The organism is Modestobacter sp. VKM Ac-2986 (assembly GCF_026967795.1).
Classification (GTDB): Bacteria; Actinomycetota; Actinomycetes; order Mycobacteriales; family Geodermatophilaceae; genus Modestobacter.
This window is the reverse complement of the sequence record NZ_JAPVBH010000004.1, coordinates 171671-229341: the sequence shown is the minus strand read 5'-3', so window position 1 is coordinate 229341 and position 57671 is coordinate 171671. Positions and strand designations below refer to the sequence as shown.

51 protein-coding genes and 1 tRNA gene (2 of these 52 running past the window's edge) are annotated in these 57671 nt (G+C 74.6%); 33 read left to right on the top strand and 19 right to left on the bottom strand.

All coding sequences use genetic code 11. The features are described from left to right. From O2W14_RS12205 to O2W14_RS12195, 3 genes are all read right to left on the bottom strand, one after another. Positions 1-3085, bottom strand: the 5' portion of a protein-coding gene (locus O2W14_RS12205) for a multifunctional oxoglutarate decarboxylase/oxoglutarate dehydrogenase thiamine pyrophosphate-binding subunit/dihydrolipoyllysine-residue succinyltransferase subunit (protein WP_269176365.1). It extends 764 nt beyond the left edge of the window; only the first 3085 of its 3849 coding nucleotides appear in the window; the start codon lies at positions 3083-3085; its stop codon lies beyond the left edge, outside the window. Between the two features lie 185 nt (positions 3086-3270). Beyond that, positions 3271-4026 (bottom strand): ABC transporter permease, encoded by a 756-nt coding sequence (locus O2W14_RS12200; RefSeq protein WP_269176608.1) that lies wholly within the window; start codon positions 4024-4026, stop codon positions 3271-3273. After that, on the bottom strand, positions 4026-5036 hold the full coding sequence (locus tag O2W14_RS12195; protein WP_269176364.1) for an ABC transporter ATP-binding protein: 1011 nt from the start codon (positions 5034-5036) through the stop codon (positions 4026-4028). The genes O2W14_RS12200 and O2W14_RS12195 overlap by 1 nt, the downstream gene beginning before the upstream one ends. 224 nt (positions 5037-5260) lie before the next feature. Between O2W14_RS12195 and O2W14_RS12190 the strand changes: the two genes are divergently transcribed. The 3 genes from O2W14_RS12190 to O2W14_RS12180 all read left to right on the top strand — a co-directional run bounded on the left by O2W14_RS12190 (position 5261) and on the right by O2W14_RS12180 (position 9451). Next, the gene (locus O2W14_RS12190) at positions 5261-6238 is read left to right on the top strand and encodes an adenylate/guanylate cyclase domain-containing protein (RefSeq protein WP_269176363.1); all 978 of its coding nucleotides are present in this window, start codon (positions 5261-5263) and stop codon (positions 6236-6238) included. Between the two features lie 51 nt (positions 6239-6289). Next, entirely contained in the window at positions 6290-7927 is a 1638-nt protein-coding gene (locus O2W14_RS12185; RefSeq protein ID WP_269176362.1) for an ABC-F family ATP-binding cassette domain-containing protein, read from the top strand. A 96-nt stretch (positions 7928-8023) separates the two neighbouring features. Then, on the top strand, positions 8024-9451 hold the full coding sequence (locus O2W14_RS12180) for a hypothetical protein (protein WP_269176361.1): 1428 nt from the start codon (positions 8024-8026) through the stop codon (positions 9449-9451). 106 nt (positions 9452-9557) lie between these two features. Here the strand turns inward: O2W14_RS12180 and O2W14_RS12175 are convergent. From O2W14_RS12175 to O2W14_RS12165, 3 genes are all read right to left on the bottom strand, one after another. After that, positions 9558-9629, bottom strand: a tRNA-Arg gene (locus O2W14_RS12175). A gap of 124 nt (positions 9630-9753) precedes the next feature. After that, entirely contained in the window at positions 9754-10461 is a 708-nt protein-coding gene (locus O2W14_RS12170; protein WP_269176360.1) for a DUF305 domain-containing protein, read from the bottom strand. A gap of 54 nt (positions 10462-10515) precedes the next feature. Next, complete coding sequence (locus tag O2W14_RS12165) at positions 10516-11280, bottom strand: DUF3105 domain-containing protein (protein ID WP_269176359.1); 765 nt, start codon at positions 11278-11280, stop codon at positions 10516-10518. A gap of 237 nt (positions 11281-11517) precedes the next feature. On the opposite strand from O2W14_RS12165, the gene argS reads away from it, so the two are divergent. The 9 genes from argS to prmC all read left to right on the top strand — a co-directional run bounded on the left by argS (position 11518) and on the right by prmC (position 23254). Beyond that, positions 11518-13179: an arginine--tRNA ligase gene (gene argS, locus O2W14_RS12160; protein WP_269176358.1), complete on the top strand. Its 1662-nt coding sequence runs from the start codon at positions 11518-11520 to the stop codon at positions 13177-13179. A 58-nt stretch (positions 13180-13237) separates the two neighbouring features. Beyond that, positions 13238-14731 (top strand): diaminopimelate decarboxylase, encoded by a 1494-nt coding sequence (lysA, locus tag O2W14_RS12155; RefSeq protein WP_269176357.1) that lies wholly within the window; start codon positions 13238-13240, stop codon positions 14729-14731. Then, the gene (locus tag O2W14_RS12150) at positions 14728-16026 is read left to right on the top strand and encodes a homoserine dehydrogenase (RefSeq protein WP_269176356.1); all 1299 of its coding nucleotides are present in this window, start codon (positions 14728-14730) and stop codon (positions 16024-16026) included. Before lysA ends, O2W14_RS12150 begins: the two co-directional genes overlap by 4 nt. Further along, positions 16023-17099, top strand: a complete 1077-nt coding sequence (thrC, locus tag O2W14_RS12145) for a threonine synthase (protein ID WP_269176355.1) — start codon at positions 16023-16025, stop codon at positions 17097-17099. Before O2W14_RS12150 ends, thrC begins: the two co-directional genes overlap by 4 nt. A 41-nt stretch (positions 17100-17140) precedes the next feature. Beyond that, complete coding sequence (thrB, locus tag O2W14_RS12140) at positions 17141-18091, top strand: homoserine kinase (RefSeq protein WP_269176354.1); 951 nt, start codon at positions 17141-17143, stop codon at positions 18089-18091. Positions 18092-18321: 230 nt separating this feature from the next. Then, positions 18322-20775, top strand: a complete 2454-nt coding sequence (gene rho, locus O2W14_RS12135) for a transcription termination factor Rho (protein ID WP_269176353.1) — start codon at positions 18322-18324, stop codon at positions 20773-20775. 197 nt (positions 20776-20972) lie between these two features. Next, positions 20973-21209: a 50S ribosomal protein L31 gene (rpmE, locus tag O2W14_RS12130; RefSeq protein ID WP_237495747.1), complete on the top strand. Its 237-nt coding sequence runs from the start codon at positions 20973-20975 to the stop codon at positions 21207-21209. 99 nt (positions 21210-21308) lie between these two features. Then, complete coding sequence (gene prfA / locus O2W14_RS12125) at positions 21309-22385, top strand: peptide chain release factor 1 (RefSeq protein WP_269176352.1); 1077 nt, start codon at positions 21309-21311, stop codon at positions 22383-22385. Further along, positions 22382-23254: a peptide chain release factor N(5)-glutamine methyltransferase gene (prmC, locus tag O2W14_RS12120; protein WP_269176607.1), complete on the top strand. Its 873-nt coding sequence runs from the start codon at positions 22382-22384 to the stop codon at positions 23252-23254. Before prfA ends, prmC begins: the two co-directional genes overlap by 4 nt. Here prmC and O2W14_RS12115 read toward each other — a convergent pair. After that, the gene (locus O2W14_RS12115; RefSeq protein ID WP_269176351.1) at positions 23224-24051 is read right to left on the bottom strand and encodes an endo alpha-1,4 polygalactosaminidase; all 828 of its coding nucleotides are present in this window, start codon (positions 24049-24051) and stop codon (positions 23224-23226) included. The two genes, prmC and O2W14_RS12115, sit on opposite strands and share 31 nt — an antisense overlap. A 33-nt stretch (positions 24052-24084) precedes the next feature. Here O2W14_RS12115 and O2W14_RS12110 point away from each other — a divergent pair, with 33 nt between their 5' ends. The 14 genes from O2W14_RS12110 (at position 24085) to O2W14_RS12045 (ending at position 36877) form a co-directional block, all read left to right on the top strand. After that, positions 24085-24726, top strand: coding sequence for an L-threonylcarbamoyladenylate synthase (locus O2W14_RS12110; protein WP_269176350.1), 642 nt, complete (start codon positions 24085-24087; stop codon positions 24724-24726). A gap of 312 nt (positions 24727-25038) precedes the next feature. Next, entirely contained in the window at positions 25039-26373 is a 1335-nt protein-coding gene (glyA, locus tag O2W14_RS12105) for a serine hydroxymethyltransferase (protein ID WP_269176349.1), read from the top strand. A gap of 4 nt (positions 26374-26377) precedes the next feature. After that, positions 26378-27628 (top strand): glycosyltransferase family 4 protein, encoded by a 1251-nt coding sequence (locus O2W14_RS12100; protein WP_269176348.1) that lies wholly within the window; start codon positions 26378-26380, stop codon positions 27626-27628. Next, entirely contained in the window at positions 27625-28098 is a 474-nt protein-coding gene (locus O2W14_RS12095) for a hypothetical protein (protein ID WP_269176347.1), read from the top strand. Before O2W14_RS12100 ends, O2W14_RS12095 begins: the two co-directional genes overlap by 4 nt. Before the next feature lie 367 nt (positions 28099-28465). Continuing rightward, the gene (gene atpB / locus O2W14_RS12090; protein ID WP_269176346.1) at positions 28466-29263 is read left to right on the top strand and encodes a F0F1 ATP synthase subunit A; all 798 of its coding nucleotides are present in this window, start codon (positions 28466-28468) and stop codon (positions 29261-29263) included. A gap of 110 nt (positions 29264-29373) precedes the next feature. After that, positions 29374-29598: an ATP synthase F0 subunit C gene (gene atpE, locus O2W14_RS12085; protein ID WP_269176345.1), complete on the top strand. Its 225-nt coding sequence runs from the start codon at positions 29374-29376 to the stop codon at positions 29596-29598. Between the two features lie 60 nt (positions 29599-29658). After that, the gene (locus tag O2W14_RS12080; RefSeq protein ID WP_269176344.1) at positions 29659-30261 is read left to right on the top strand and encodes a F0F1 ATP synthase subunit B; all 603 of its coding nucleotides are present in this window, start codon (positions 29659-29661) and stop codon (positions 30259-30261) included. After that, positions 30261-31091: a F0F1 ATP synthase subunit delta gene (locus O2W14_RS12075; protein WP_269176343.1), complete on the top strand. Its 831-nt coding sequence runs from the start codon at positions 30261-30263 to the stop codon at positions 31089-31091. The genes O2W14_RS12080 and O2W14_RS12075 overlap by 1 nt, the downstream gene beginning before the upstream one ends. A gap of 83 nt (positions 31092-31174) precedes the next feature. After that, positions 31175-32812, top strand: coding sequence for a F0F1 ATP synthase subunit alpha (gene atpA, locus O2W14_RS12070; RefSeq protein ID WP_269176342.1), 1638 nt, complete (start codon positions 31175-31177; stop codon positions 32810-32812). 2 nt (positions 32813-32814) lie between these two features. Further along, entirely contained in the window at positions 32815-33777 is a 963-nt protein-coding gene (locus O2W14_RS12065) for a F0F1 ATP synthase subunit gamma (protein ID WP_269176341.1), read from the top strand. 112 nt (positions 33778-33889) lie between these two features. Then, on the top strand, positions 33890-35335 hold the full coding sequence (gene atpD / locus O2W14_RS12060) for a F0F1 ATP synthase subunit beta (RefSeq protein ID WP_163612245.1): 1446 nt from the start codon (positions 33890-33892) through the stop codon (positions 35333-35335). A 287-nt stretch (positions 35336-35622) separates the two neighbouring features. After that, positions 35623-35838, top strand: coding sequence for a hypothetical protein (locus O2W14_RS12055; RefSeq protein ID WP_269176340.1), 216 nt, complete (start codon positions 35623-35625; stop codon positions 35836-35838). A 198-nt stretch (positions 35839-36036) separates the two neighbouring features. Continuing rightward, complete coding sequence (locus tag O2W14_RS12050) at positions 36037-36426, top strand: F0F1 ATP synthase subunit epsilon (RefSeq protein WP_269176339.1); 390 nt, start codon at positions 36037-36039, stop codon at positions 36424-36426. Positions 36427-36472: 46 nt separating this feature from the next. Further along, the gene (locus O2W14_RS12045; RefSeq protein WP_269176338.1) at positions 36473-36877 is read left to right on the top strand and encodes a DUF2550 domain-containing protein; all 405 of its coding nucleotides are present in this window, start codon (positions 36473-36475) and stop codon (positions 36875-36877) included. A 65-nt stretch (positions 36878-36942) separates the two neighbouring features. Here O2W14_RS12045 and O2W14_RS12040 read toward each other — a convergent pair whose 3' ends face one another. Continuing rightward, entirely contained in the window at positions 36943-37545 is a 603-nt protein-coding gene (locus O2W14_RS12040) for a cob(I)yrinic acid a,c-diamide adenosyltransferase (protein ID WP_269176337.1), read from the bottom strand. 81 nt (positions 37546-37626) lie between these two features. Here O2W14_RS12040 and murA point away from each other — a divergent pair, with 81 nt between their 5' ends. Next, positions 37627-38922 carry a UDP-N-acetylglucosamine 1-carboxyvinyltransferase gene (gene murA / locus O2W14_RS12035; RefSeq protein WP_269176336.1) on the top strand — a complete coding sequence of 432 codons (1296 nt, stop codon included), beginning with the start codon at positions 37627-37629 and terminating at the stop codon, positions 38920-38922. A gap of 24 nt (positions 38923-38946) precedes the next feature. On the opposite strand, the gene O2W14_RS12030 is transcribed toward murA, so the two are convergent. From O2W14_RS12030 to O2W14_RS12015, 4 genes are all read right to left on the bottom strand, one after another. After that, on the bottom strand, positions 38947-39264 hold the full coding sequence (locus tag O2W14_RS12030) for a hypothetical protein (protein ID WP_269176335.1): 318 nt from the start codon (positions 39262-39264) through the stop codon (positions 38947-38949). A gap of 117 nt (positions 39265-39381) precedes the next feature. Continuing rightward, positions 39382-40425: a Gfo/Idh/MocA family protein gene (locus O2W14_RS12025; protein WP_269176334.1), complete on the bottom strand. Its 1044-nt coding sequence runs from the start codon at positions 40423-40425 to the stop codon at positions 39382-39384. Next, complete coding sequence (locus O2W14_RS12020; protein WP_269176333.1) at positions 40422-41183, bottom strand: YqjF family protein; 762 nt, start codon at positions 41181-41183, stop codon at positions 40422-40424. Before O2W14_RS12020 ends, O2W14_RS12025 begins: the two co-directional genes overlap by 4 nt. A gap of 29 nt (positions 41184-41212) precedes the next feature. Continuing rightward, positions 41213-42094, bottom strand: a complete 882-nt coding sequence (locus O2W14_RS12015; protein WP_269176332.1) for a hypothetical protein — start codon at positions 42092-42094, stop codon at positions 41213-41215. Positions 42095-42114: 20 nt separating this feature from the next. On the opposite strand from O2W14_RS12015, the gene nucS reads away from it, so the two are divergent. Both nucS and O2W14_RS12005 read left to right on the top strand, forming a co-directional pair. Further along, on the top strand, positions 42115-42786 hold the full coding sequence (nucS, locus tag O2W14_RS12010; RefSeq protein WP_269176331.1) for an endonuclease NucS: 672 nt from the start codon (positions 42115-42117) through the stop codon (positions 42784-42786). A 184-nt stretch (positions 42787-42970) separates the two neighbouring features. After that, positions 42971-43297 carry a hypothetical protein gene (locus tag O2W14_RS12005; protein WP_269176330.1) on the top strand — a complete coding sequence of 109 codons (327 nt, stop codon included), beginning with the start codon at positions 42971-42973 and terminating at the stop codon, positions 43295-43297. 64 nt (positions 43298-43361) lie between these two features. Here the strand turns inward: O2W14_RS12005 and O2W14_RS12000 are convergent, their stop codons facing one another. The 5 genes from O2W14_RS12000 to mce form a co-directional block, all read right to left on the bottom strand. Beyond that, complete coding sequence (locus O2W14_RS12000) at positions 43362-44039, bottom strand: class F sortase (protein WP_269176329.1); 678 nt, start codon at positions 44037-44039, stop codon at positions 43362-43364. 53 nt (positions 44040-44092) lie between these two features. Next, positions 44093-44956 (bottom strand): DUF4397 domain-containing protein, encoded by an 864-nt coding sequence (locus tag O2W14_RS11995; protein WP_269176328.1) that lies wholly within the window; start codon positions 44954-44956, stop codon positions 44093-44095. Positions 44957-45049: 93 nt separating this feature from the next. After that, positions 45050-47143 (bottom strand): hypothetical protein, encoded by a 2094-nt coding sequence (locus tag O2W14_RS11990; RefSeq protein ID WP_269176327.1) that lies wholly within the window; start codon positions 47141-47143, stop codon positions 45050-45052. Positions 47144-47341: 198 nt separating this feature from the next. After that, positions 47342-48604 carry a hypothetical protein gene (locus tag O2W14_RS11985; protein ID WP_269176326.1) on the bottom strand — a complete coding sequence of 421 codons (1263 nt, stop codon included), beginning with the start codon at positions 48602-48604 and terminating at the stop codon, positions 47342-47344. Positions 48605-48728: 124 nt separating this feature from the next. Then, positions 48729-49163: a methylmalonyl-CoA epimerase gene (gene mce, locus O2W14_RS11980; protein WP_269176325.1), complete on the bottom strand. Its 435-nt coding sequence runs from the start codon at positions 49161-49163 to the stop codon at positions 48729-48731. Between the two features lie 338 nt (positions 49164-49501). Here mce and O2W14_RS11975 point away from each other — a divergent pair, with 338 nt between their 5' ends. From O2W14_RS11975 to O2W14_RS11960, 4 genes are read left to right on the top strand one after another with little or no spacing between them, the layout of a single operon-like run. Further along, on the top strand, positions 49502-50707 hold the full coding sequence (locus O2W14_RS11975; protein WP_269176324.1) for an acetyl-CoA C-acetyltransferase: 1206 nt from the start codon (positions 49502-49504) through the stop codon (positions 50705-50707). Between the two features lie 37 nt (positions 50708-50744). Then, positions 50745-52211: a phytoene desaturase family protein gene (locus tag O2W14_RS11970; protein ID WP_269176323.1), complete on the top strand. Its 1467-nt coding sequence runs from the start codon at positions 50745-50747 to the stop codon at positions 52209-52211. A gap of 32 nt (positions 52212-52243) precedes the next feature. Next, a complete protein-coding gene (locus tag O2W14_RS11965) occupies positions 52244-52759 on the top strand; it encodes a MarR family winged helix-turn-helix transcriptional regulator (protein ID WP_269176322.1) in 516 nt (171 codons plus the stop codon). Positions 52760-52801: 42 nt separating this feature from the next. Further along, complete coding sequence (locus O2W14_RS11960) at positions 52802-53791, top strand: tetratricopeptide repeat protein (protein ID WP_269176321.1); 990 nt, start codon at positions 52802-52804, stop codon at positions 53789-53791. A 123-nt stretch (positions 53792-53914) separates the two neighbouring features. Here the strand turns inward: O2W14_RS11960 and O2W14_RS11955 are convergent, their stop codons facing one another. Next, positions 53915-55321, bottom strand: coding sequence for a neutral zinc metallopeptidase (locus O2W14_RS11955; RefSeq protein ID WP_269176320.1), 1407 nt, complete (start codon positions 55319-55321; stop codon positions 53915-53917). 158 nt (positions 55322-55479) lie between these two features. Then, positions 55480-57671, bottom strand: partial view of a 1,4-alpha-glucan branching protein GlgB gene (gene glgB, locus O2W14_RS11950; protein WP_269176319.1) — the 3' portion only. It continues 1075 nt past the right edge of the window; only the last 2192 of its 3267 coding nucleotides appear in the window; the start codon falls outside the window, past its right edge; its stop codon occupies positions 55480-55482.

Below are 57671 nucleotides of genomic sequence, written 5' to 3'. Positions count from 1 at the left end.
CCCACAGCACCAGCGCCTTGGGGTTGGCGACGGAGTAGCCGTACTCGAAGCCGAGCGCGGCGTACTCGCTGAGCAGCGAGTCGTAGACGAAGAACTTCGCCTGGTCCGGCGTCAGGTTCGCCAGCGGGGTGTGCTCGGCGGCGTTCTCCCGGTCGATGAGGACCGAGTGGCGCTGCACGAAGGTGCCGCGCCGGGAGTCCTGGCCGGCCAGCCGCACCGGCACGCCCTGCATGAGCAGCGAGCCGAAGGCCAGCAGCTCGCCCATCGCCCAGTCGACGCCGCCCTCGCTGGTCATCGCCGAGCGGCGCTCCAGCATCTTCTGCAGCTTCGGGTGCACGGTGAAGTCCACCGGCAGCGCGACCTGCGCGTCGCCGACGGTCTTGAGCACCTCGAGGGTGACCGCGGTGTCGACCGTGGCCTGCTGCGGGGAGCGGGGGTCCATGACCGGGCCGGGGCCGGACGTGTCGCTGGCGTCGTGGGTCTCGGCGAAGGCCCGCTCCAGCTGCTCGCGGTAGTCCTTCAGCGCCTCCTCGGCCTCGGCCAGGGTGATGTCGCCCCGGCCGACCAGCGCCTCGGTGTACAGCTTCCGGACGGAGCGCTTGCGGTCGATGATGTCGTACATCAGCGGCTGGGTCATCGAGGGGTCGTCGCCCTCGTTGTGGCCCCGGCGGCGGTAGCAGACCAGGTCGATGACGACGTCCTTCTTGAACGCCTGCCGGTAGTCGACCGCCAGCTTCGCCACCCGGACGCAGGCCTCGGGGTCGTCGCCGTTCACGTGGAAGACCGGCGCACCGATCATCCGCGCGACGTCGGTGGAGTACAGGCTCGACCGCGAGTGCGCCGGGCTGGTGGTGAAGCCGACCTGGTTGTTGATGACCACGTGCACGGTGCCGCCGGTGCGGTAGCCGCGCAGTTGGGACAGGTTCAGCGTCTCCTGCACCACGCCCTGGCCGGCGAAGGCCGCGTCGCCGTGCAGCAGCACCGGGAGCACGGTGAACCCGTCGGGGCCCTTGTCCAGCATGTCCTGCTTGGCCCGCACGATGCCCTCGAGCACCGGGTTGACCGTCTCCAGGTGGCTGGGGTTGCTGGCCAGCGAGACGGCGATCGAGCGGCCGTCGTGGGAGAAGGTGCCCTCGGCGCCCAGGTGGTACTTCACGTCGCCGGAGCCCTGCACGGTGCCCGGGTCGATGTTGCCCTCGAACTCACCGAAGATCTTGGCGTAGCTCTTGCCCAGCACGTTCGCGAGCACGTTCAGCCGGCCGCGGTGGGCCATGCCGATCGCGACCTCGTCCAGGCCGTACTCGGTGGAGGCCAGCAGCACCTCGTCCAGCAGCGGGATGACCGACTCGCCGCCCTCGAGGCTGAACCGCTTCTGGCCGACGTACTTGGTCTGCAGGAAGGTCTCGAAGGCCTCGGCGGCGTTGAGCCGGCCCAGCACCCGCTTCTGCTGCTCGCGGGCGGGCTGGTCGTGCTTGACCTCGATGCGCTGCTGCAGCCAGCCACGCTCCTCGGGGTCGGTGATGTGCATGTACTCGATGCCGACGGTGCGGCAGTAGGAGTTGCGCAGCACGCCGAGGATGTCGCGCAGCAGCATCGTGCGCTCGCCGGCGAAACCGCCGACGGGGAACTGGCGGTCGAGGTCCCACAGCGTGAGCCCGTGCTGGACGATGTCCAGGTCGGGGTGGGTGCGGACCTTGAACTCCAGCGGGTCGGTGTCGGCCATCAGGTGGCCGTTGCGCCGGTAGGCCTCGATGACCTCGATGACCCGGGCTTCCTTGGCGATCTGGCCCTCGTGCGCGACCCGCTTGTCGGCGACCCAGCGGACCGGCTCGTAGGGCACCCGCAGCGAGCGGAAGACCTCGTCGTAGAAGCCGTCCTGGCCCAGCAGCAGCCCGTGCATGCGGCGCAGGAAGTCACCGGACTCCGCGCCCTGGATGACCCGGTGGTCGTAGGTGGAGGTCAGCGTGATGATCTTCGAGACGGCCATCTCGGCCAGCGCCTCGGGGCTCATCCCCTGGAACTCGGCCGGGTAGTCCATCGCACCGACGCCGACGATCGTGCCCTGGCCGGTGGTCAGCCGCGGCACCGAGTGGTTGGTGCCGATCGTGCCGGGGTTGGTCAGGCTGATCGTGGTGCCGGAGAAGTCCTCCATGGTCAGCTTGTTGGCCCGGGCCCGGCGGATGACCTCCTCGTAGGCCCCCCAGAACTCCGCGAAGTCCATCTCCTCGGCGCCCTTGATCGAGGCGACGACGAGTGAGCGCGAGCCGTCGGCCTTGGGCAGGTCGATGGCCAGGCCGAAGTTCACGTGCTCGGGCTGCACCAGGGTCGGCTTGCCGTCGACCTCGGCGAACGCGCTGTTCATGTTGGGGAAGTCGTCGAGCGCACGGACCAGCGCGTAGCCGATCAGGTGCGTGAAGGACACCTTGCCGCCGCGGGCGCGGGCCAGGTGGTTGTTGATCACGATGCGGTTGTCGACCAGGAGCTTGGCCGGCACCGCCCGCACGCTGGTGGCCGTGGGCACGGTCAGCGAGGCGTTCATGTTCTTCACGACGGCAGCGGCCGCACCGCGCAGCGGGGTGCGCTTCGGGCCGCCGTCCTCGCCGCCGGCGGCGGGCTTGGCGGCCGGCTTCGCGGCGGGCCTGGCCGGGGCGGCCGGCTGCTGCTGCGAGGCGCGCTCAGCGGCCCGGGCCACCACGGTGCCCTCGGACCGGGCGTCGGCGGTGCTCGCCCGCGAGGCCTGCGCCGGGGCGGCGGGTGCAGCCGTGGGTGCCGGCGGCGCCGCGGCGGCGGGCGCGGGGGCGGCGGGCCGGGCCGGTGCCGGGGTGGGCGCAGCGGCGGCCGGCGGTGCCGGGGGTGGGCCGGCCGGGGCCGCGGCGGCCTCGGCGGCCGGGGCTCCGGCAGCAGGGGTCTCGGCACCGTCGCCGCCGCCGGGGCGGAAGTCGGCGAAGAAGTCGTGCCACGCCTGGTCCACGCTCCGTGGATCGGCGAGGTACTGCTGGTACATCTCCTCCACCAGCCACTCGTTGGTGCCGAAGCCCGCCACCGGGTTGGCGGAGTGGGCAGGGGAGGGCTGGGGTGAGCTCACGCTTGACACAGGGTCGAGTGCCTTCTTCGTCGATGGACGTCGTTGGACCGGGTGCCGACTTTACGCCTCGGCCTCGGGCCCTGGGGTGATCATGCGTGACGTGGCGCACGTGTCACCGCTCACCGTGCCCGGCGCGCCGTCCGGCCGCGCCCTCGGCGGGGGCGGACGGCGCACCGGGGCGGCCCTCAGACGACGTCCCGGCGGACGGCGATGAGGGTGCCGAGCACGGAGAACACCAGCGCGTAGGCCAGCAGCACCAGCCCGCCCTGCCAGGCGCTGAGCAGGTCGGTCATGTCGAACGTGGCCGTCATCGCCTCGAGCGCGCCGCCGGGCAGCCACTTGTAGAAGCCCTGGGTCGCCGGGATGCTCCGGATGACGCCCTCGACGACGAACAGGTAGACCAGCGCGCCGACGATCGCGCCGACCTGGTTGCGCAGCAGCGCACCGACGCCGACCCCGATCACGGTGAAGAGGACCAGGGCCGCCCAGACGCCGCCGATCACGCGCAGGTTGTCCCCGCTGAGCGAGGGGCCCTCGCCCTTGGCGCCGGCGTACACCGACACCACGAGCACGTTCGCGGCGATGACGACCAGCGCCATCGGGACCGCGGCCAGTGCGTAGGCGACCAGCTTCGCGATCACGACCCGGCCACGGTGTGGGGTGGCCAGGAAGGTCGGCGTCGCGGTGCGGTGCCGGTACTCCTGGGTGGTCCCGATGATGCCCAGCACGATGAACAGGATGTTGGCGTTGGCGGCGACGGCCAGCGCCAGCTGCTCGTAGGCCGGGGTGCCCACCGGTGCGATGCCGCTCTCGTCGTTGCCGGCGAAGGCGGTGAAGAGGGCGGCGAAGCCGCCGACCAGCAGGCAGGAGCCCAGCAGCAGGCCGATCCACACCCGCGTGGTCAGCAGCTTGGTCCACTCGGCCTGCACCAGGCGGCCCATCACGCGGCGTCCTTCCCGGCCGGGCCGGCGGCGTACTGCTCGGAGCCGGCGGTGAGCCGGAAGTAGACCTCTTCCAGGCCGCTGGTGTGGGCGCGCAGCTCGTGCAGCTCGACCCCGCCGGTGAACGCCCGCCCGCCGATCTCGGCGGTGCTCAGCCCGCTCACGGTGAGCCCGTCCGGGACGCCGTCGGTGGGCGTGACGCCCGCGCCCGCGGCGCGCAGCAGCTCGGCCAGCGCGGCGGCCTGCGGGCTGCGCACCAGCACGTCACCGGCCCCGGCGCCGGCCCGCAGCTCGGCCATCGAGCCCTGCCGTACGAGCCGGCCGGCGCCCACGATCACCACCCGGTCGACGGTCTGCTCGACCTCCGACAGCAGGTGGCTGGACACCAGCACGGTGCGCCCCTGGTCGTGGGAGAGGTGGCGGAGGAACCCGCGCAGCCACTGGATGCCCTCGGGGTCCAGGCCGTTGGCCGGCTCGTCGAGGACCAGCACCGCGGGGTCGCCCAGCAGCGCGGTCGCCAGCCCCAGCCGCTGGCGCATGCCGAGGGAGTAGCCGCCGGCGCGGCGCCGTCCGGCCGGACCCAGGCCCACCTGGGCCAGCACCTCGTCGGCCCGGCCGGCGGGCAGGCCGGCGGCGCGGGCGTAGACGCGCAGGTGGTCGCGTCCGCTGCGGGCGGGGTGGAAGGCGGTCTCCAGCACCGCGCCGACCTGGCGCATCGGCTCGGGCAGCGCCCGGTACGGGACGCCGTTGAACGCCGTGCTGCCCCGGTCGGGGGTGATGAGCCCGAGGGCCATCCGCAGCGTCGTGGTCTTCCCGGCCCCGTTCGGGCCGAGGAAGCCGGTCACCTGCCCGGGCTCGACGGTGAAGCTGAGGTCGTCGACCGCCCTTACCTGTCCGAAGGTCTTGGTGAGGCCCTGCACGTCGACCCGGACCGGGTCGACCACGGCTTGTCTGGCGCTGCTGATCTCGTCCTCCTCGGGCGGCGCCGGCCGGTCCGGCGCCGCGGCCATCCTGGCGCAGCCGGGCCCGTGCAGGGGCGTCCCGGACCACCGCGTCGGAGATCGGCCCGACACCGGGTGCCCGGCGGTCGGCTAGGTTCGACCGCCGTGAGCGCCGTCCCGCGGAACGACCGCTGACCGAGGCCGGGTCCGGGCCGCCCCCCGGCGGCACCGACCCCCGCGAGGCCCTGGAGCAGCTGCTCCTGGGCGGGCCGCGCCGCTACACCCGGGGCCAGGTGTCCGCGCTGGCCGGGATGCCGCCCGAGCGCACCCAGCGGCTGTGGCGGGCGCTGGGCTTCGCCGACGTCGCCGAGGACGACCCCGCGTTCACCGACGCCGACGTGACCGCCCTGGCGCGGCTGTCGGCGCTGATCGACTCCGGCTTCGTCGGCGCCGGCGCGGAGGCCTCGGTTGCCCGCGCGATGGGCCAGGCGCTGGCCCGGCTGGCCGACTGGCAGACCGACATGCTCGCCGGGCAGCTGGCCGCCGCCGAGGGCGAGGACGTCGGCGCCGACGTCGTCGCGGCGACCGAGGACCTGCTGCCGCTGATGGCCGAGCTGCAGGACTACGTGTGGCGCCGGCACCTGACCGCCAACGCCGGCCGGCTGTTCGCCACCGGCCCCGGCGCGGTCGACCGGCGCGAGCTGGCCGTCGGGTTCGCCGACCTGGTGGGCTACACCTCCCGCTCGCGCGGCATGGGCGGACGCGAGCTGGGCGCGATGGTCGAGGACTTCGAGGGCCTGGCCGCCGACCTCATCGCCCGGCACCGCGGCCGGGTGGTCAAGACCGTCGGTGACGCCGTGCTCTACACCTGCACCGACCCGGTGGACGCGGTGGAGATCGCGCTGCGGCTGCCCGACGAGTGGGCCGCCCCCGACCGCCCGCCGCTGCGGGTGGGCGCGGCCTTCGGCCCGGTGCTCACCCGGCTCGGCGACGTCTACTCCCCGGTGGTGAACCTGGCCAGCCGGCTGACCTCGATCGCCCGGCCGGCCACCGTGCTGGTCGACGAGGAGCTGGCCCGCCGGCTGCGCGGGGTGCCCGCCTACCGGGTGCGGCCGCTGCGCCGGGTGTCGGTGCGCGGTTACGACCACCTGCAGCCCTGGCTGGTCCGCCGCCGGAGCGCGGGTGACGACGCCCCGGGCGTGGCCGCGCTGGAGTCCCTGCTCGACGAGATCGCCGACGACGTGCTCGACGGCCGGGACGACGCGGGCTGATCTGCGGGAACCCGTTCGCGGCGCGGACGGGCCGGTCGGCACGATGGACGGGTGTCCGCCACCCTGCTCGCCCGTTCCCTCGCCGCCGGTCACGGCGCCCGGGTCCTGTTCGCCGACCTCGACCTGGTGGTCGCCCCCGGCGACGTCGTCGGCCTGGTCGGGGTCAACGGCGCCGGGAAGTCGACCCTGCTGAAGACCCTGGCCGGGGTGCTGCCCGCGGAGGCCGGGGAGATCGTGCTGAGCCCGCCGTCGGCGACCGTCGGCTACCTGCCGCAGGAACACGAGCGCCTGCCGGGGGAGACGGTGCTCGACGCCCTCGCCCGGCGCACCGGGGTCGCCGACGCCCAACGGGTCATGGACGACGCCCTGGAGGCGCTGACCGCGGGCGAGGACGGCGCCGACGACGCCTACGCCGACGCCCTGGAGCGGTGGCTGGCCCTGGGCGGCGCCGACCTGGCCGAGCGGGCCGAGGAGGTGGTCGCCGAGGTCGCGCCCGGCGTGGGCCTGGACGCGGCGATGACCGGGCTGTCCGGCGGGCAGGCCGCGCGGGTCGGGCTGGCCTCGCTGCTGCTGTCGCGCTACGACGTCCTGCTGCTCGACGAGCCCACCAACGACCTGGACCTGGCCGGGCTGGAGCAGTTGGAGCGCTTCGTCACCCGGCTGCGCACCGGCGTCGTGCTGGTCAGCCACGACCGCGAGTTCCTCGCCCGCACGGTCACCCGGGTCGTCGAGCTCGACCTGGCCCAGCAGCTCGTGCGGGTGCACGACGGCGGCTACGAGGCCTACCTGGTCGAGCGCGAGGTCGCCCGGCGGCACGCCCGCGAGGAGTTCGAGGAGTTCGCCGACACCAAGGCCTCGCTGGAGGCGCGCGGGCAGATGCAGCGCAACTGGATGGCCAAGGGCGTGCGCGACTCGATCAAGAAGTCCAAGGACGGCGACAAGCACATCAAGGCCGCCAACCGGGCCAGCTCGGAGAAGCAGGCGGCCAAGGCCAAGCAGACCGAGCGCCGGATCGAGCGGCTGGAGGTGGTCGAAGAGCCGCGCAAGGAGTGGGAGCTGCGGATGGAGATCGCCCCCGCCCCGCGCTCGGGCACCGTCGTGGCCACGCTCAACGGCGCCGTCGTCCGACGCGGGTCGTTCACCCTCGGCCCGCTGGACCTGCAGGTCGCCTGGGGTGACCGGGTGGCGATCACCGGGGCCAACGGCAGCGGCAAGAGCACGCTGCTGGGCGCGCTGCTCGGTCGCGTCCCGCTGGCGGAGGGGACGGCGTCGCTGGGCTCCGGCGTCCGGCTGGGCGAGGTCGACCAGGTGCGCGGGCTGTTCCTGGGCGAGGAGCCGCTGGCCTCGGCCTTCGGCGCCGAGGTGCCCGACCTGCCCGACGCGGAGGTGCGCACGCTGCTGGCGAAGTTCGGGCTGCGCGCCGACCACGTGCTGCGCCCGGCCGGCACGCTGTCACCGGGGGAGCGGACCCGGGCGGCCCTGGCGCTGCTGCAGGCCCGCGGGGTGAACGTGCTGGTGCTCGACGAGCCCACCAACCACCTGGACCTGGCGGCGATCGAGCAGCTGGAGCAGGCGCTGGCCGACTACCCGGGCACCCTGCTGCTGGTGACCCACGACCGGCGGATGCTCGACGCGGTGCACACCACGCGCCGGTTCGCCGTCGCCGGCGGGCGGGTCCAGGAGAGCTGAGGGCGGGCGTCCCGGCAGCGGTCGGGCGGGGCGCACGGACCGCTACCGGCCGACGGGCGGGACCGCTAGCTTGTGGGACCTCCCCAGGAGGGTCACATGCGCATCCGGAGCTGGTCTGTCGGTCTCACCGCCACGGCGCTCGTCGCCGGGGCCGTCGTCCTGGCACCCGGGACGGCGTCGGCCGCCCCGCCGCGCACGGCGGAGGGCAGCGACCTCACGCTCCTGTGCACCGGAGCGGGTGCTGCGGGGTCCGTGGAGCTGGCGCTGGACTCGTGGACCGACGCCGGCGGCGCGGTCACCTCGGGGTTCCTGCTCGTCTCCGCCCCGGACGGGCAGCTGGTCCAGGTCAGCGAGGAGGGGGCCGGCGCCGTGCTGGACCAGGGGTCGTCCCTGACCGGGCTCTTCCCGATGCTCGACGCGACGACGTACGACCCGGTGGGCGAGGCGTCCTCCGTCGTCGGGGTCGTCCCCGCCGGTGACCCGGTCAGCACCACCGACCGCACGCGGACCGGCAACGCCTGGACGTCGGTCACGACCGTCCGCCAGGCCCTGACCGGCTCCGGGACGGTCCTGCTCGCGTCCGGGGACGCCGTGGACGTCCAGTGCTCCGGTGACCGGTCGTACGTCACGTCGCGCACCATGCCGGCGGCGTTCGTCCAGCGGCAGGACGGCGTCGACATCGGCGACCCCGGCCCCGGCTGCGTCACCGAGCTCGCCGACGGGCGCTCCCTCGTCCTGGCGTCGGAGGGCCTCGGGCAGTACGTGTCCGTCGCCGTGGTGAGCGGGAGCGGGTTCCTCGCGGGGGAGAGCGAGCAGGCCGTGACCAGCGGCGGCCGTGTGTCGGCCACCGTCGCGCTGCTGTCCTTCGAGGGCGAGGGGGGCGGCGAGCACGTCGGTGACGCCGTCGTCGACCTGGCGGTGACCGAGGTGACCGGCAGCGAGCGCTGGGAGCTGCGGCAGCAGCGCCGGACGCAGACCACCACCCGCGAGGACGTCGTCATGAGCGGCACGGTGCTGCTGCCCGGCGGCGAGTCGGTGGCCGTCACCTGCGAGGGCCGGCGCTTCCTCGTCCGCGAGGTCGTGACCCCGCCGTCCGGCCCCCGGTCGACGGGCCCGGCGCCGGGCAACGACGCGCCGGCCGGGGCCGTCCTGCTGACTCCCGGCGGGCGGGCGTCGGTGCAGACGGGGAGCGCGGCGCCCCAGCCGGAGGCCGACCTGTGGTGCTACGACAACGAGCCGCAGGACCCGGGCTTCCTCCCCGCCCACTCCGTCTGGTACCGCTTCACGGGCACCGGGGGCCCGGTCACGGTCGACACCGCCGGCAGCACGTTCAACACCACCCTCTCCGTCCACGCCGGGGCGCCGGGTGCGGCGACGGAGATCGCCTGCGTCGACGACGACGGGCCGCCCGTGCGCACGCTGCAGGCGTACACGACGGTGGACACCGTCGCGGGCGCCGAGTACCTCGTGCAGGTCGGCGGGCTGGGTGGCGAGTACGGGCTGCTGAAGATCGCCCTGCGCTGAGGGCTGCTGGCCCCGGGGTGGCGCCGCGGGTGGTCAGCGGTCCTGCCCTGTGCGCGACCCGCCTGTGCGAGTCGTTCCGACGAGCCCGTGACCGGCACCTGTGCGGTGCCCCCGGCAGGATTCGAACCTGCGCCCCTGCCTCCGGAGGGCAGTGCTCTATCCCCTGAGCTACGGGGGCTCGTTCCGTGCTGTCCTGCAGGTGGCGCTCCGCTGTCGCTCGGCGCCGGGGACACGTTACCAGTCGCCGCGGTCGTCTCCGGCAGGGGCTCCGGGGTGCGCCGGGGGCCGGTCCGGCCGACGGGTCAGGGCGCCGGCAGCGGCGCGCCGCCGCGGGCCCGCAGCATCTGCTCCATGGTCGTGGTCTCCGCGGTCTGGCTCTGCGCGATCGAGCGGGCCAGGCTGGCGACCGCGGGCTCCGACGCGTGGTCCTCGCCGTACTGGGCCATCTCCAGCCCGCCCTGGTGGTGGCGGGTCATAAGCTGCAGGAACAGCACGTCGAAGGCCTGCCCGGACAGCCCGCGCAGCTCGGTCAGCTCGGTCTCGGTGGCCATGCCGGGCATCACCGCCCCGTCGGCGGCGGCGGCCGGGTCGACGCCGTGCCCGGACATGCCGCCCATGTCGTGCCCGGCCATCGCGCCGTCGTCCATCCAGCCCATGACCTCGCTGCTGGTGGCCGGCAGGCCCCACAGCGCCAGCCAGCCCTGCATCCGGCCCGCCTGGTTGGTCTGGGTCGCGGAGATGTCGAAGGCCAGTCGGCGCACCTCGTCGTCGGCGCTGTTCGTCAGCGCCAGGTTGGCCATCTCGACGGCCTGCAGGTGGTGGCGGGACATGTCCCGGGAGAACCCGGCGTCGACCGAGTCAGCGGCCGGGGTGTCGCTGCGCCCGATGCCGGCGGCCACCGCCAGCCCACCACCGGCCGCCAGCAGGCCGAGGGCGATGACCGCGAGGAGGACGGCGGTCAGCGCCCGCGGACGGCGGGGAGCGGTGGGCTGGGCGGTGGGCTCGGTCATCGGGTGCCTCTCACGGGTGGCCGCGGCGCGGTGCCGCGGCCGGGTGCGCCGGGGTCAGGGCGCGGGGGTCTCGCTCACCGGCGCGTCGCTGGGGACGGCGGGGGCGCCGACCCGGGTCTGGTCGCCCACGACGAGCGGGTTCGTGAGGAAGGTCGGGTTCTCGCAGGTGGCGCCGGGCTCGGGGTAGAAGTCGGCGTTGAACACCATGAAGTCGGCGAACTGCTCGACCCGCTCGTCGGCGGCGGAGTCGACGAACACCTGGTGGTTCCACGACTGGAGGCTGATCGGGGAGGAGAGCCCGGCGTAGGGGGACAGCATCATGCCCGAGCGGCCGTCGACCAGGTCCTCGAGCGTGGCCAGGTCGCCCTCGGCGATCGTGTCCGGGTTGTAGGTGACCCACACGGCGCCGTGCTCGAGGCTGTGCACGGCGTTCTCGTGCCGGACGTCGACGTCGTAGACCGTGCCGGTGCAGTCGGCCCACTCGTTGTCGTGCGGGCCGCCCACCGGCGGGGACTCGGTGTAGGTGACCGGCGTGGTCACGTGCTGGGCGCCGGCGTACTCGAAGGTGCCCAGGCCCGCGATCTGGTCGGCCGAGGTCACCTTGTCGGCGTTGGACCGGTTGACGCTGACGACGGCGTAGCCGAGGACGGCGACGGCGAACACCGCCACTGCGACGGCGGCGGCGATCAGGCCCCACGGCTTCTGCGGGGTGACCACGTTCACCGGCGGGCGGGTGCGGCCCGTGCCTCCGGGGGTGCGCCCGCCGGACGAGCCGGCTCGGGTGGCGCCACCGTTCTGGGGCTTGGGGTCCTTGGCCACTGCCGCTCCTGACTGCTCTGCGAGGGGGTGCACCGCGTCGGGGTGCACTGCGTCCCGGGGAGGCGCAGGTCCTCCGCCGTCCGCCGGACAGGGGTCCCGTCCGGCGGCAGCGAGTGTAGGTCGCCACCCTGTGGGGAACGGGCTCCCGGAGCTGCCTGCGGGTGTCGGTGTGCTCACCCTGTGGGACGCACGGCGGGCTGGTCAGAACGGGGGTGCGCCGCTCCGTACGATCGAGCGGTGACACCCGAGCAGCTCAGCGACGTCGTCCGGTCCGCAGTCGCGGCGGCCGTGGAGCGCGGCACGCTCGCGGTCGCCGTCCCCGACGCGGTCGTGATCGACCGCCCGAAGAACCCCGAGCACGGCGACTACGCCACCAACATCGCCATGCGGCTGGCCAAGCCGGCCGGCCGGCCGCCCCGCGAGGTCGCCGAGGCGGTGGCCGCCGAGCTGCGCGCGGCCGAGGGCGTCGCCGGCGTGGAGATCGCGGGCCCGGGCTTCCTGAACATCCGCCTGGCCAAGGACGCCCTCGGCCGGGTCGCGGTGCAGACGGTCACGGCGGGGGAGGCCTACGGGCGCACCGACGTCCTGGCCGGGCAGCGGCTGAACCTGGAGTTCGTGTCGGCCAACCCGACCGGTCCGGTGCACATCGGCGGCACCCGGTGGGCCGCCGTCGGCGACGCGCTGGGCCGGCTGCTCACCGCCAGCGGTGCGGAGGTGTCGCGGGAGTACTACTTCAACGACGCCGGCTCCCAGATCGACCGGTTCGCGACCAGCCTGATGGCCGCGGCGAACGACCGGCCGGTGCCCGAGGACGGCTACGCCGGCGCCTACATCGGTGAGATCGCCGCCCAGGTCGTGGCCGCGGAGCCGGGCCTGCTGGAGCTGCCCGACGCCGAGCAGCAGGAGCGCTTCCGGGTGCGCGGCGTCGAGCTGATGTTCGCCGAGATCAAGCGGAGCCTGGCCGGCTTCGGCGTCGTCTTCGACACCTACTTCTCCGAGAAGACGCTGCACGACAGCGGCGCGCTGGAGAAGGCGGTGGCCCGGCTCCGCGAGCAGGGCCACGTCTACGAGACCGACGGCGCGGTGTGGCTGCGGACGACGGACTTCGCCGACGACAAGGACCGGGTGCTGGTCAAGAGCGACGGCGAGCCGACGTACTTCGCCGCCGACTGCGCCTACTACCTGGACAAGCGCGAGCGCGGCTTCGACAAGGTCGTGATCATGCTCGGTGCCGACCACACCGGCTACGTCGGCCGGTACAAGGCGCTGGTCGCGGCGATGGGCGACGACCCGGCCACCAACCTGGAGATCCTCATCGGCCAGCTGGTCAACCTGGTCCGCAACGGCGAGCCGGTGCGGATGAGCAAGCGGGCCGGCACGGTGGTCAACCTCGAGGACCTGGTCGACGCGATCGGCGCCGACGCCGCCCGGTACGCCCTGGCCCGGGCCTCGGTCGACCAGCAGATCGACCTGGACCTGGACGCCTGGACGCGGAAGACCAACGACAACCCGGTCTTCTACGTCCAGTACGCCCACGCCCGGATCGCCTCGCTGCTGCGCGGCGCGGCCGACCTCGGGCTGCCGCTGGGCGAGGCAGCCGACGTCGACACCGCGCTGCTGGAGACCCAGCGGGAGAGCGACCTGCTGCGGGCGATCGCGGAGTTCCCGCAGGTGGTGTCCTCGGCCGCGGAGCTGCGCGCCCCGCACCGGGTGGCCCGGTACCTGGAGGAGCTGGCCGGCACCTACCACCGGTTCTACGACGCCTGCCGGGTGCTGCCGCGCGGTGACGAGGAGGCCACGCCGCTGACCACCGCCCGGCTGTGGCTGTGCGCCGCGACCGCGACCGTGCTGGCCAACGGCCTGACCGTGCTCGGCGTCTCCGCCCCGGAGCGCATGTGACCGCCTCCCCAGGGCGGAAGTGGCCACTTCCGCCCCTCGTCAGCCGAGAGGACCGACCGTGAGGGCGCACCCCGCCGGGCCGCTGCACGCCGGCATCTCCCCGCCGCCCGCGGCCGGTCCCGCACCCGACGACCTCGGCGCGCTGGACCCCGCGGTCTGGCCGCGCTCGGCCCGCCGCGTCGACGGCGAGCTGCACCTGGCCGGCCGGTCGGTGACCGACCTGGCGCGTGCGCACGGCACCCCGCTGTTCGTGCTGGACGAGGCGGACTTCCGCAGCCGGGCCGCGGACTTCGCCGACGCCTTCACCGACGCCGACGTCCACTACGCCTCCAAGGCGTTCCTCTGCGGGCAGGTGGCCCGCTGGATCGCCGACGACGGCCTGCACCTGGACGCCTGCAGCGGCAACGAGCTGGCGGTCGCGCTGGCCGCCGGGTTCCCGGCGGAGCGGATCGCGCTGCACGGCAACAACAAGTCGATGGTGGAGCTGCAGCTGGCCGTCGACGCCGGCATCGGCCACGTGGTGCTGGACTCCTTCGACGAGATCGAGCGCCTGGTGCCCCTCGCCGCGGCGCGGGTGGCCGCCGGGGGCAGCCCGGTGCCGGTGCTGATCCGCTCCACGGTCGGCATCGAGGCGCACACCCACGAGTTCATCGCCACCGCCCACGAGGACCAGAAGTTCGGCTTCTCCCTCGCCACCGGTGACGCGCTCACCGCTGCGGTCCGGGTCATCCGGGAGCCGGCGCTGCACCTGTCGGGCCTGCACAGCCACATCGGCTCGCAGATCTTCGACACCGCCGGCTTCGAGGCCGCCGCGCACCGCGTCGTCGGCCTGATGGGCCAGGTGCACCAGGCCACCGGCGAGGTGCTCGGCGAGCTCAACCTCGGTGGTGGCTTCGGCATCGCCTACCTGTCCGAGGACGACCCGGTCACGCCTGCGGACGTCGCGGTGAAGCTGCGCTCCGTGGTCGCCGCCGAGTGCGCTGCGCTCGGGTTGCCGGTGCCGCGGCTGGCCGTCGAGCCGGGCCGGGCCATCGCCGGGCCGGGCACGGTCACCCTCTACGAGATCGGCACCATCAAGCCGGTGCGGCTGGGCTCCGGCGGCTCGCCGGGCGCCCCGCTGGTGCGCAACTACGTGTCCGTCGACGGCGGGATGAGCGACAACATCCGCACCGCCCTCTACGACGCCAGCTACACCTGCGTGCTGGCCAACCGCAGCTCCGACGCACCCCCGGCGCTGTGCCGGGTGGTGGGCAAGCACTGCGAGAGCGGCGACATCCTGGTCCGCGACCTGTGGCTGCCCTCCGACGTCCAGCCGGGTGACCTGCTGGCGGTCGCCGCCACCGGGGCCTACTGCTGGTCGATGGCGAGCAACTACAACTACCTGCTCAAGCCCCCGGTGGTCGCCGTCCGCGACGGTGCGGCCACCGAGATCGTCCGGCGGCAGACGCTGGCCGACGTGTTCGCCCTCGACGCCGTCCTCGCCGGTGTCCCCGCCCCCAGCCCGGCGATCGACCAGCCGGCCCCCGAGCACCCGGTCGGAGCAACCTCGTGAGCGAGCCCCTGAAGGTCGCGCTGCTCGGCTGCGGCACCGTCGGCGGCGCCGTGCTGCGCCTGCTGTCCGAGCAGTCCGAGGACCTCGCCGCCCGGGTGGGCCGCCGGATCGAGGTCGCCGGGGTCGCCGTCCGGCGTCCCGACCGGCACCCCGACGTCCCGGCCGAGCTGCTCACCACCGACGCCCTGGCGCTGGTGACGCGTGCGGACGTCGACCTGGTGGTCGAGGTGATCGGCGGCATCGAGCCGGCCCGGTCACTGCTGATGGCCGCCATGGCCGCGGGCAAGTCGGTGGTCAGCGCCAACAAGACCCTGCTGGCCGAGGACGGGGTGGCGCTGCACGCCGCGGCCGCCGACGGCGGGGTCGACCTGTACTACGAGGCCGCGGTCGCCGGCGCGATCCCGCTGCTGCGCCCGCTGCGGGAGTCCCTGGCCGGTGACCAGCTGCGCCGGGTCGTGGGCATCGTCAACGGGACGACCAACTACATCCTGTCCCGGATGGCCGAGACCGGTGCCGGGTTCGGCGAGGCGCTGGCCGAGGCCACCGAGCTGGGCTACGCCGAGGCCGACCCGACCGCCGACGTCGACGGCTTCGACGCCGCCGCCAAGGCCGCGATCCTGGCCTCGCTGGCCTTCCACTCCCCGGTGACCGCCGCCGACGTGTACCGCGAGGGCATCTCCGCGGTCTCGGCCACCGACGTCGCCCGCGCGGCCGAGATCGGCTGCACCGTCAAGCTGCTGGCCATCTGCGAGCGGGTCGCCGGGGCCGACGGCGCCGACGACGCGGTGGCGGTGCGCGTGCACCCGGCGATGATCCCGACCACGCACCCGCTGGCCGCGGTCGGCGGGGCGTTCAACGCCGTCTTCGTCGAGGCCGAGGCCGCCGGCGAGCTGATGTTCTACGGCCGCGGGGCCGGTGGCGAGCCGACCGCCAGCGCCGTCCTGGGCGACCTGGTCGCGGTGGCCCGCAACCGGGTCAACGGCGTGGCCGGCCCGGGGACCACCGGCTACGCCGGGCTGACCGTGCGCCCGATGGCCGACACCCCCACCCGCTACCACGTGAGCCTGGACGTCGCCGACCAGCCCGGCGTGCTGGCCGCCGTCGCGCAGGAGTTCGCCGCGCACGGCGTCAGCATCGCCACCGTCCGCCAGGACGGGCACGGCGAGGCCGCCACGCTGGTCATCGTCACCCACCGGGCGCCCGACGCGGCGCTGGCCACCACGGTGGAGAAGCTGCGGGAGATGCCCGCTGTCCGGGGCGTCACCAGCGTCCTACGAGTCGAGGGGCTGTCATGACCACCATGCGCGGAGCGGTCTCGCCGCACTGGCCGGGGCTGATCGAGGCCTACCGGGACCGGCTGCCGGTGAGCCCGTCCACGCCGGTGGTGACGCTGCAGGAGGGCGCCACCCCGCTGGTACCCGCACCCGAGCTGTCCCGCCGCACCGGCTGCGAGGTGTTCCTCAAGGTCGAGGGCGCCAACCCGACCGGGTCGTTCAAGGACCGCGGCATGACCATGGCGATCACCAAGGCGCTCGAGGAGGGCGCCCAGGCCGTCATCTGTGCCTCCACCGGCAACACCAGCGCGAGTGCGGCGGCCTACGCCGCCCGCGCCGGGCTGACCTGCGCCGTCCTGGTGCCCACGGGCAAGATCGCCACCGGCAAGCTCGCCCAGGCGCTGGTGCACGGGGCCAAGCTGCTGCAGGTCGAGGGCAACTTCGACGACTGCCTGGCCCTGGCCAGCAAGCTCGCCATCGACTACCCCGTCAGCCTGGTCAACAGCGTCAACCAGTACCGCATCGAGGGGCAGAAGACCGCCTCGTTCGAGATCGTCGACGTGCTCGGCGACGCCCCCGACATCCACTGCCTCCCCGTCGGCAACGCCGGCAACATCACCGCCTACTGGCAGGGCTACCGCGAGTACGCCGCCGACGGCACCGCCTCGCACACCCCGCGCATGTGGGGCTTCCAGGCGGCCGGCGCCGCGCCGATCGTCACCGGCAAGGTCGTCGAGCGCCCCGAGACGATCGCCACCGCCATCCGGATCGGCAACCCCGCGTCCTGGACCAAGGCGCTGGCCGCCCGTGACGACTCCGGCGGCCGCATCGACGCCGTCACCGACCGGGCGATCCTGGCCGCCTACCGGCTGCTGGCCCGCAGCGAGGCCGTCTTCGTCGAGCCCGCGTCGGCCGCCTCGGTCGCCGGGCTGCTGCAGGTCGCCGAGGCCGGCGGCCTGGAGCCGGGCCAGCGGGTGGTCTGCACGGTCACCGGCAACGGCCTCAAGGACCCGGAGTGGGCGATCGCCGGGGCACCGGTGCCGGTCACGGTCCCGGTCGACGCCGCGGCTGCCGCCGCCCAGCTCGGGCTCTGAGCACCACCGTGGTCGACGCAGCCGGGGGAGTGCGCATCCGGGTGCCCGCGACGAGCGCGAACCTCGGGCCGGCCTACGACTGTGCCGGGCTCGCGCTCAGCTGCTGGGACACCCTCGACGTCGCGGTCACCGACGGCGGCCTGGTCGTCGAGGTGAGCGGCGAGGGCGCCGGCGAGCTGCCTACCGACGAGTCGCACCTGGTCGTGCAGGCGTTCCGCGCGGCGTGCGCCGAGCTGGGCTGGACTCCGTCCGGGCTGCGGCTCACCGCGCACAACGGCATCCCGCAGGGCCGGGGGATGGGGTCCTCGGCTGCCGCCGTCACCGCCGGTGTCCTGGCCGCCTGGTCGCTGTGCCCCGACGTCACCGCCGTCGACGACGTGGCCGTGCTGCGGCTGCTGTCGGAGCTGGAGGGCCACCCGGACAACGTCGCGCCGTGCCTGCTGGGTGGCGCCACCCTGTCCTGGACGACGCAGACCGGCGCCCGGGCGGCGCGGCTGGCCGTCGACCCGCGCATCACCCCGGTGCTGTTCGTCCCGGGGACGACGCTGTCGACCCACCTGGCCCGCGGTCTGCTGCCGGCCACCGTGCCGCACGCCGACGCCGCGCACGCCGCCGGGCGCTCGGCGCTGCTGGTGCACGCGCTCACCCGGGACCCCTCGCTGCTCCTGGAAGGCACCGAGGACCGGTTGCACCAGCCCCAGCGCGCCGTCGCGATGCCCGACAGCGCGGCCCTGCTGGCCCGGCTGCGCACCGACGGTCACGCCGCCGTGGTGTCCGGCGCGGGGCCGTGCGTCCTCGCGCTGGCCGTGCTGGGCCCCGACGAGCACCCCGGCGACCCGGCCTCGGCCGCCGAGGTGCGGGAGCTGGCCGCCGCCGTCCCCGACGGGTGGGCCTGCCTGCCGCTGCGCGTCGACCACGACGGTGCCGTCGTCACCCCGCTGGGGCGTGATCACGGTGCGGTATCGTCTGAGTCGCCTGGAACACACCGGTGACGGACTGTGTTGTGGGCGACGTCAGGCTGTGTCTAGGCTGACGCCGTAGCCGCCTCCGGGCGCGCCTCGAGCGGGGCGTGGGCCGCGATCCGTCGCCGCCGACCTCCTCGCACCTCCACAGACCCGTGCACTCCCCGCCGACGCGGACGTCCACACCAGGGCTCTCGCCTCAGGGAGCGGGTCACCCCCTGCGCTGGTAGGCGCAGGTCACCGCAGGGAAGGACCTGTACGTGAGCGAGACCACCGACCTCCTCGACGGCGCACCGTCCGACGAGGCAGCCGCCGGCAACGGAGCGGCCGCCCGCTCCCGTCGCCGCGGCACCGGCCTGGCCGGGATGCTGCTGCCCGAGCTGCAGCGCCTGGCCGGCGAGCTGGGCATCCCCGGCACCGGCAAGATGCGCAAGAGCGACCTCGTCGCCGCCATCTCCGAGCGGCAGGTGGGCGGGTCCGGCAGCAACGGCTCCGATGCCGCCCCCGCCGCCGATGCCCCGGCGCCCCGCGCCGAGAGCACCCCGGGCGACACCACGCCGCCCACCTCCACGCCGTCCGCCGTGAGCGCCCCCGCCTCGGCGGCCCCGCTCGAGGCGCCGGTCAGCGGTGGTGCCAACGGGGGGCCGGTCGTCGGCGCCCCGGCGAGCGACAGCACCCCCGACGCCGCGTCGGAGCCCGTCGCCGACACCGCCCCCACCGGCCGTCGCCGCCGGGGCGCGAGCCGTCCCGCCGGCGCCCCGACCGCCGACGCCGCCGAGACCGCGGCCGAGCCCGCCGCCGCCGACGACGCCCCGGTCCAGGCCGGTGGCCGCGAGACGCAGGACCCGCAGGCCGAGGCCCGCACCGAGGGCGAGCGTCCGCCGCGCAACCGCCGCGAGCGCGCCGCCCGCGACGGTGGCGAGCGTCCGGCCCGTGACGGTGCCGAGCGTCCCGCCCGCGACGGTGCCGAGCGTCCCGCCCGCGACGGTGGCGAGCGTCCGGCCCGTGAGGGTGCCGAGCGTCCCGCCCGCGACGGTGGCGAGCGTCCGGCCCGTGAGGGTGGCGAGCGTCCCGTCCGTGACGGTGCTGACCGTCCCGCCCGTGAGGGTGGCGAGCGTCCCGCTCGTGACGGTGCAGACCGCTCTGCCCGTGACGGTGGCGAGCGTCCCGTCCGTGACGGTGCCGACCGCGACGACCGCGGTGCTCGTGACGACCGCAACCGTGACGGCTCTGCCCGTGACGGTGCGGCCCGGGACGGCGAGGAGCGGGGCGGCCGCAACCGCAACCGCAACGCCAACGACGGTGCCCGCGACGGGCGTGACGGTGCCCGCGACGGGCGCGACGGTGCCCGCGACGGCCGTGACGCCGGGCGCGACGGTGCCCGCACCGACACCCGTACCGAGCGCCCGGACACCGCGCGCGCCGACCGTGACGCCCGCCCCGACGAGGACGACGACGACTTCGACGGCCGCGGCCGCCGGGGTCGCCGGTACCGCGACCGCAACCGCCGGGGCGGCAACGCCCCCGGTGGCCGCGAGCGCTTCGACTCCGGTGAGCCCACCGTCAGCGATGACGACGTCCTGCTGCCGGTCGCCGGCATCCTCGACGTGCTGGACAGCTACGCCTTCGTCCGGACGTCGGGCTACCTCACCGGCCCGAACGACGTCTACGTGTCCCTGGCCCAGGTGCGCCGCTACGGCCTGCGCCGCGGTGACGCGATCACCGGTGCGGTCCGCCAGCCCCGTGAGGGCGAGAAGAAGGACAAGTACAACGCGCTCGTCCGGCTCGAGTCGGTCAACGGCCTGGACCCCGAGCAGGCCAAGGACCGGCCGGAGTTCACCAAGCTGACCCCGCTCTACCCGCAGGACCGCCTGCGGCTGGAGACCGAGTCGCACCTGATGACGACCCGGATCATGGACCTGGTCATGCCGATCGGGAAGGGCCAGCGCGCCCTGATCGTCAGCCCGCCCAAGGCCGGCAAGACGATGGTGCTGCAGTCGATCGCCAACGCGATCGCGGTGAACAACCCCGAGGTCCACCTCATGGTCGTGCTCGTCGACGAGCGGCCCGAGGAGGTCACCGACATGCAGCGCTCGGTGAAGGGCGAGGTCATCGCCTCGACCTTCGACCGGCCGCCGGCCGACCACACCACGGTCGCGGAGCTGTCCATCGAGCGGGCCAAGCGACTGGTCGAGATGGGCCACGACGTCGTCGTCCTGCTGGACTCGATCACCCGGCTGGGCCGCGCCTACAACCTGGCGGCCCCCGCCAGCGGGCGCATCCTCTCCGGTGGTGTCGACTCCACGGCGCTCTACCCGCCGAAGCGCTTCCTCGGTGCCGCCCGCAACATCGAGAACGGCGGCTCGCTGACGATCATCGCCTCGGCGCTGGTCGAGACCGGGTCGACGATGGACACGGTCATCTTCGAGGAGTTCAAGGGCACCGGGAACGCCGAGCTCAAGCTCGACCGGCGGCTGGCCGACAAGCGGGTCTTCCCCGCCGTCGACGTGAACGCCTCCAGCACCCGCAAGGAGGAGATCCTCCTCTCCCCGGACGAGCTGGCGATCGTGATCAAGCTGCGCCGGGTGCTCTCGGCCCTGGAGCCCCAGCAGGCGCTCGAGCTGCTGCTCGACCGCATGCGCAAGACCCGCAACAACATCGAGTTCCTCATGCAGGTCCAGAAGACGACCCTGGGCCTGGGCGAGAAGGAGTAAGGACCCCCTTGCCCCCCGCCACGAGCAAGCTCGCGGCGGGTCCCTGCAAGGGGGCCGGGTCGGTTCCCGTGAGGGGGCCGACCCAGGACCTCGCCGGGGCCGTACACTGGCCCATCGAGCCTTCGTCGCGTGGGTCGGCCAGACCCCGGCGGCGTGTGAGACACCAGACCACGAGACCAGAGAGAGGGTGTACCGGCATGAAGGCCGACATCCACCCGGACTACCACGTCACCACGGTGACCTGCGGTTGCGGCAACACGTTCCAGACCAAGAGCACGGCGGCCGGCGGCACCATGACCGTCGAGACCTGCTCGGCCTGCCACCCGTTCTACACGGGCAAGCAGCGCATCCTGGACACCGGTGGCCGCGTCGCCCGCTTCGAGAAGCGGTTCGGCAAGCGCAACGCCGGCGCCAGCACCGACGCCGAGAAGTAGCACCCCCGACGGCGCCTGTGCCGCTCTCCTGTCGAGAGCGGCACAGGCGCCGTCGTCATGTCCGGACAGCAGTCCCCACCCCGACCCAGGAGCGTGCCCGTGAGCAGTCCCGAGTCCGGCAGCGACCGGCTCGCCGGCCTGCTCGCCGAGCACCGTGAGCTCGAGGCCGAGCTCGCCGACCCCGCCGTGCACGCCGACGCCGCCCGCGCCCGCCGGCTGGGCCGCCGCTACGCCGCCCTCGCCCCGGTGGTCGAGACCGCCCGCGCGCTCGACGCCGCCCGCGACGACCTGGGCGCGGCCCGCGAGTTCGCCGCCGACGACCCCTCCTTCGTCGCCGAGGCCGCCCAGCTCGAGACGACCGTCGGCGAGCTGAGCGCGCGGCTGACCGAGCTGCTGCTGCCCAAGGACCCCGACGACGAGAAGGACGTCATCCTCGAGGTCAAGGCGGGGGAGGGCGGCGCGGAGTCCGCGCTGTTCGTCGGGGACCTGCTGCGGATGTACCTGCGCTACGCCGAGCGGCGCGGCTGGTCGACCGAGGTCCTCGACGCGGTGCCGGCCGAGCTGGGTGGCTACAAGGACGTCGCGGTGGCCATCAAGTCCCGCACCGACGAGGGCATCTTCTCCCGGCTGAAGTTCGAGGCCGGCGTGCACCGGGTGCAGCGCGTGCCGGTCACGGAGGCGCAGGGCCGCATCCACACCTCCGCCGTCGGCGTCCTGGTCCTGCCCGAGGCCGAGGACGTCGACGTGACCGTCGACCCGAACGACCTGCGGATCGACGTCTTCCGCTCCTCGGGGCCGGGCGGGCAGAGCGTGAACACCACCGACTCCGCCGTCCGGATCACCCACCTGCCGACCGGCATCGTCGTCAGCTCGCAGAATGAGAAGAGCCAGCTGCAGAACCGCGAGTCCGCCCTCCGGGTGCTGCGCTCCCGGCTGCTGGCCGCCGCCCGCGAGGAGGCCGAGGCCACCGCGTCGGACCAGCGGCGCAGCCAGGTCCGCACGGTCGACCGCAGCGAGCGGGTGCGCACCTACAACTACCCGGAGAACCGGATCGCCGACCACCGGGTCGGGTTCAAGGCGCACAACCTCGACGCGGTCCTCGACGGCGAGCTGGACCCGGTGCTCGACGCGCTGACCGCCGCGCACACCGCCGAGCTCCTGGCGGGGGAGTCCTGACCGCGCAGGCCCTGGTCCGCGAGGCGGCCGCACGGCTGGCCGCGGCCGGTGTGGAGTCCCCGCGCGTGGACGCCGAGCTGCTGCTGGCCGCCGCGCTCGGGACCTCCCGCACGGCCCTGCTCACCGCCGGCGAGGTCGGTGACGAGGCCGCCGCCCGGTTCGCCGCGCTGGTCGAGCAGCGGGCCGACCGCGTGCCGCTGCAGCACCTGACCGGGACGGCGCCCTTCCGCCACCTGGAGCTCTCCGTCGGGCCCGGCGTCTTCGTCCCGCGGCCGGAGACCGAGCTGCTCGCCGGCTGGGTGCTGGAGCGGATCGCCGGGCTGCCCGCACCGACCGTCGTCGACCTGGGCACCGGGTCCGGCGCGATCGCGCTCGCCGTGGCCAACGAGCACCCCGGCGTCCGGGTGCTGGCCGTCGAGCGCGACCCCGGGGCGATCGAGTGGACCCGGCACAACGCCGCGGCCCGGGCCGCCGCCGGTGACACCCCGGTCGAGGTGCTCGCCGGGGACATGACCGACCCGCGCCTGCTCACCGCTCTCGACGGCACCGTCGACGTCGTCGTGTCCAACCCGCCCTACGTCCCCGACGACGCCCGGCTGCCGCGCGAGGTGCTCGACCACGACCCGCCGCTGGCGCTGTGGGGCGGCCCGGACGGGCTGGACGTCGTCCGCGGGCTGCTGGACACTGCCGCCCGGCTGCTGCGCCCGGGAGGCTGGCTGGGCATCGAGCACGCCGACCTGCAGGGCAGCTCGCTGCCGGCGCTGCTGCGCGCGCACGGCCGCTGGACCGACGTCGCCGACCACCCGGACCTCGCCGGCCGGCCGCGGCACACGACCGCTCAGCTGTCCGGGCACCACTCCGCCACGTAGGCCGGGTCGCCGGGTAGCGCGACGTCGAGGTCGCGCCGCTGGACGCTCAGCCCGGGGGTGCCGCAGGCCGCGTCGAACCCCTCGTCGGTGTACTCGACGTCCAGCACGCTCCCGTAGACGGCGGTGTAGACCGCGCACTCGTCGAAGGCGCCGCAGTCCTCGGCCACGGCGTAGTCGAAGCCCAGCCCGGCGCCGGCCAGCTCGGGGGCGTTCTTCTGCCCGATCGCCAGCCCGGCGGCGTGCGCCCGGTCCACCAGCGCCCGGGCCGTCGCAGCGGCGTCGTCGGCGTCCAGCAGCCCCTCCGAGCGGGTCCAGCTGTCCAGGTTGTCCGGCTCGACCGCGGTGAACCCGGCCGCCGCGCAGTCGTCGAACCACGGGCCGACGACGGCGAGCACCCGCTCGCGCTGCCTGGCCGAGGCGATGTCGACCAGGAACTCACCCGGCCAGTCCGGGTCCTCCACGGGCCGGCCGTCGGCCCCGCGCAGCAGCAGGTCCGCCGGCCAGTCCGCGCTGCCCGGCTGGGTCTGGAAGGCGTTGACGTAGCAGGCCGACCACAGGCCGGCGGCCGGCGTCGCGGTGCGGTCCCGGACGACGCCGGCGATGCCGGCGACAGCCGGGTGGGGGCCACCGAGCTGGTAGTCGACGCGGGCGCCGACGGGCAGCCCGGCGAGGACGGCGACCCGTGACCCGGCCGGCGGTGGGGCCTCCTCCGGCTGTGCCCCGCACCCGGCCAACAGCAGCGCGGCCCCCAGGAGGGGCAGGACCGCACGCACCGCGGGTACACCCACCTGTTGCACGGGCGCAGCGTAGGTGGGGGAGACTCCCCAGCCGTGGCGGACCTCTACGACTGCAGCGACCCCGACCAGCGCGAGGCGGGCCTGACCGCCGCCGCGCTCGCCCTCTCGCGCGGCGACCTGGTGCTGACCCCGACCGACACGGTCTATGGGGTGGCGGCCGACGCCTTCACCCCGGCGGCGGTCGGCAAGCTGCTGGCGGCGAAGAACCGCGGCCGGAACATGCCGGTGCCGGTGCTGATCGGCGAGGCGTCCACGCTCGTCGGGCTGGTGACCACCGTCCCGCCGGCGGCGACCCGGCTGGCCGAGGAGTTCTGGCCCGGTGGGCTCACGCTGGTCGTGGAGCACGCCCCCACGCTGGCCTGGGACCTCGGGGACGCGGAGGGCACGGTCGCCGTCCGGCTGCCCGCCGACGACGTCACCCGGGACCTGCTGCGGCGCACCGGCCCGCTCGCGGTGTCCAGCGCGAACCGCTCCGGCCGGCCGGCCGCGACGAGCGCCGCGGAGGCGGTCTACCAGCTCGGCGAGATGGCCGCGGTGGTGCTCGACGGCGGCCCGCGGACGAACTCCGCGGCCAGCACCATCGTCGACTGCACCACCCCGGTCCCGCGGGTGCTGCGGCTGGGCGCCGTCGGCCTGGAGGCCCTGCGCGCCGTCGTCCCGGAGATCACCGACTAGCCGGCTCCCCGGTCGACTGCGTGGTCGGACGCGAGCACGGTCAAGCGGGACGCGACGAGGTGACCACCACCAGGCCCGAGCTCGCGAGGTGACCACCGCGTCGTCCGGAGGACGACTGTGGGAGGACGGCGCGGGCCCGGAGGGTCCCGCCGTCCTCGCACGAAGCGGCTCAACGGAGATCGGGGACGGCACCGGGCCGCGATGCGATGCGGAGCATCGCCATGACACAGCGATACCGTGGTGCGACAGCCGTGCGCGCCCGCTCGAGGGTGCGCGCGGGCACCGGCACCGAGCAGCAGGAGTGCACCCGCGATGAGCACCCCCGCCACGACCCCCTACTGGGGTCCCGACTTCGACGCCCTGGCCGCCTTCGACCCGGAGATCTCCAGCGTCGTCGTCGACGAGCTCGACCGGCTCCGCAGCGGGCTGCAGCTGATCGCCAGCGAGAACTTCACCAGCCCCGCGGTGCTCGCCGCGCTGGGGAGCACGCTGTCGAACAAGTACGCCGAGGGCTACCCCGGCCGCCGGTACTACGGCGGCTGCGAGGTCGTCGACCGCGCCGAGTCCCTCGGCATCGAGCGGGCCAAGGAGCTCTTCGGCGCCGAGCACGCCAACCTGCAGCCGCACTCCGGCGCCAGCGCCAACCTGGCCGCCTACGGCGCCTTCCTGCAGCCCGGCGACACCATCCTCGGCATGGCCCTGCCGCACGGCGGGCACCTGACCCACGGCACCAAGGTCTCGTTCTCGGGCAAGTGGTTCAACGCCGTCCAGTACGGCGTCGACCCGGTGACCGAGCACATCGACTACGACCAGGTCCGCGACCTCGCCCGCGAGCACCGGCCCAAGCTGATCATCGCCGGTGGCTCGGCCATCCCGCGGCTGATCGACTTCGCCGCGTTCCGGGAGATCGCCGACGAGGTGGGCGCCATCTTCATGGTCGACGCGGCGCACTTCATCGGCCTGGTCGCCGGCAAGGCCATCCCCTCGCCGGTGCCCTACGCCGACGTCGTCACCTTCACCACCCACAAGGTGCTGCGCGGCCCGCGCGGTGGGGCGATCGTCTGCAAGGCCGAGCACGCCAAGGCCATCGACAAGTCGGCGTTCCCGATGATGCAGGGCGGCCCGCTCATGCACGCGGTCGCCGCCAAGGCGGTGAACCTCAAGGAGTGCCTGCAGCCGGAGTACCAGGCCTACACCCGCCAGGTCGTCGCCAACGCCCAGGCGCTCACCGCGGGCCTGGCCGCCGAGGGCCTGCGCCCGGTCGCCGGCGGCACCGACACCCACCTGGCGCTGCTGGACCTGCGCGAGGTCACCGACACCGCCGGTGAGCTCGTCACCGGCAAGGTCGCCGAGGCCCGCTGCGACGCCGCCGGCATCGTGCTGAACAAGAACGCGATCCCCTTCGACCCGCAGCCGGCGTCGGTCGCCTCCGGCATCCGGGTGGGCAGCCCCTCGGTCACCACCCAGGGCATGGTCGAGGCCGACATGGCCGAGATCGCCCAGCTCATCGGGACGGCGATCCGGGACGCCGACGGCTCGCGCACCGCCGAGGTCGCCGCGGGCGTCGAGAAGCTGGTCAGCGCCCACCCTGCTTATCCCCACCCGACCCCGCCGAACGCCTACCCCGAGCCCGCCCGGGCCGTCTGAGCCCATGCGCGAGTACGCCGTCGTCCTGCTGGCCGCCGCCCTGGTCACCTTCCTGGCCACCCCGGTGGTGCGGGTGGCGGCGGTCCGGTTCCGGGTGATGGCCGCGGTGCGTGACCGCGACGTGCACGTCATCCCCACCCCACGGGGCGGGGGAGTGGCGATGTACCTCGGGGTCGCCGCCGGTGTCCTCGTGGCCGCCCAGCTGCCCTCGCTGCAGCGCAGCTTCGAGTTCAGCACCCAGACGATCGCCGTCCTGGTCGCCGGTGGGCTGATCTGCCTGCTCGGCGTCCTGGACGACCGGTTCGGCCTCGACGCGCTGACCAAGCTGACCGGGCAGATCGCCTCGGCCGGGGTGATGGTGCTGCTGGGTGTCCAGCTGGCCTACCTGTTCCTGCCGGTCGCCGACATCGGGACCCTCTCGCTCGGCCCGGACGTCGGGGTGCCGGCCACCATCGCGTTGACCGTGCTCACGGTGAACGCGCTGAACTTCATCGACGGGCTCGACGGGCTGGCCGCCGGGGTCTCCGCGATCGCGGCCCTGGCGTTCTTCGCCTACAGCTACCACCTGGGGCTGGTCGGCTACGACGACGTCGCCAGCGCCCCGGCCCTCATCACCGCCGTGCTCGCCGGGGCCTGCCTGGGCTTCCTGCCGCACAACTTCAACCCGGCGCGGATCTTCATGGGCGACTCCGGGTCGATGCTGGTCGGCCTGATGCTGTCGGCCGCGGCCGTCTCCGCCACCGGGCAGACCGACTCCCAGACGCTGAGCTCCGCGGCCGGCCTGCTGCCGTTGATGCTCCCGCTCCTCATCCCGGTCGCGGTGCTCTTCATCCCCTTCGCCGACCTGGTCATGGCCGTCGTCCGGCGCACCCGGCGGGGCCAGTCGCCGTTCCGGCCGGACAAGATGCACCTGCACCACCGGTTGCTGTCCATCGGGCACTCCCACCGGCGGGCCGTGCTGATCATCTACTTCTGGGCCGCGCTGCTGAGCTTCGGTGCCGTCGCGCTGTCGATCACCGGGGGCACCGTCGAGGTGCTCGTCGTGATCGGGGCGCTCCTGGTCGTCGGGGTGGTCGTCGTGCTCAGCCCGCGGGCGCGGCGGGCGGCGATCGCGGCCCGCCAGGCCGAGCTGGCTGCGCTCAAGGAGCGCAGCCGGGCCGCCCACCCGGCCAACCGCGCGCTGCGCGACGCGGTCGTCCTCGCCCACCCGGACGGCTCGGCACCCCACCCACGAGCGAGCCAGGGAGCTCCATGACCGGCCCAGCCACCACCTCCGACGTCCCCTGGGACCTGACCTTCCTGCGGGTGGGCGGGGTGGCCACCGCAGCCGTGACGGCGGTGGCGGTGCCGGTGGTCGGCCTGACCCTGGGCTGGCCGGCGGCGCTGGGCGTCCTCCTCGCCGCCGTCATCGTCTCCTCGTTCTTCGTCCTGTCCGGCCTGGTCGTGGCCTGGGCGGGGCGGATCAGCGACAGCCTGACGATGCCGGCGGCCCTGGTGTCCCTGGGCGTCAAGGCCCTGCTGCTGTTCCCGCTGCTGTCGGCGCTCCCGGAGGACGGGTGGCTGGACCGCCGGGCCGTGGCCTGGTCGGTGGTCGTCGGCACCGTGCTGTGGACGCTGGTCCACGTGCGGTGGGTGTGGACCCGCCAGCTGTACTACGTCCGTCCGCCCGCGCCGGTCGGCCGCAGCGCCCATGATCCGGGGGAGAACCCGCAGCCAGCAGGCTGATATGGTCCCTCGCGATGGCCGAGGACACTCCTGCGAACTGGAGCGCGCGACCACGACCCACACCCTCAGCACCGCAGCCCTCCGGGGCCGACGTGGGTTGGGGCATCACCGGGACGTTGATGTCGGGGATGGCCGTCTGGGGCGGGGTCGGGTGGCTGCTGGACCGGTGGCTGGACACGCGAGTGTTCCTCCCGGTCGGGGTCCTCCTCGGCGTGACGGTGGCCATCTACCTCGTGGTGGTCAAGTACGGGACGCTCCCCGCACCGGGTGGGGAGCGGCACAGTGGCAGGGCCTCGGGTGCGGGATCGATCCGGCCCGGCACGGAGAAGGGACGACGGTGACCGCAAGCGCTCTTGCGCTCCACAGCGTGCTCGCTGTTGAGAGCGATCCGGGCGGTGGCTTCTCGCCGCCGACGATCGCCGAGTTCTACCCCGAGCCGCTCGCCGAGTTCTCGCTCTTCGGCATCGCGTTCGCCATCACCCGGATCACGATCATCTCGTGGATCGCGACGGCGGCCATCCTGGCGCTGCTCGTCCTGGCCGTGCGCAAGCCGTCCATCGTGCCGGGCAAGCTGCAGTTCCTGGGTGAGAGCGGCTACTCCCTGGTGCGCGACGGCATCGCCCGCGACATCGTCGGGCCGAAGGGCCTCCCGTTCGCGCCCTTCCTGGCGTCGCTGTTCTTCTTCATCCTGGCCAACAACGCGATGAGCATCATCCCGTTCGCGCAGATCTCACCGAACGCGAAGTTCGCCTGGCCGCTGGTCCTCGCCGTCGCCGTCTGGGTGCTCTACAACTGGGTCGGGATCCGCGAGCAGGGCGCCAAGCGCTACTTCAAGGACGCGGCCGTGCCGCCGGGCGTGCCGATCGGCGCCCTGGTCCTCGTGACGCCCATCGAGCTTCTGCAGGTGTTCGTGATCCGCCCGTTCACCCTGGCGGTCCGACTCTTCGCCAACATGTTCGCCGGCCACATGCTGCTGGTGGTCTTCTCCCTCGGCACGGTCTACCTGTTGACGGTGGGCAACTTCTCCGTCATCTTCACGCCGTTCGCCTTCCTGATGGCGCTGGTCATGACCTTCTTCGAGGTCCTGGTGATCGTCCTGCAGGCGTACGTCTTCACGGTGCTCACGGCCACGTACCTCAACGGTGCGGTCGAACCCGCGCACTGACCTCCCGGGCTGACCGGCCGACGTGGCCGGCCCACTGGACTGCACCACCCGCTCGACCCCGCCAGCCGCCCGGTGACCACCGGGCGACGACACAGGAGGAACACCCCGCAATGATCGAGGTTCTCGCAGAGCTCGAAGGCAACATCGGCACGGTCGGCTACGGCATCGGCGCCATCGGCCCCGGCATCGGTGTGGGCATCGTGTGGGCCGCCTACATCCAGGCGACCGCCCGTCAGCCCGAGTCCGCCGGTCTGACCCGCACCTACGCGTTCCTCGGTGCCGCCCTGGCCGAGGCGCTCGCGCTCATCGGCTTCGTCGTTCCCTTCATCTACTGACGGCCGGACGAACCGACATCGAGTTCCGGTCTGTCACGGCTATAGAGGGACGGTAGGACAATGAGCATCCTCGCCGCGGAGAGCGCGAATCCGCTGTTGCCCCCGTGGGGCGAGATCATCGTGGGCGCGATCACGTTCGCGATCCTCGTGCTCGTGGTGGTCAAGTTCGTCGCGCCGCGATTCGAGCAGGTCTTCCAGGCACGCCGTGAGGCGATCGAGGGCGGCATCGAGCGGGCCCAGGCGATGCAGGCCGAGGCCGAGGCCTCGCTGGCGCAGTACCGCGCCCAGCTGGCCGAGGCGCAGGCCGAGGCCGCGAAGATCCGCGACGACGCCCGCGCCGAGGGGCAGCAGATCATCGAGCAGCTGCGCGCCCAGGCCCAGGCCGAGTCGGCCCGGATCGTGGCCCGTGGCGAGGAGCAGCTCACTGCTTCCCGTCAGCAGGTCGTGACCGAGCTGCGTGGCCAGATCGGCACCCTCGCCGTCGAGCTCGCCGGCCGCGTGGTCGGGGAGTCCCTCGCCGACGACGCCCGTCGCAGCGGCACCGTCGACCGGTTCCTCGACGACCTGGACACCATGTCGGCGACCACCGGCACCGCGACGACCACCGGCCCGGCCGACGGTCGCGGCGGCAGCACGGCGTACGTCCCGCAGGACGCGCGCTGATGCACGCCTCCAGCAGGGCAGCGATGCAGGAGTCGCGGGCCAGCCTGCAGCAGCACACCGGCGGGGCGCGCAGCCGCACCCGCGGTGAGCAGCTGCTGACGCTGGCCGACGAGCTGTACGCCGTGGCGCACGTGCTCGACGGGCAGCCCTCGCTGCGCCGTGCCCTGTCCGACGCCTCCTCGCGGCCCGAGGACCGGGCCGGGCTCGCCCGCCGGCTGCTGGCCGCGCAGGTCGGTGCCGACACCCTCGCCGTGGTCGAGACCGTGGCGCGCCAGCGCTGGTCCCGGCCGCTGGACCTGGTCGAGGCCACCGAGACCCTCGCGACCGAGGCGGCCCTCGACGCCGCCGACGCCCGCGGGGAGCTCGACGGCGTCGAGGACGAGCTGTTCCGGTTCGCGCGCATCGTGGCCGGCGACGACGACCTGGCCCGCATCCTGGGCAACCGGTCGGCTCCCCGCGAGGGGAAGAGCGCCCTGCTCGACCGGCTGCTGACCGGCAAGGTCAGCCCGGTCACCGAGCGACTCATCCGGAACTCCCTGACGAGCTCGCACGTGCACAACGCGGAGAACGAGATCGAGCGGTTGTCCACGGCGGCGGCACGCCGGCGTGGCCAGTCGGTCGCCCACGTGACCAGCGCCGTGCCGCTGACCGCTGCGCAGGAGCAGCGGCTCGTCGCGACCCTCGAGCGCATCCACGGGAAGACCATGGGCCTGCAGGTCCAGGTCGACCCCGACGTGCTCGGCGGCCTGGTGATCCGCGTCGACGACGAGGTCATCGACGGCAGCATCGCGCACCGCCTGGACGAAGCCGGGCGTCGCCTGGCCGGCTGACCGACCGCCCCAGCCGGCCGGCGCCGCCGACCGCGCAGCTCCACCGCACCACCACAGACACCAGCAGAAGAGGACGCGAAGCCATGGCCGAGCTGACGATCTCCGCGGACGAGATCCGCAGTGCGATCCAGAACTACGTCTCCGACTACACCCCGGACGTCTCCCGGGAAGAGGTCGGGGTCGTCACCGAGGCCGGCGACGGCATCGCCCGGGTCGAGGGCCTGCCCTCGGTCATGACCAACGAGCTCCTCGAGTTCGAGGGCGGCGTGCGCGGTCTGGCGCTGAACCTCGACGTGCGCGAGGTCGGCGTCGTGATCCTGGGCGACTTCGCCGGGATCGAGGAGGGCCAGACGGTCCGCCGGACCGGCGAGGTCCTCTCCGTGGCCGTCGGCGACGGCTACCTGGGCCGCGTCGTCGACCCGCTCGGCAACCCGATCGACGGCGCCGGCCCGATCGCGACCACCTCGCGTCGCGCCCTGGAGCTGCAGGCCCCCACCGTCGTGCAGCGCCAGTCGGTGCACGAGCCGATGCAGACCGGGATCAAGGCCATCGACGCCATGACCCCGATCGGCCGCGGCCAGCGCCAGCTGATCATCGGCGACCGCCAGACCGGCAAGTCGGCGATCGCGCTGGACACGATCATCAACCAGAAGCAGGCCTGGGCGACCGGTGACCCGGCGCAGCAGGTGCGCTGCATCTACGTCGCCGTGGGCCAGAAGGGCTCCACCATCGCCGCCACGCGTGCGGCGCTGGAGGACGCGGGCGCGATGGAGTACACGACCATCGTCGCCGCCCCGGCCTCCGAGCCGGCCGGCTTCAAGTACATCGCCCCCTACACCGGCTCGGCCATCGGCCAGCACTGGATGTACGAGGGCAAGCACGTCCTGATCGTGTTCGACGACCTGTCCAAGCAGGCCGAGGCCTACCGCGCCGTGTCGCTGCTGCTCCGTCGCCCGCCGGGCCGCGAGGCCTACCCCGGCGACGTCTTCTACCTGCACTCCCGTCTGCTCGAGCGCTGCGCGAAGCTCTCCGACGAGCTGGGTGCGGGCTCGATGACCGGTCTGCCGCTCATCGAGACCAAGGGCAACGACGTCTCGGCGTACATCCCGACCAACGTCATCTCGATCACCGACGGGCAGATCTTCCTCGAGACCGGTCTGTTCAACTCCGGTGTCCGCCCGGCGATCAACGTCGGTGTCTCGGTCTCCCGGGTCGGTGGCTCGGCGCAGATCAAGGCGATGAAGTCCGTCGCCGGCCGCCTGCGGCTGGACCTGGCCCAGTTCCGCGAGCTCGAGGCCTTCGCCTCGTTCTCCTCGGACCTGGACGCCTCCAGTCGGGCCACCCTGGACCGCGGTCAGCGGCTGGTCGAGCTGCTCAAGCAGGGCCAGTACTCGCCGTTCCCGGTCGAGCGCGAGGTCGTCTCGCTGTGGCTGGGCACCACCGGCAAGCTGGACATGGTCCCGATCCCGGACGTGCGTCGCTTCGAGGCGGAGTTCCAGGAGTTCATCTCCCGGGGCGACAACACGATCTTCGACGACATCCGCAACTCCAAAAAGCTGTCCGACGACACCGTCGGCAGCCTGGAGCGGGCCGTCGAGACCTTCTACGGCCGGTTCACCACCTCCGACGGCGAGCGGCTCAAGGGCACCGAGCCCGAGGTCGAGGCCATGGCCGCCGGCGAGCGTGGCCAGGAGACCGTCCAGGTCAAGCGGGGCTCCTGACCATGGCCGGTTCACTCCGCGCGCTGCGGCGCCGCATCCGCTCCACCCAGTCGACGAAGAAGATCTTCTCGGCCCAGGAGCTGATCGCCGGCGCCCGCATCGTGCGTGCCCAGAACCGCGTGGAGGCCTCGAAGCCCTACGCCCGGGAGATCACCCGGGTGCTGTCGGCCCTGGCCGGGGCGGCCAGCCTGGACCACCCGCTGCTCACCGAGCGCACCAGCGCCCGGCGGGTGGCGGTCCTGGTGATCACCTCCGACCGTGGCTTCGCCGGCTCCTACAACGTCAACGTGCTGCGTCGGACCGAGGAGCTGCTCGGTCTGCTGCGGCAGGAGGGCAAGGAGCCGCTGCTGTACGTCATCGGCCGCAAGGGCGAGACGTACTACCGGTTCCGTGACCGCGCGGTCCAGGACTCCTGGACCGGCTTCTCCGAGCAGCCGGGCTACGCGGACGCGCAGGAGGTCGGGCGCGTCCTCATCGACGCCTTCACCGCCGGCGCCGACGACGACGAGTCCGGTGCCGGTGTCGACGGCATCGAGGGCGTCGACGAGCTGCACATCGTCTACACCGAGTTCCGCTCGCTGCTGGCCCAGGTCCCCGTGGCCAACCGGATGGCGCCGCTGGTGGTCGAGGAGGTCGACGAGTTCCGCGACGAGGCCCCCGCCGGGCAGGGCGGCACGAGCGACGTCCCGACGTCCTACGACTTCGAGCCGTCGGCCGAGGAGCTGCTGGACGCCCTGCTGCCGAAGTACATCACCACCCGCATCTACGCGGCCCTGCTCGAGGCGGCCGCCTCGGAGTCGGCGTCGCGTCGGCGGGCGATGAAGTCGGCCTCGGACAACGCCGAGGAGCTCGCGAAGAACCTCGCCCGGCAGGCGAACCAGGCCCGTCAGGCGGAGATCACCCAGGAGATCAGCGAGATCGTCGGCGGCGCCGACGCGCTGGTGACCGCGGGCTCGGACAACTGAGCACCCGCACGAGCACTGCCCCGGTCGCGGCGCCACCCGCCGCGACCGGGGACACTGAAGACAGAGATCGACAGCGGGAACCACACAGCCCGAGGGCAGGAGAGCAGCACAGATGACCGTCACCGAGGATCGTCCGAGCACCCAGGGGACCACCGGCGCCGGCCGGGTCGTCCGGGTCACCGGGCCGGTCGTCGACGTCGAGTTCCCCCGCGACGCGATGCCCGACCTGTTCAACGCGCTGAAGGTCGACGTCACCCTGGCCGACCTGGGCAAGACGCTGACCCTCGAGGTCGCCCAGCACCTGGGTGACAACGTGGTCCGCACCATCTCGATGGCCCCCACCGACGGCCTGGTCCGCGGTGCGCAGGTCCGCGACACCGGCTCGGCCATCTCCGTCCCCGTCGGCGAGGCCGTCACCGGCCACGTGTTCAACGCACTCGGCGAGTGCCTGGACACCCCCGGTTACGGCGAGGACGCCCCGCACTGGACGATCCACCGGCACGCGCCGAAGTTCGACCAGCTCGAGGGCCGCACCGAGCTGCTCGAGACCGGCATCAAGGTCATCGACCTGCTGACCCCCTACGTCAAGGGCGGGAAGATCGGCCTCTTCGGTGGGGCTGGCGTGGGCAAGACGGTCCTCATCCAGGAGATGATCCGTCGCGTCGCCCAGGAGTTCGGTGGCGTGTCGGTGTTCGCCGGTGTCGGCGAGCGCACCCGTGAGGGCAACGACCTCATCACCGAGATGACCGAGTCCGGCGTCATCAACTCCACCGCCCTGGTCTTCGGCCAGATGGACGAGCCGCCGGGCACGCGTCTGCGCGTGGCCCTGTCGGCGCTGACGATGGCGGAGTACTTCCGCGACGAGATCCAGCAGGACGTCCTGCTGTTCATCGACAACATCTTCCGCTTCACGCAGGCCGGGTCCGAGGTCTCCACGCTGCTGGGCCGCATGCCCTCCGCCGTGGGCTACCAGCCGACCCTGGCCGACGAGATGGGCGAGCTGCAGGAGCGGATCACCTCGACCCGAGGCCGGTCCATCACCTCGCTGCAGGCCATCTACGTGCCCGCGGACGACATCACCGACCCCGCGCCGCACACGACGTTCGCCCACCTCGACGCGACGACGGTGCTCTCCCGGCCGATCTCGGAGAAGGGCATCTACCCGGCCGTCGACCCGCTGGACTCCACCAGCCGGATCCTCGACGCCCAGTACGTCGGGCAGGAGCACTACGACACCGCCCGCGAGGTGCAGCGGATCCTGCAGCGCTACCAGGAGCTGCAGGACATCATCGCCATCCTCGGCATCGACGAGCTCGGCGAGGAGGACAAGGTCACGGTCAACCGTGCCCGGCGCATCGAGCGCTTCCTCTCCCAGAACATGTTCGTCGCCGAGGCGTTCACCGGTCAGCCGGGTTCGTACGTGCCGCTGAGCGAGACGCTGCAGGCCTTCAAGGCCGTCGCGGCCGGCGAGTACGACCACGTCCCGGAGCAGGCGTTCTTCATGTGTGGTGGGCTCGAGGACCTCGAGGCCAACTACGCCAAGCTGAAGAAGAGCTGATCCAGGCCCGTCCGCACCAGGACGGGTCGCGCAACGGCCGGGTCCCCACGGGGGCCCGGCCGTTGCCGTTCCCGGGCACCACGAGTGCTCACGCGCCGCGGTCGCCGTGCGGTCGGGCGGCGGTGCAGGCCCTCCCATCGGGTGGCGGGGAGACCCGAGGCTCAACCTCCGAGGTGCAGCGGTCGATGATGGGGAGAGCGCGTCCGGCCGGCGGACGTCGGAGCCAGGAGCAGCACGTGCACAGGTCGGGGGTCCCAGCGGTGCTGCGACGCAGCAGCAGGACTGCGGTGGACAGCGAGGTGACCGGGCCGCCGACGACCGTCCTGCCGGCGGCGACCGTCCTGCCCGAGGACGCGATGCAGTGGAGCTGGCCGCCCTACGCGCCGGTGCACACCGAGTCGGCGGTCTTCGACACCGACGACTGGGCGCCGCCGTCGGTGGTGTGGCACCCGCAGCTGCGCGTGGGTCGCTGGACGATGCTCTACCGCCGCAGCGGGAGCTGACCGGCCCGCTCGTCCCACCCGTCCACGACGCGACCGAGGACGACGCCGGCGTCGGCGTCCGGCCCCTGCCCGACCGGGTGTGGCGCAGCGCGCCGCGACACGCCGCTAGACTGGATCCACACCCGTCGCCGCTTCCGTCCGGACCGGCGACCCGCACCGCCGCCCTGACGGGCCGGCCGGTGGACCCGGAGGAGAGACGTGGCGACCCTGCAGGTCGAGCTCGTGGCCGTCGAGAAGATGATCTGGTCCGGTGAGGCCAGCATGGTGATCACCCGTACGACCGAGGGTGAGCTCGGCGTCCTGCCCGGCCACGCACCGCTGCTCGGCGAGCTCGCCCCCGGTGGCGTGGTCCGCATCCGTCGCGAGTCCGGTGAGGACCTCGTCGTCGCCGCCCACGGTGGCTTCCTGTCGGTGACCGAGCGGGGGGTGTCGATCCTCGCCGAGACCGCGGAGCTCGCCACCGACATCGACGTGGAGCGGGCCCGTGAAGCGCTCCGCCGCGCCGAGGCCGCCGGTGACGACCCGGAGGCGCTGGCCGCCGCCCGGCGTGCCGAGTCCCGGTTGCGCGCCGCCGGCCAGGACGTCTGAGCCGCACCCGCCCCACCGCCCCCGCAACGGCCGACAGCCAGCCCCGGTGACCACCGCCGTCCTGATCGTCCTCGGTGTCGTGGTGGTGGCGCTCGTCGCCGCCTTCCTGCTGCGGCGGCGCTTCCTGCTCTCCGGGCTGGGCGCGGTCACCATGTGGCTGCGGCCCCCCGGGGCGCCGCGCTGGGCGGTCGGGGTCGCCTGGTACTCCGGCAACGACCTGCTCTGGTACCGCGCGCTGTCCCTGTCGGTGCGGCCCAACCGCCGGTTGTGCCGCTCGCAGTTCCAGGTCGACGCGCGGCGCCGGCCCACGTCGGCCGACCTGTCCCTGCCGCACGAGACGGTGATCCTCACCTGCCGCACCGGCGCCGGGCCGCAGGAGCTGGCGATGGACCCCTCGACGGTGACCGGCTTCCTGTCCTGGGTCGAGTCGGCCCCGCCCGTCGACCGGTGAAGGACCCCCTCGCCCCCACCGCTCGCAGGCTCGCGGCGGGGCCCTGCGAGGGGGCCGTTGCAGCGCTAGCGGCGGGCGGCGCGCTGGGCGTGGACGCCGCTGTGTGCGCCCGGCTCCCACAGGACGTCGCCGTCGGGGTTGGCGGAGCGGGCGAGGATGAACAGCAGGTCCGACAGGCGGTTGAGGTAGCGCGCGTTCTCCTCGTTGGTGCGCTCGGCGTCGACGGCCAGCAGCGCCCAGACGCTGCGCTCGGCACGGCGGGCGACCGTCCGTGAGGCGTGCAGCAGCGCGGCCAGCGGCGTGCCACCGGGCAGGACGAACGACGTCAGCGTCGGCAGCTGCTCGTTGGCGGTGTCGCACGCCGCCTCCAGCCGCTCGGTGTAGGCGGCGGTGACCCGCAGCGGCGGGTGCGCGGGCGAGGGCTGGATGGGCGTGGACAGGTCCGCGCCGAGGTCGAACAGGTCGTTCTGGATGCTGAGCAGCAGCTCGGCGACCTCGGGGGCGGGGCTGCCGAGCGCGATGGCCACACCGACCGAGCTGTTGGTCTCGTCGACGTCGGCGTAGGCCACCAGCCGCGGGTCGGTCTTGGTCACCCGGCTCATGTCGCCCAGGTGCGTCTCCCCGGCGTCACCGGTGCGCGTGTAGATGCGGGTCAGCCGGACGGTCATGCGACGAGCCTAAGGCGGGGGAGCCGGGGGTCGTCGCCAGCGGGTGGCAGGCGCCCGGCCGGGCGCCTCTAGGCTGGGCGGGTGGAGTGCTTCGAGGTGACCGGTGGGGCGTCCCTGCGCGGTCGGGTCCGGGTCACCGGGGCCAAGAACAGCGCGCTGAAGCTGATGGCGGCGGCGCTGCTGGCCCCGGGACGGACGACGCTGGACGAGGTGCCCGACATCCTCGACGTGTCGATCATGAGCGAGGTGCTGCGGCGGCTCGGGTGCGGGGTGAGCTTCGAGCGCTACCCGCTGGAGGCCGGTGGCAGCCCGAGCGGCGGCGGCCGGGTGCTCATCGACGTCCCGGAGGAGCCCTCCAGCGAGACCGACTACGACCTGGTCCGCCGGATGCGGGCCTCGATCAGCGTGCTGGGTCCGCTGGTCGCCCGGCTGGGCACCGCCAAGGTCGCCCTGCCCGGCGGTGACGCCATCGGCTCCCGCGGGCTCGACATGCACATCGCCGGCCTCGAGCGGCTGGGCGCGACCATCGTCAGCGAGCACGGCTTCCTGGTCGCCACCGCGCCCCGGCTGGTCGGCACCTCGATCTGGCTGGACTTCCCCTCGGTGGGCGCCACCGAGAACCTGGTCATGGCCGCCGTGCTGGCCGAGGGCACCACGGTCGTCGACAACGCCGCCCGCGAGCCCGAGATCGTCGACCTGTGCCGGATGCTCGTGGCGATGGGCGCCCGGATCGACGGCGCGGGCACCTCGACGATCACCGTCGAGGGCGTCGAGGGGCTGTCCCCGGTGGCGTACTCGACCGTGCCGGACCGGATCGTGGCCGGCACCTGGGCGATCGGTGCGGTGATGACCCGCGGCGACCTGGTCATCGAGCGGGCCGTGGCCGACCACCTGACCGTGGCGCTGGACAAGCTGGTCACCGCCGGCGCCACCGTGGAGCCGCAGGCCGACGGCGTCCGGGTGGCGATGGAGGACCGGCCGCGCGGCGTCGACGTCGTCACGCTGCCCTACCCGGGCTTCCCGACCGACCTGCAGCCGATGGCGGTGGCGCTGGCGGCGGTCTCCACCGGCACCGCGCTGATCACCGAGAACGTGTTCGAGGGCCGGTTCATGTTCGTCAACGAGCTGGTCCGGCTGGGCGCCGACGTGCGCATCGACGGCCACCACGCGGTCGTCCGCGGCCGGGAGCGGCTCTCCAGCGCCCCGGTGCTGGCCACCGACATCCGCGCCGGCGCCGGGCTGGTGCTGGCCGGCATGCTGACCGACGGGGTCACCGAGGTCCAGGACGTGCACCACGTCGACCGCGGCTACCCCGACTTCCTCGAGCAGCTGCGCGGCGTCGGCGTCCAGATCGAGCGCACCCAGCGCCCCAGCTGACCTCGCGGCCGCCGGGGCTCCCCTTCACTTCCCGCCGAAGGAGAGCGCCAGGGCGCGGGCCCGGGCGAGGTCCTCGGGGAAGACCAGGACGTCGGCGCGGTGGGCGGCGGGCTCGCGGATCGTGGACCGGATGCCGGCGTCGGACAGCACGGCCCGCAGCGCCAGCGCGGACTCCCGCCGGGTCAGCGTCGCCACCGGGGTGAGCAGCTCCTCGGCCTTGACCGGCTTGGCCGTCGAGCCGGAGCCGAAGGCCCAGCGGGCGAAGAGGGCGATGACCGCCAGGGCCACCAGGGCGATTCCCGGGCCGACGGCGAAGTGCAGGCTCCCGGCCTCGATCGGCACGCTGACCCCCAGCCCTGTGCAGCCGGCGGCCGCGCTCTCCGACCGAGTGTGCCACTCCCGTGCGCCCGCTGTGGCGGAGTGGATCCGTCCAGGTCACGGCGACGGATCCACTCCACCTCAGCCGAGGCGGACGACGACGCCCTCGGTGGCGCTGCGCCGGGCGGCGTCGAGCACGGTGGCGGTGGCGACGGCGTCCCGGGCGTCGACCGGGACCAGCCCGCGGCCCCGGACGGCGGCGGCGAAGGTCGGGTAGAAGGTGTCCCAGGCGCCGGGCAGGGTGGGCACCACGACGGCGGTGTCCCCGCTGCGCAGCCGGCCCCAGCGCGCCTCGGGCTCGGCGCCCCACGCGTCGCCGAGGGTGCTCGGGCTCTGCCCGGCGACCAGCGCGTCCTCCTGGCCGTCCATCGGGCCGTCGACGACGTAGCTGCCGGTCGAGCCGGTCACCCGGAAGCGCCAGCCCGGCGCCCCCTCGCTCCAGCTGCCGGCCAGCAGCGAGTGCGCGCCGGAGGTGTGGGTGAGGGCGACCAGCACGTCGTCGTCCAGACCGCTGTCGCGCACCCGCCACTCGGCGTAGACGGTCGCGACCGGGCCGAGCAGCACGAGGGCCTGGTCGACGAGGTGGCTGCCGAAGTCCAGCAGGGTGCCGCCGCCGGAGGGGGCCGGGCCGGGCTCGGGCGTGAAGCGCTCGAAGCGGGACTCGAACCGGGTGACGGTGCCCAGGACGCCGTCGCCCACCAGCGCGCGCACGGTGCGGAAGTCGGAGTCCCAGCGCCGGTTCTGGTACGGCGCCAGCGGCAGGCCCAGCCGTTCGGCCTTCTCCACCGAGGCCCGCGCGGCCGCGGCGTCGAGGGCGAAGGGCTTGTCGCAGACCACGGCCAGGCCGAGGTCCAGGGCCCGGTCGGTGAGCTCGCTGTGGGTGTCGGCGGGCGTGGAGATGGCCACCGCCTCCGCGCCGGCGTCGGCCAGCTGCTCCAGGGAGTCGAACGCCGCGGCACCCGGGTGCTCGCGGGCCACCAGCTCGCGGCGGTCGGCGGAGCGGGTGACCACGCCGACCAGCGTGCACTCGGCCGCCGCGGCGATCAGCGGGGCGTGGAAGTACCGGCCGCCGAAGCCGTAGCCGACCAGGCCGAAGCGGACGGCGTCCGCGGGAGGGGTGCTCATGCCCCGAGTCGACCACGCGCGGCCGGCCACGTCACCGGCGGGCCGAACCGCACCGCGACCCCGGCGGAGAACAGCACGCTGTCCGGCGCCCCGGTCACGCCGGGCAGCCCGGCCGCCGCCAGCAGCGACTCGTCCAGCTCGAGCAGCTCGGCCCGGTGCAGCGGCCACTCGTCGTGCTCGTTGGGCCAGTAGACCGGTCCGCGCCGGCCGGGGCGGTGCAGCCCCCAGCGCGCGGTGAGGAAGGTCCCCAGCGGGTCACCGCCGGGCAGCCGCTCGCCGACCTGGACCCGCACGCGGCTGTGCGCGCCGCGCGGGCCGGGCCAACGGCGCGCGGACGTGTAGCTGACCTGGTCGCCGTCCCGGGTGACGTCCATGCCGGCCCAGGTGTAGGGCAGCCGGGCGACCCAGCGGGCGGCGAGCACCGGCAGCAGCCGGCTGGCCTCCAGCGAGCGGAAGACGACGCCGCGGCGGCCGAGCGCGTCCACCGAGTACAGCCGCACGTTGGTCTCCGGGAACGACCCGAGGTACGGCAGGCCCGGGGCACCGAGGAAGCCGATCCGGTGCATCCGGAAGGGGATCAGCCCCACGTAGGTGACGCCGTCGAGCAGGTCGGGGGTGGTGCCGGCCGGCAGCAGCGGCGCGACCACCGCCGGGTCGACCGCCCAGTGCAGGAACGCCAGGTCCCGCCAGCTCTGGGTGAAGACGGTGCGCCCCGCCGGCCGCGGTGCGGTGGGGGTCAGCTCTTCGGGGTCGGCCACCGGCCCAGCCTGCCCCTCCCGGTCCCCGCTCACCCGGTGAGGTCGGCGCAGCCGGTCTCGTGCGGCAGCAGCGGGCGGAAGGTCAGCGACCAGCGGGCGCCGTCCGGCGTCGTCCAGGGGGTCGCGGTGCTGGCCCGGTCGGCCACGAGACGCACCTGCTCGGCCGGGACGACGACGCACCCCACCCCGGCGCCCAGCGGCTCCCCGGGGAGGTCGGGACCGGGCCAGGCGACCTCCGGGGCCCCTCCCGGCAGACCGCCCGGTGCGTCCTGGTCCACGTACGGGCGCGCCAGCACCGCGACGGCGTCGGGGTCCCAGCTCTCCGCCGTGCCGGCCAGCGCGGTCAGCTCCTCGGCCAGTGCGGCGAGCCGCTCGCGGCCGGTCCGCTGCTCCCCGCTCAGGGCGGGTGACCCGAGACCCTCCTGGAGGCCGACCACCTCCCGCACGACGGTGCGGCCGTCGGTGCGCACGGTGAACCGGGTGCTGGGCACGTCGGCGAGACCGGCGTCGCCCAGGTCGACGCGCTCGTCCACGCCCGCGGCGAGCGCCCGGTCGACCAGGTCGGGCAGCTGCGCGGGGTCCAGTCGGGTCACCGTGAGGCCGGGCCAGGCGAAGGGCGGGTGGATGGCGGCCATCGGGCCCGGCGCGATCACCCGGCCGTCGGCGTGGACGATCACGTCGGGCAGCCGGCCGAGCAGCTCCTCGGGCGTGGTGAACCCGCCGACGCGGGCGACCTGCAGCACCACCGCGTCGGAGCCGTCAGGTCCACCGGCCGGTGTCGCCGGAGGGGCGTCACCGCCCGCGCCGGCACGGGTGCCACCGCAGGCGGCCAGCAGCAGCGACGCGGCGAGCAGCAGGCCGAGTGCCCGGCCGGGCCGGGCGGACGACGCGTCGGGCTGGGCGCGGCTCATGCCGGGTAGCGTCCCACCCCGTGCGCCTGGTCATTGCCCGCTGCTCCGTGGACTACATCGGGCGGCTCACCGCCCATCTCCCGCTCGCCACCCGGCTGCTGCTGGTCAAGGCCGACGGCTCGGTGTCCATCCACGCCGACGACCGCGCCTACAAGCCGCTGAACTGGATGAGCCCGCCGTGCTCGCTCAAGGAGGAGCTCGCCGACGGCTCGGGCACCTGGACGGTGACCAACAAGGCCGGTGAGCAGCTGGTCATCACCATCGACGAGGTCCTGCACGACCACCGGCACGAGCTCGGCGTCGACCCGGGCCTGATCAAGGACGGCGTCGAGGCCGACCTGCAGCGGCTGCTGGCCCTGCACGTGGAGACCTTCGGCGCGGGCTGGTCGCTGGTGCGCCGGGAGTACCCGACCGCGATCGGCCCGGTCGACCTGCTGTGCCGCGACGCCACGGGCACCACCGTGGCGGTGGAGATCAAGCGGCGCGGGGAGATCGACGGCGTCGAGCAGCTGACCCGCTACCTGGAGCTGCTCAACCGCGACCCACGGCTGGCCCCGGTCAAGGGCGTGTTCGCCGCGCAGGAGATCAAGCCGCAGGCCCGGGTGCTGGCCGCGGACCGGGGCATCGACTGCGTCACCGTCGACTACGCCGTCCTCAAGGGCACCGACGACCCCTCGGCCCGCCTCTTCTGACGACGGGCCCGCACGCGGTGGTCCGCGGCAGCAGGGGCCGTGGATCAGCCGGGTGGGAGACTGTCGCGGACGACCGAGCCGGGAGGAGGGCACGTGGACGGAGCACCGACCGGGGACGGCCCGACCGCCGGCTCCCTCGACGGCACGGCCGGTCGCGGGCTCCGCGACCGGCTGCGGTAGCGGGGTGGGCCGTCGGGGCGGGAACAGGGGCGACCGCCGGGACGACCGCCGTCCGGCCGCCGCGTCCTCGCCGTCGCGCCGTCCGGCGCAGCCGATCGAGCAGGCCGGGGACGGCGACTGGGTGGTGCGTCCGCTCACCGGGTCCGGCAGCGACAAGACCTACCGCTGCCCGGGCTGCGACCAGGAGATCCGTCCGGGCGTCCCGCACGTGGTCGCCTGGCCGGCCTACGCCCGCGACTCCGACCTCGAGCCGTGGGACACCGAGTCCTCGGCGGACTGGCGCCGGCACTGGCACACCGCCTGCTGGCGCAACCGGGACCGCCGCCGCTAGACGGAGGACCCTCCTGCACCCCAGGCCTCGCGAGCTCGGCGCGGTCCCCTGCAGCAGGGCCAGCTCATGGGACCGCGGTCGCGTAGACGACGACGTTGTCGGTGTAGCTGCGGCGGCTGCGGTCGAAGCTGCCCCCGCAGGTGATCAGCCGGAGCTCGGCGCCGGTGGTCGGACCGTAGACCTCGGTCGTCGGGAACGCCGTCTTCGGGTAGGCGGCCACCTCGGTGACGGTGAAGGCGACCCGCCGGCCATCGCTGCGGGTCACCAGCACCTCGTCGCCGGGGGAGAGCTCCTCGAGCCGGAAGAACACCGCCGGGCCCGCCGTGCTGTCGACGTGCCCGGCCAGGACGGCGGGGCCCACGTCACCGGGGGCGGGACCGGCGGAGAACCAGCCGGCCTGCCCGGAGTCCGCCGGCGGCAGCAGTGCCCCGGCGGCGTCCACGCCGATGCCGACCAGGTCGGTGTCCAGCCCGATCGCGGGGACGGTCACCCGGACCGGCTCGGCCACGGTGTCGGCGACCGGGCTGGTGAGCACCACCGGCGCGGGCGGGGCCGCCGCTGCGGCCGGCACCGGGGCGTCCCCGCCGCCGGTGCCCGACACGACGGCCACCGTGCCGGCGGTGACCGCCACCGCGGTGAGCGCCGCGCGCAGCAGGGTGACGCTGCGGCGGGGTGGGCGCCGGTGCCGGCCCGGGCCGACGACGGGGCTCCCGCCGCCCGTTCGGGTCGGGACGCCGGTCACCCGGGCCCCGTCCGGCACCTCCCCGTCCGGCACCTCCCCGTCCGGCACGGTCGTCAGGCCGCGAGGTGCCGCGGCTCGTGCCCGCGGCGGGGGAGCCGGGTGCGCGCGGTGAGCAGCAGCAGGCCGACCGCGACACCCGCCAGCGCCAGCGGACCGGCCGGGACGCCCCCGTCGGCCGCGCCACCGGCACCGGCCTCGACGCCGCCCACCGGGACGACGCCGGGGCTGGCGGCGTCCAGCTCCGTGCTGACCGCGAGGCCGCCGCTGCGGTCGAGGACCAGCACCGTGTAGACCGAGCCGGCGGCCAGGTCGACCGGCAGGTCGCTGGGGGTCCCGTTGCCGGGGACCACCTTCAGCGTCTCGGCGCCGCCGGGGACGTCGACGTAGTCGGTGCTGTCGGCGAAGGACAGCCCGCGCGCCAGGGTCGTGTCGGTGCCCAGTGACAGGTCGACCGGCGACGCGGTGGCCGCGGCGTTGATGACCCGGGCGCGGGCCTGGCCGGCCGCGGGGAGCGTGAGGTCGTCGGGCAGCACGGCGAAGCCCAGCTCGGCGAAGTAGCCGACGCCGGCGATCGTGGTGGCGGTGCCGCCGGTGACCGTGACGGTGGTGGCGAGCACCGGCGGGCTGGACGGGTCAGCACCGGCGCCCCGCGCGCTCACCGTGTAGGTGCCGGCCGGGACCGTCTGGTAGGCGGAGACGTCGCCGTAGCTGACCCCGGAGAGCACGACGCCGGTGCCGGGCGCGGACACCGAGTCGATGTAGGCGTCGACCGAGGGCGTGTCCGGGGACAGGTGCATCATCCGGACCAGACCGGTGTCGGCCCCGACGGCCGGAGCTGCCGAGGCCGCCGGGAGTCCGAGCGCGCACAGCCCCGCGCAGAGCAGCGCGAGCAGGGGGACTCGGGTGAGCCGGGCCATGGTGCTCCTTCGATCACGGTGCTGGTCTGCTCACGGTGTACAGCAGTGACCGGCTCCCCGCACGCCGAGTCCGCGTCCACCGACGCAGCGTGATCACCGGCGAGGGGCGGTGACCAGCCCGTCCGGGTCCTGGACCAGGTCGTACCCGATCAGCAGCCCGCCCGGCACCTCGCTGACCCGGTCGGCGACGTAGGGCTCCTGCTGTGCGCCGAGCCAGCCGCGGAAGCGCTCGGCGGCGGCCGGGTCGGCCGCCAGCGACGTCCCGCCGACGGTGGCGACGACCGCCTGCCGCACCGGGGCGTCCGCCGGCTCGCCCGGGACGGCGGGCAGCGACTCCACGCCGACGCCGTACTGCGCGCCGATGCCGGCCAGCAGCGTCAGCAGCCGCGGGTCGACCCGGCCCTCGGTCAGCAGGCGCGCGTCGGCGGCGGGGAACCGGTTGGTCGGGTTGGCGAGCAGGGCCGTGCCCAGCTGCCGGCGGGTCGCCAGCTGCTCGGGCGTCGGCGCGACCGCCTGCGGGTCGGTGACGGTCAGCTCGCCGCCGGGGCCGAAGCTGGCGACCGGGGTGCCCGCGGCCGGGGCCGCACCGGAGGTGACCTGCAGGACCGGGGCGGTGGGGCCGGTCGAGGCGGGCACCGGGAGCTCGGTGCCGGGCAGCACCCGGTCGGGGTCGGCGCCGGCGTGCACCAGCTGCGCGGTCAGCTCCGGGTCGGCGGTGACGACGGCCTCGTCGGGCAGCTGCCCGCCCAGCCACTCCACGAGCTGCGCGTCGGCCGTCGCGCCGAAGTCGCTGCGCGGCGTCCGCGACAGGGCGCTCGCCGCGAGCGCGGCCACGACCACCAGGGCGGCTGCCCCGGCCAGCCCGGCCACCAGACGCGCCCGCGGCCGGGCCAGCACCGGCCGGCCCAGGCGCGCGGCGGCGAGCGTGCCGAGCGCGCCCACCAGCAGGGCGGCCGGCGGCAGGCTCAGCAGCAGCGCGGCGACCCGCTGCGAGGGCGGTGCGACCGACAGCAGGGCCACCGCGGCCAGTGCGACGCCCACGGGGCGCCACCGTGGCAGCAGGACGGCGGCCAGCACGCCCACGACGAGCAGCACGCCGGTGGCCACCAGCACGCCGGTGCGGTCGGCGCCCCAGCGGGCCGGGTCGGCGGTCTCGGGCGCCCAGCGCTCGACCAGTGCCCGCCCGCCGGTCAGCAGCAGCACCCCACCGGCGGCGGCCGCGGCCCGCCGCGCGGGATCGCCCCGGCCGGCAGCGGCGGCGGCCAGTCCGGCGACCAGGAACAGCAGCACGTCGGGGGCCAGCAGCACTGCGAGGACGACGGCGGCCGCGGCGAGGGCCCCGACGGCCACCGGCACCCGGCCGCGGAGGGAGCCCTCCGCCTCGTGGTCCCCGGCCGGTCGCAGCCAGCTGGTGAGCAGCCACGCGGCCAGCAGCAGCCAGGGCACCGCGAGGGCCGCCGGTGACGCCACGGCGTGCAGCGGCACCAGCACCGGCAGCGCACCGAAGGCGAGCACCGCGACCGCGCACCCGGCGTCGGGCACCCCGAGCCGGCGGGCCGTGCGCCACAGCAGGACGGCGTTGAGCACCAGGACGACCAGCAGCAGCTCGCGCTCGACGGCGACGAGGGTGGCGTGGCGCTCGAAGGCCCGGGTCACCGTGGCGTGGACGGCGCCGTGCACGGCGGCCAGCCCCTCGGGCGACAGCGGGGCGACGTCGGCGGTGCCCCGGGCGAGCGCGAAGGCCGGGGCCGCCAGGTCGCCGTCACCGGGCAGCGGCAGCCCGCGCAGCATCCGGGCGCCGACCAGACCCACGACCAGGACGGCGAGCACCGGCCACAGCAGCCCGACCCGCGCCCGCTCCGGCCACGACGGCCGGGCCGCCCGGTGCCGGGCACGCCGCTGGCCCGGCGGCTGAGCGGGGGAGGACGCCGGGGCGGCGGCCGACGGCGGGGCGGGCACGGCCGGTCCGACCGAGCCGGCCGGCTCGACGCGCTCGGCGGACCCGCCCGGCCCGGTCGGGGGCAGCGGCCCGGGGGACGAGGCCGGCTCGGCGGCCTGCCGGCGGCGGGCCCGGAGGGGAGGCACGGCGTGCGGTACGGCGGCCGGGGCCGGGGTCGGGGCGGGCGCGGCCCGGTGGCTGCCGCCCGCACCGGCGACGGCGCGGCCGGCCTCGGTCGGTTCGGCCACGGTGGTCCTCCTCCCGGCGCTCGGCACGGCTGCGGTGCCGACGGGCACCCCGCTCACGGGCACCGACGTCGTGTGCCGATGGTGCCCGTTCCGCCGTCGGATGCCCAACGCAGGGCGCGCCGTCCCCGGGGACGACAGGACCCGCCGGGCGGGATGCCCGGCGGGTCCTGTCGTGCGACGTGCTGCGAGGTGCGGCGGTCAGCCCCGGTCGGGCGCCGACGCCCCGCCGGTGGGTGCGGGCACCGGGGGAGCGGCGGGTGCCGGCCGTCCGGCCCGGGCGGGCACCGGCGGGGTCACCCGGCCGGCGGGGGCGCCGGTGCGCTCGGCGGTCGCCGGGCCCTGGGCGGCCTGCTGGGTCGGGTGCGCCGGGGTCGGCGTGCGACCGGCGGGGCGGGCCTCGGTCTCGGTCGGCGCCGAGGTGCCGAACGGTGCCGGGACCCGGACGGCCTGGGTCTGCGCCGCGGCCGGCTGCTCCTGGGTCGGTGCCGGGGCCGCCGTGGGCTCGGCGGCGGCGGCCGGGGCGACCTGGGTGGCCGGCTCCTGCGCGGGGGACCCCGCGGCCTCGGCTGCCGGTCCGCCGGTCGCCTCGGCGTCGGGTGCGGCATCGGCCGGCTGGGCCGGCGCCGGGTGGTCGGCGAGGTCGGGCAGCTGGCCGAGCAGCGTGCGGACGTCGGCCAGGCGGCGGGTCACGTCGTCGCGGACCCGGCGGATCTCGACCGCGGAGGCGTCGGCGTCGGCGACGGTGCGGGCCGCGTGCGCCTCGGCGTCGGCGACCCGCTGCTGGGCGGCGGCGAGGGAGGCCTGCTCGCGCTCCTCCTCCAGCCGGGCGGCCTCGGTGCGGCGGGCCCGCTGAGCGATGTCGAAGTCCTGCTCGACCTTGGTGCGCCGGGCCTGGGAGTCCGCGTCGAGCTGGGCGGCCCGCTCCCGGGCCTTGTTCACCAGGTCGTCGGCGCGGGCCTGGGCGACGGCGGAGATCTGCTCGGCGTGCTGGCGGGCCTCGAAGACCAGCCGCTCGGCCTCGGCCTGGCTGGCGGCCGAGCGCTCGCCGAGGGCGCGCTCCTCACCGGCGACCCGCTCGCGGACGGCGTCGACCTCGGCGGCCACGGCGGCCTGCAGGGCGGCGGCCTGCTCCTGGGCGGACCGCTTGATCTCCGCGGCCTCGTCCTGGGCCAGCTGGAGCATGTTGGAGATGCGCTCGCCCATGTTCTCGAACGTGGGGGCGCTGGCGCTGGCCGCGCGGCGGCGCAGCGCCTCGACCTCGCCGTGCAGGGCCTGCAGCTGGCGCGCCAGGTCGGCCGACCGGGACACGGCCGCGTCGCGGTCGGCCAGCGCGACCCGCAGGTCGGCGTCCAGCCCGGCGAGCGTCTCGGCCACCTGGTCCCGGTCGTACCCCTTGCGCACCACGTCGAAGGTGGGGCCGCTCTCGCGGAAGGAGAGCTGGTCGTCGCGGGGGTCGCTCATGCCCGTCATCCTCGCAGAGATCGCGGGCCCGGGACACGCAGGTCCGGTGCCCTCCCAGCCGACTCACAGGGGCCGGCGCGGCGGTCCGCCCGGGCGGTCGCTGCCCGTCCCAGCGGCGTCACGGTCAGTGTGCGGCGGGCTCCACGAGCTCGATCAGCACCCCACCGGCGTCCTTGGGGTGGACGAAGTTGACCCGGCTGCCGGCGGTGCCGCGACGGGGGGTGTCGTAGAGCAGCCGCAGGCCGCGCCCGCGGAGCACCTCGGCGGCCGCCTCGACGTCGGCGACCCGGAACGCCAGCTGCTGCAGCCCCGGTCCCGACCGCCCGATGAACCGCGCGATCGTCGACTCGGGGGTGAGCGGGGCGAGCAGCTGGATGCGCGTCGTCCCGTCGCCGACGGCGAGCATCGCCTCGCGCACGCCCTGCTCCTCGTTGACCTCCTCGTGCACCGAGTGGACGCCGAGGGTCTGCGCGTAGAAGGCGATCGCGACGTCCAGGTCCGGCACGGCGATGCCGACGTGGTCGATCGTGGTGAACAGGTCGTCGGTCGAGGCGGTCACCCCGGGCATCCTGCCGTCCCCCAGGTCGACCGGGGGACGGCGGGACCGGCTCGGCTGCAGGTCCGACACGAGCCTGCGGTGGGTGGGGGCAGCCAGGTCCGCTGCCGGCGGGCGGGGAGGTGCAGCAGTGCGGCGTCGACCTGTTCGGCGTGGCCGCCGTCCGTGTCGTGCGGCCACCAGCTGATCGGCAGGCGCCCGCGCTGTCCGTCCACCGCACCGGAGGCTGGTCGCCCCGGTCCGCCGCTGGCTATCCTGGCCGCGCCGGTGACCACAGGACGGTCGGCGGCGCCGAGGAGGAACGGTCGCCAACGGCGGCGACCGGAGCACCGGGAGCCCTGATGAGCCAGCCCACCCGTCCCCGGTCCGTGATCGTCGGCGGTGCCCGCACCCCGATGGGCCGCCTGCTCGGCGCGTTCGCGGACCTCTCCGCCGCCGACCTGGGCGGCGTCGCCATCAAGGCCGCGCTCGAGCGGGCCGGGGTGACCGGCGACCAGGTCGACTACGTGATCATGGGCCAGGTCCTCCAGGCCGGCGCCGGTCAGAACCCCGCCCGTCCGGCCGCCGTGGCCGGCGGCATCCCCATGTCGGTGCCCTCCTTCACCCTCAACAAGGTCTGCCTGTCCGGGCTGGACGCGATCGCACTGGCCGACCAGCTCATCCGGGCCGGTGAGTTCGACGTCGTCGTCGCCGGCGGCATGGAGTCGATGACCCAGGCGCCGCACCTGCTCAAGGGCCAGCGCACCGGTACGAGGTTCGGCAACGCCACGCTGGTCGACGCCATGGCCCACGACGGCCTCACCGACACCTTCGACCAGGTCGCGATGGGCGAGCTCACCGAGGCGGCCAACAGCCGGTACGGGCTGACCCGCGAGGAGCAGGACGCCTACGCCGCGGAGAGCCACCAGAAGGCGGCCCGCGCCGCCAAGGACGGCACCTTCGACGCCGAGATCACCCCGGTGCTCGTGCCGCAGCGCAAGGGCGACCCGATCGAGGTCCGCGCCGACGAGGGCATCCGTCCCGACACCACGGTGGAGAGCCTGGCCCGGCTGCGGCCGGCCTTCGCCGCCGACGGCACGATCACCGCGGCCTCGGCGTCCCAGATCTCCGACGGCGCCTGCGCGGTCGTGGTCATGTCCGCGGCGCGCGCGGCGGAGCTCGGGTGCACCGTGCTGGCCGAGATCGGCGCGCACGGCGTGGTCGCCGGCCCGGACGCCACGCTGCAGACCCAGCCCTCGCGGGCGGTGCAGCGGGCCTGCGAGCGGGAGGGCATCGACCCCCGCGACCTCGACCTGGTCGAGTTCAACGAGGCCTTCGCCGCGGTCGCCATCGTCTCCACCCGGGAGCTGGGCATCGACCCGGCCAAGGTCAACCCCAACGGCGGGGCCATCGCGCTGGGCCACCCGGTCGGAATGAGCGGTGCGCGGATCGTGCTGGACCTGGTGCTCGAACTCGGCCGCCGCGGTGGGGGAGTGGGTGCTGCCGCGCTGTGCGGTGGCGGCGGTCAGGGTGACGCCCTGCTGGTGCACGTCCCCGCCCGGACCTGACCGGGCGGCGCGGGTCGCACGCGGGGACACTGGCCGCGTGAACGGGACCCCGGACGCTGTCGTCGTCGGAGCCGGCCCGAACGGGCTGGCCGCAGCCCTGCGGCTGGCCGCGGCCGGGCTGCGCGTGCAGGTCGTGGAGCGCGGTGACCGGGCCGGGGGCGGGCTGCGCACCGAGGAGGTGACGCTGCCGGGCTACAAGCACGACATCTGCTCCACCGTGCACCCGATGGCCGCCACCGCGCCCTTCTTCCGCGAGTTCGACCTCGCCAGCCGCGGGGTGAACGTCCTGCAGCCGGAGGTCAACTTCGCCCACCCGCTGGACGGCGGCCGGGCCGCGGTGTCCCACCACTCGCTGGAGCAGACCGCGCAGGGCCTGGGCCGGGACGGCGACGGCTACCGCAAGCTGTTCGCCCCGCTGCTGGCCCACGCCGACGACATCACCGAGTTCTTCCTGACCTCGGCCTTCCGCCGGCTGCCGTTGAAGAGCCCGCTGGCGGTGGCGAGCTTCGGCCTGCAGGGGCTGCCGAACATCAAGTGGCTGGCCGAGCGGTACTTCGACGACGACGCCGCGAAGGCGCTGCTGGCCGGCGCCGCGGCGCACGGGATGCTCGACCTGTCCCGCCCGCTGACCGCGGCGCTGGGCATGTTCCTGGGGATGATGAGCCACCACAACGGCTGGCCGGTCATCGAGGGCGGGTCGCAGGTGCTGGCCGACGCGATGGTGACGGCGCTGGAGCAGCAGGGCGGCGAGGTGGTCACCGGCCACGAGGTCACCGACCTGCGCGAGTTCGCCGGCGTCCCGGCCGTCCTGCTGGACACCTCGCCCGGTGCCTTCGTGGCGATGGCGGGCGACCAGGTGCACGAGGGGTACCGGCGCTGGGTGCAGCGGTACGCGCACGGCCCGGGTGTCTTCAAGGTCGACTGGGCGCTGTCGGAGCCGGTGCCGTGGACCAACCCCGACGTCCGCCGGGCCGGCACGATCCACGTCGCCGGGACGATGGAGGAGACCATCGCCGGGGAGTCGGCCCCGGCGGCCGGGCGGATCACCGACCGCCCCTACGTGCTCGCCGTCCAGCCGACCGTCGTCGACCCCTCCCGCGCGCCGGCCGGCGGCCACGTGTTCTGGGCCTACGTGCACGTGCCGCACGGCTCGACGGTCGACATGACCGAGGCGATCGAGGCCCAGGTCGAGCGGTTCGCCCCCGGCTTCCGGGACACGATCATCGGCCGCTACACGATGCACGCCGGGCAGATGCAGCACTGGAACCCCAACGACGTCGGCGGCGACATCTCCAACGGCGAGGCCTCGCTGCGGCAGATGCTGGCCCGGCCGGTACCGCGCTGGAACACCTACAAGACCCCGGTCCGCGGCACCTACCTGGCGTCGGCGGCCACCCCGCCGGGGCCGGCCGTGCACGGGCACTGCGGGGACAACGCCGCCCGGGTCGCCCTGCGCGAGGTGTTCGGCATCCGGCAGGCGCCCCGGCTCACGCCCGCGCCCTGAACGCCGGCCGCGGCGGCACCTAGTCTCCAGCCATGGTGCGACCGCTGGGCCTGCCGTTCGACCCGATCGAACGCGCGGCGCGGACCTGGCAGGAGCGCTTCGGACCGGCCGGGTCCATGCGGGCGGCGACGTCGGTGTTCCGGGTGCAGCAGATCCTCATCTCGCAGTTCGACGAGGCGCTCAGGCCGCACCGGCTGACCTTCGCCCGCTACGAGGTGCTGGTGCTGCTGACCTTCTCCCGCACCGGGGCGCTGCCGCTGAAGGTGATCGGCAGCCGGCTGATGGTGCACCCGACCAGCGTCACCAACGCCATCGAGCGGCTGGTCGCGGCCGGCTACGTCGAGCGCCGGCCCAACCCCACCGACGGCCGGGGCGTGCTGGCCGCCCTCACCGAGCGAGGCCGCGAGGTCGTGCCCCCGGCGACCGCGGCGGTGACGGGTGCGGACTTCGGCATGTCCGCGCTCACCGAGGACGAGCTGGACACCCTGTTCCAGCTGCTGCGCAAGATCCGGCTGGGCGCCGGGGACGTGGCGGCGCCGCCGGACTGACCCCGGCCCGTCCGGTTGCCCGGCGGTGGGATGATCGAGGTCATGCAGCCGAACCGTCCCGCTCGTCCCGCCCCGCGCACCGACCCCCGCGCCGCTGCGCAGCAGGCACGGATGGCGGCCTCGCTGGCCGGCGCGGTCGACCTCGCCGCGGTCCAGGCACGCAACGAGGCAGCCGCCCGCGCGCAGGCCGCGCCGCCGCCCAGCGCCACCGCACCCGTCGGTGCCCCCGGCAGCGCCGTGGTCGACGTCGACGAGGCCACCTTCCAGAGCGAGGTCCTCGACCGGTCGTTCCAGGTGCCGGTCGTGCTGGACCTGTGGGCGGAGTGGTGCGGCCCGTGCAAGCAGCTGTCGCCGGTGCTGGAGCGGCTGGCCGCCGAGGGCGGTGGCACCTGGGTGCTCGCCAAGATCGACGTCGACGCCAACCCCGCCCTGGCCCAGGGCCTGCGCGTGCAGGGCATCCCCGCGGTCAAGGCCGTGTGGCAGGGCCAGCTGGTCACCGAGTTCACCGGCGCCATCCCCGAGGAGCAGGCCCGGCAGTTCATCACCGAGCTCGTCGCAGCCACCTCCGGCGGTGCCCTGCCCGGGGCCGACGGCGCCGAGGGCGGCGAGGACGACCTGCCCGAGGACCCGCGCCTGGACGCCGCCGAGGCCGCCCTGGACGCCGGGGACCTCGCCGGTGCCGAGGCCGCCTACCGCGCGATCCTCGACACCGAGCCCGACCACCCGGTCGCCGGCCTCGCACTGCGCCAGGTGCAGCTGTTCCGCCGGGCCGAGGAGGCCGGGCCGAACGCGCTGGCCGCCGCCGGTGCCGCGCCCGACGACGTCGCTGCCCAGACCCGCGCCGCGGACTTCCTGCTCGGCACCGGGGACGTCGAGGCGGCCTTCGAGTGGCTGCTCGACGTCGTCCGGCGCACCGCCGGTGAGGACCGCGACCTGGCCCGCAAGCACCTGGTCGAGCTGTTCGGCATCGTCGGCGACGAGGACCCCCGCGTCGGCCCCGCCCGCCGCGCCCTGATGTCCGCCCTCTTCTAGCCGGACCGGCCCCGCTGCCACGGGCAGCGGGGCCCTCGGCCGACCACGGCTCCACCTCGCACGCGGCCCCCTCGCCGGGCCCCGCCCCGAGCCTGCGAGCGGTGGGGGCGAGGGGGTCCTTCCTCAGGCGCCGATGTCGCAGGCCGCGAGGCCGTCGAAGACCCCGCTGCGGAAGACGTCGACCAGCTGGAAGCCGGTCAGGCCGCTCTCGTCGAGCACGGCCGGGTCGCTGCTGGACTCCAGCAGGAACTGCACGCTCTCGTCCACGTCGCCGGGGGAGATCTGGATCCCCGGGATGCCGCCCTGCAGCACGGACGCGGTGTAGGCACCGGTCAGGCACACCGCCGACCGGATCGCCGCCTCGTCGTCGGCGGACAGACCCAGCTGCTCGCGTGCGGCGAGGGCGTAGGGGATCGACACCGCCGTCAGCACCGCGTAGTCGCCGAAGGCGTCGTAGATCGGCCGGGCCAGGTCGGTCTCGTCGTAGCCGACCGTGGCGTCCTCGGCGCACCAGACCAGGTCGGTCGTCGGCTCGCCGCCGCTGCACTCCGGGGCGGTGCCGGAGAACGGCTGGACCCGCGGCGGCTGGAAGGTCTCGCCACGGGCCTGGAAGGCCGCCGTCCAGAAGACCGGCAGGGTGGCCTCGATCAGCTCCTGTGCCTCGGCGTAGGGCGCGTCGCCGCCGGTCAGCAGGTCCTCGTCCCGGAAGCGGCCCTGGGTGAAGACGCGCTCCTCCCCGAAGGCGTCCCGGCAGGCGACCGGGCCGTCGTCGAACCCCTGCTGGAAGGCCGAGACCCGGTCGAAGTAGGAGCCGTGGGCCTGGCTCTCACCGACGCCGGTGCCGACCGGGTCGCGCAGCAGCAGGTAGCCGCGCAGGACGTCGTCCAGCTCACCGGGGCGGATGGAGTTGTGCGGGGCGTCGCCGGCGGCCACCCACGCCGTCCAGGCCCCGGCGAAGCAGTCCGCCTGGGTCTCGACGTTGATCGAGCGCTCGATCGGGTAGCCGACCCGGCCCTGCACGGCGTGCCCGAACTCGTGCGCCATCACCAGCGCGGGGATGAACCGGCCGTACCCGTCCGCGAGCTCGCCGAGGAACGCCCGGTCGTACTGGATCGCGTCGCCGTCGGGCTCACCGGGCTCGGAGGTGCAGTAGAAGGCGTTGCCGGTGACCGCCTCGATCTCCTGCCCGCACCCGATCCGGCCGTCGGGGTAGCGGGCGGGGTCGAGGTCGTCGGGGTCGACGGAGAAGTAGCCGCCGGTCAGCGGGGTGAACGGCTCGCCGAACGTGTCGGGGAACTGCTCGGCCCAGTAGGTGTTCAGGTCGGCCAGCGCGTTGCGGGCGCTGACGTCGACGTCGTCGTCGGCGGCCCCGATGATCGGGAAGTCCGCCGGCGCGACGTCGGCGCGGGCGCCGGACTCGGGGGTCGCGACGCCCTCGATGAGCGTGGCCGCGCAGCCGGTCAGCGCGACCGACGCGACCAGCGCACCCAGCACGGCACCCAGCAGTGCCCGGCGGGGCTTCGAGGTCATGGGCTCCCGATCGGTCCGGGCCGCCGTCGCCGGCGGCAGTGTCCTCATCCTGCCGGACCGGCGCCGACCCGGCAGGTGGGGCGCCGGACACCGGACACCCGCCGGGACGACGACGGGGCGGGGACCCTCAGGTCCCCGCCCCGTGCGCCTGTGCTGCCTCAGCCCCGGTCGTGCTCGGGGAGCTCCACCAGACCAGCGGCCTCGAGGTCACCGGAGGCCTCGGCGGCCGCGGTGAGCGCGGGGTCGGCGGCCTGGCCGTCGTCCGGCAGCTCCGGCTCGGGACCCTCGTGCACGAACCACACGGTGCCCAGCGGCGGCGCGGTCAGCGTGGCCGAGAACGGCTGCCCGTGCCAGGACTCCGGGACCGCCTCGATGCCGCCGAGGTTGCCCGACCCGGACCCGCCGTAGCCGGCGAAGTCGGTGTTGATGACCTCGCGCCAGCGGCCGCCGCGCGGCAGGCCGATCCGGTACTCGGCGTGCGGCTGCCCGGAGAAGTTGGACACGCAGGCCAGCGCCTGACCGTCCTTGCCGAAGCGCAGGAAGGTCAGGGTGTTGCCCTGGCTGTCGTTGGCGTCGATCCACTGGAAGCCGGCCGGGTCGTTGTCCTGGGTGTACAGCGCCTCGTGCTCGCCGTAGACCGTGTTCAGGTCGCGGACCAGGTCGAGCACGCCGCGGTGCGCCGGGTCGTCGAGGTGCCACCAGTCCAGCGAGCGGCTCTCCGCCCACTCCGACAGCTGCCCGAACTCCGAGCCCATGAAGAGCAGCTGCTTGCCCGGGTGGGCCCACATGAAGGCCAGGTAGGCCCGCACGTTGGCCAGCTGCTGCCAGCGGTCACCGGGCATCTTCCGGATCAGCGAGCCCTTGCCGTAGACGACCTCGTCGTGGCTGATCGGCAGCACGAAGTTCTCGGAGAAGGCGTAGACCAGCGAGAAGGTGAGCTGGTTGTGGTGGTAGCTGCGGTAGATCGGCGCGGTGGACATGTAGTCCAGCGAGTCGTGCATCCAGCCCATGTTCCACTTGAAGCCGAAGCCCAGCCCGCCCAGGTGGGTGGGGCGGGTGACGCCCGGCCAGGACGTCGACTCCTCGGCGATGGTGATCGCGCCGGGCACCTCGCGGTAGACGGTGGCGTTGAACTCCTGCAAGAAGGCCACCGCCTCGAGGTTCTCCCGGCCGCCGTACTCGTTGGGCACCCACTGGCCCTCGGGCCGGGAGTAGTCCAGGTACAGCATCGAGGCGACCGCGTCGACGCGGATGCCGTCGACGTGGAACTCCTTGAGCCAGAAGAGGGCGTTGGCGACCAGGAAGTTGCGCACCTCGGAGCGGCCGAAGTCGAACACGTTCGTGCCCCAGTCCAGCTGCTCGCCGCGGCGGGGGTCGCCGTGCTCGTACAGCGGGGCACCGTCGAAGCGGGCCAGCGCCCACTCGTCCTTGGGGAAGTGCCCGGGGACCCAGTCGACGATGACGCCGATGCCGGCCTGGTGCGCGGTGTCGATGAGGTACCGCAGGTCGTCGGGGGAGCCGAAGCGCGAGGTGGGCGCGTAGTAGGAGGTCACCTGGTAGCCCCACGACCCGCCGAAGGGGTGCTCGGCCACGGGCAGGAACTCCAGGTGGGTGAACCCGGCGTCCTTGACGTAGGCGACCAGCTCGTCGGCGAGCTCGCGGTAGGACAGCCCCTGGCGCCACGAGCCCAGGTGCACCTCGTAGACGCTCATCGGCCGGGCGTGCCAGTTGCCCTCGGCCCGGGCGGCCAGCCAGTCGGCGTCCTGCCACTCGTGGGTCGACGCGGTGACGACGGAGGCGTTGGCCGGCGGGACCTCGGTGGCGAAGGCCATCGGGTCGCTCTTGACCAGCCACTGGCCGTCCGCGCCCAGGATGTGGAAGCGGTACCGGGTGCCGACCTGGGCGCCGGGCACGAAGATCTCCCACACGCCCGAGGAGCCCAGCGAGCGCATCGGGTAGGCGCGGGCCTCCCAGTAGTCGAAGTCGCCGGTGACCTTCACGCCGCGGGCGTTGGGCGCCCAGACGGCGAAGGAGACGCCCTCGACCCGGCCGCCGGGGGTGTCGTAGCCGCGCACGTGCGCGCCCAGGACCTTCCACAGCTCCTCGTGCCGGCCCTCACGGATGAGGTGCTGGTCGAGCTGGCCGAGCGTGGGCAGCCAGCGGTACGGGTCGTCGACGGTGTAGGTGTTCGTGCCGCCGGAGCCGTCGGGGTAGACGACCTCGACCCGGTAGTCGCCGGGCTGCTGCGGGAGGCGTGCCTCGAAGACCCCGCCCCGGAAGACCTGGCGGGCCTCGTGGCGGGTGCCGTCCTGGTCGAGCACGGCGACCGCGACCGCGTCGGGACGCAGCG

Excerpts from the sequence above, each read along its gene's own strand:
- O2W14_RS12200 (WP_269176608.1), bottom strand. The coding sequence starts at position 4,026 with ATGGGCCGCCTGGTGCAGGCCGAGTGGACCAAGCTGCTGACCACGCGG.
- O2W14_RS12195 (WP_269176364.1), bottom strand. The coding sequence starts at position 5,036 with ATGGCCGCGGCGCCGGACCGGCCGGCGCCGCCCGAGGAGGACGAGATC.
- O2W14_RS12180 (WP_269176361.1), top strand. The coding sequence starts at position 8,024 with ATGCGCATCCGGAGCTGGTCTGTCGGTCTCACCGCCACGGCGCTCGTC.
- O2W14_RS12170 (WP_269176360.1), bottom strand. The coding sequence starts at position 10,461 with ATGACCGAGCCCACCGCCCAGCCCACCGCTCCCCGCCGTCCGCGGGCG.
- thrC (WP_269176355.1), top strand. The coding sequence starts at position 16,023 with ATGACCACCATGCGCGGAGCGGTCTCGCCGCACTGGCCGGGGCTGATC.
- rpmE (WP_237495747.1), top strand. The coding sequence starts at position 20,973 with ATGAAGGCCGACATCCACCCGGACTACCACGTCACCACGGTGACCTGC.
- glyA (WP_269176349.1), top strand. The coding sequence starts at position 25,039 with ATGAGCACCCCCGCCACGACCCCCTACTGGGGTCCCGACTTCGACGCC.
- O2W14_RS12100 (WP_269176348.1), top strand. The coding sequence starts at position 26,378 with ATGCGCGAGTACGCCGTCGTCCTGCTGGCCGCCGCCCTGGTCACCTTC.
- O2W14_RS12095 (WP_269176347.1), top strand. The coding sequence starts at position 27,625 with ATGACCGGCCCAGCCACCACCTCCGACGTCCCCTGGGACCTGACCTTC.
- atpE (WP_269176345.1), top strand. The coding sequence starts at position 29,374 with ATGATCGAGGTTCTCGCAGAGCTCGAAGGCAACATCGGCACGGTCGGC.
- O2W14_RS12080 (WP_269176344.1), top strand. The coding sequence starts at position 29,659 with ATGAGCATCCTCGCCGCGGAGAGCGCGAATCCGCTGTTGCCCCCGTGG.
- O2W14_RS12075 (WP_269176343.1), top strand. The coding sequence starts at position 30,261 with ATGCACGCCTCCAGCAGGGCAGCGATGCAGGAGTCGCGGGCCAGCCTG.
- atpA (WP_269176342.1), top strand. The coding sequence starts at position 31,175 with ATGGCCGAGCTGACGATCTCCGCGGACGAGATCCGCAGTGCGATCCAG.
- O2W14_RS12065 (WP_269176341.1), top strand. The coding sequence starts at position 32,815 with ATGGCCGGTTCACTCCGCGCGCTGCGGCGCCGCATCCGCTCCACCCAG.
- atpD (WP_163612245.1), top strand. The coding sequence starts at position 33,890 with ATGACCGTCACCGAGGATCGTCCGAGCACCCAGGGGACCACCGGCGCC.
- O2W14_RS12040 (WP_269176337.1), bottom strand. The coding sequence starts at position 37,545 with ATGACCGTCCGGCTGACCCGCATCTACACGCGCACCGGTGACGCCGGG.
- O2W14_RS12025 (WP_269176334.1), bottom strand. The coding sequence starts at position 40,425 with ATGAGCACCCCTCCCGCGGACGCCGTCCGCTTCGGCCTGGTCGGCTAC.
- O2W14_RS12015 (WP_269176332.1), bottom strand. The coding sequence starts at position 42,094 with ATGAGCCGCGCCCAGCCCGACGCGTCGTCCGCCCGGCCCGGCCGGGCA.
- O2W14_RS11995 (WP_269176328.1), bottom strand. The coding sequence starts at position 44,956 with ATGGCCCGGCTCACCCGAGTCCCCCTGCTCGCGCTGCTCTGCGCGGGG.
- O2W14_RS11985 (WP_269176326.1), bottom strand. The coding sequence starts at position 48,604 with ATGAGCGACCCCCGCGACGACCAGCTCTCCTTCCGCGAGAGCGGCCCC.
- O2W14_RS11975 (WP_269176324.1), top strand. The coding sequence starts at position 49,502 with ATGAGCCAGCCCACCCGTCCCCGGTCCGTGATCGTCGGCGGTGCCCGC.
- O2W14_RS11965 (WP_269176322.1), top strand. The coding sequence starts at position 52,244 with ATGGTGCGACCGCTGGGCCTGCCGTTCGACCCGATCGAACGCGCGGCG.
- O2W14_RS11960 (WP_269176321.1), top strand. The coding sequence starts at position 52,802 with ATGCAGCCGAACCGTCCCGCTCGTCCCGCCCCGCGCACCGACCCCCGC.
- O2W14_RS11955 (WP_269176320.1), bottom strand. The coding sequence starts at position 55,321 with ATGACCTCGAAGCCCCGCCGGGCACTGCTGGGTGCCGTGCTGGGTGCG.